At 58.5% G+C, this 57,671-nt stretch carries 44 protein-coding genes, 1 tRNA gene and 1 pseudogene (2 of these 46 only partly in view); 23 read left to right on the forward strand and 23 right to left on the reverse strand.

Going from position 1 to position 57,671, the window contains the following annotated elements; all coding sequences use genetic code 11:
* Positions 1–623, reverse strand: the 5' portion of a protein-coding gene (locus tag QOL84_RS14995; RefSeq protein WP_129389090.1) for an ATP-binding protein. The gene continues 640 nt to the left of window position 1, outside the view; 623 of the gene's 1,263 nt are visible here — the first part of the coding sequence; its start codon is at positions 621–623; its stop codon lies beyond the left edge, outside the window.
* A 410-nt stretch (positions 624–1,033) separates the two neighbouring features.
* Here QOL84_RS14995 and QOL84_RS15000 point away from each other — a divergent pair, with 410 nt between their 5' ends.
* Positions 1,034–1,750, forward strand: coding sequence for an SIMPL domain-containing protein (locus QOL84_RS15000; protein ID WP_283437696.1), 717 nt, complete (start codon positions 1,034–1,036; stop codon positions 1,748–1,750).
* A 198-nt stretch (positions 1,751–1,948) separates the two neighbouring features.
* On the opposite strand, the gene QOL84_RS15005 is transcribed toward QOL84_RS15000, so the two are convergent.
* A complete protein-coding gene (locus QOL84_RS15005; RefSeq protein WP_283437697.1) occupies positions 1,949–2,314 on the reverse strand; it encodes a DUF6124 family protein in 366 nt (121 codons plus the stop codon).
* A gap of 878 nt (positions 2,315–3,192) precedes the next feature.
* Between QOL84_RS15005 and QOL84_RS15010 the strand changes: the two genes are divergently transcribed.
* The 9 genes from QOL84_RS15010 to QOL84_RS15050 all read left to right on the forward strand — a co-directional run bounded on the left by QOL84_RS15010 (position 3,193) and on the right by QOL84_RS15050 (position 15,783).
* Positions 3,193–4,794 carry an ABC transporter substrate-binding protein gene (locus tag QOL84_RS15010; protein ID WP_283437698.1) on the forward strand — a complete coding sequence of 534 codons (1,602 nt, stop codon included), beginning with the start codon at positions 3,193–3,195 and terminating at the stop codon, positions 4,792–4,794.
* Between the two features lie 260 nt (positions 4,795–5,054).
* Positions 5,055–6,680 carry an ABC transporter substrate-binding protein gene (locus QOL84_RS15015; protein WP_077571094.1) on the forward strand — a complete coding sequence of 542 codons (1,626 nt, stop codon included), beginning with the start codon at positions 5,055–5,057 and terminating at the stop codon, positions 6,678–6,680.
* A gap of 301 nt (positions 6,681–6,981) precedes the next feature.
* Positions 6,982–8,577, forward strand: coding sequence for an ABC transporter substrate-binding protein (locus QOL84_RS15020; RefSeq protein ID WP_283437699.1), 1,596 nt, complete (start codon positions 6,982–6,984; stop codon positions 8,575–8,577).
* A gap of 175 nt (positions 8,578–8,752) precedes the next feature.
* Entirely contained in the window at positions 8,753–10,129 is a 1,377-nt protein-coding gene (locus QOL84_RS15025) for an OprD family porin (protein ID WP_283437700.1), read from the forward strand.
* A gap of 77 nt (positions 10,130–10,206) precedes the next feature.
* Positions 10,207–11,802, forward strand: coding sequence for an ABC transporter substrate-binding protein (locus QOL84_RS15030; RefSeq protein WP_129389071.1), 1,596 nt, complete (start codon positions 10,207–10,209; stop codon positions 11,800–11,802).
* Between the two features lie 73 nt (positions 11,803–11,875).
* On the forward strand, positions 11,876–12,886 hold the full coding sequence (locus tag QOL84_RS15035; RefSeq protein WP_075947650.1) for an ABC transporter permease subunit: 1,011 nt from the start codon (positions 11,876–11,878) through the stop codon (positions 12,884–12,886).
* Between the two features lie 11 nt (positions 12,887–12,897).
* On the forward strand, positions 12,898–13,824 hold the full coding sequence (locus QOL84_RS15040) for an ABC transporter permease subunit (protein ID WP_283437701.1): 927 nt from the start codon (positions 12,898–12,900) through the stop codon (positions 13,822–13,824).
* A 10-nt stretch (positions 13,825–13,834) separates the two neighbouring features.
* Entirely contained in the window at positions 13,835–14,803 is a 969-nt protein-coding gene (locus QOL84_RS15045; RefSeq protein WP_283437702.1) for an ABC transporter ATP-binding protein, read from the forward strand.
* Positions 14,803–15,783: a peptide ABC transporter ATP-binding protein gene (locus QOL84_RS15050; RefSeq protein WP_129389062.1), complete on the forward strand. Its 981-nt coding sequence runs from the start codon at positions 14,803–14,805 to the stop codon at positions 15,781–15,783. The genes QOL84_RS15045 and QOL84_RS15050 overlap by 1 nt, the downstream gene beginning before the upstream one ends.
* Before the next feature lie 254 nt (positions 15,784–16,037).
* Here the strand turns inward: QOL84_RS15050 and QOL84_RS15055 are convergent, their stop codons facing one another.
* From QOL84_RS15055 to QOL84_RS15070, 4 genes are all read right to left on the reverse strand, one after another.
* Complete coding sequence (locus tag QOL84_RS15055) at positions 16,038–16,442, reverse strand: hypothetical protein (protein ID WP_283437703.1); 405 nt, start codon at positions 16,440–16,442, stop codon at positions 16,038–16,040.
* 285 nt (positions 16,443–16,727) lie between these two features.
* Positions 16,728–16,982: a hypothetical protein gene (locus tag QOL84_RS15060; protein WP_283437704.1), complete on the reverse strand. Its 255-nt coding sequence runs from the start codon at positions 16,980–16,982 to the stop codon at positions 16,728–16,730.
* Positions 16,983–17,139: 157 nt separating this feature from the next.
* Positions 17,140–18,375, reverse strand: coding sequence for an MFS transporter (locus QOL84_RS15065; protein WP_283437705.1), 1,236 nt, complete (start codon positions 18,373–18,375; stop codon positions 17,140–17,142).
* 287 nt (positions 18,376–18,662) lie between these two features.
* Positions 18,663–20,246 (reverse strand): peptide chain release factor 3, encoded by a 1,584-nt coding sequence (locus tag QOL84_RS15070; protein ID WP_129389052.1) that lies wholly within the window; start codon positions 20,244–20,246, stop codon positions 18,663–18,665.
* A gap of 358 nt (positions 20,247–20,604) precedes the next feature.
* On the opposite strand from QOL84_RS15070, the gene QOL84_RS15075 reads away from it, so the two are divergent.
* From QOL84_RS15075 to QOL84_RS15095, 5 genes are all read left to right on the forward strand, one after another.
* Positions 20,605–21,294, forward strand: coding sequence for an ABC transporter permease (locus QOL84_RS15075; RefSeq protein ID WP_181429342.1), 690 nt, complete (start codon positions 20,605–20,607; stop codon positions 21,292–21,294).
* Positions 21,295–21,315: 21 nt separating this feature from the next.
* Complete coding sequence (locus QOL84_RS15080; RefSeq protein ID WP_283437706.1) at positions 21,316–22,209, forward strand: glycine betaine ABC transporter substrate-binding protein; 894 nt, start codon at positions 21,316–21,318, stop codon at positions 22,207–22,209.
* Between the two features lie 13 nt (positions 22,210–22,222).
* Complete coding sequence (locus QOL84_RS15085; RefSeq protein ID WP_007915307.1) at positions 22,223–22,876, forward strand: ABC transporter permease; 654 nt, start codon at positions 22,223–22,225, stop codon at positions 22,874–22,876.
* The gene (locus tag QOL84_RS15090) at positions 22,873–24,030 is read left to right on the forward strand and encodes an osmoprotectant ABC transporter ATP-binding protein OsmV (RefSeq protein WP_129389040.1); all 1,158 of its coding nucleotides are present in this window, start codon (positions 22,873–22,875) and stop codon (positions 24,028–24,030) included. The genes QOL84_RS15085 and QOL84_RS15090 overlap by 4 nt, the downstream gene beginning before the upstream one ends.
* Before the next feature lie 645 nt (positions 24,031–24,675).
* Positions 24,676–25,839: a type III PLP-dependent enzyme gene (locus tag QOL84_RS15095; protein ID WP_071485924.1), complete on the forward strand. Its 1,164-nt coding sequence runs from the start codon at positions 24,676–24,678 to the stop codon at positions 25,837–25,839.
* Positions 25,840–26,003: 164 nt separating this feature from the next.
* On the opposite strand, the gene QOL84_RS15100 is transcribed toward QOL84_RS15095, so the two are convergent.
* Together QOL84_RS15100 and QOL84_RS15105 are read right to left on the reverse strand one after the other, a co-directional pair.
* Complete coding sequence (locus tag QOL84_RS15100) at positions 26,004–26,747, reverse strand: hypothetical protein (protein WP_283437707.1); 744 nt, start codon at positions 26,745–26,747, stop codon at positions 26,004–26,006.
* A 58-nt stretch (positions 26,748–26,805) separates the two neighbouring features.
* A complete protein-coding gene (locus QOL84_RS15105; protein ID WP_283437708.1) occupies positions 26,806–29,022 on the reverse strand; it encodes an alpha-xenorhabdolysin family binary toxin subunit A in 2,217 nt (738 codons plus the stop codon).
* Positions 29,023–29,273: 251 nt separating this feature from the next.
* On the opposite strand from QOL84_RS15105, the gene QOL84_RS15110 reads away from it, so the two are divergent.
* Both QOL84_RS15110 and QOL84_RS15115 read left to right on the forward strand, forming a co-directional pair.
* Complete coding sequence (locus QOL84_RS15110) at positions 29,274–30,338, forward strand: alpha-xenorhabdolysin family binary toxin subunit A (RefSeq protein WP_283437709.1); 1,065 nt, start codon at positions 29,274–29,276, stop codon at positions 30,336–30,338.
* Positions 30,339–30,368: 30 nt separating this feature from the next.
* Positions 30,369–31,370, forward strand: coding sequence for an alpha-xenorhabdolysin family binary toxin subunit B (locus QOL84_RS15115; protein ID WP_283437710.1), 1,002 nt, complete (start codon positions 30,369–30,371; stop codon positions 31,368–31,370).
* Between the two features lie 16 nt (positions 31,371–31,386).
* On the opposite strand, the gene QOL84_RS15120 is transcribed toward QOL84_RS15115, so the two are convergent.
* Together QOL84_RS15120 and QOL84_RS15125 are read right to left on the reverse strand one after the other, a co-directional pair.
* Entirely contained in the window at positions 31,387–32,163 is a 777-nt protein-coding gene (locus tag QOL84_RS15120) for a tetratricopeptide repeat protein (protein WP_283437711.1), read from the reverse strand.
* A complete protein-coding gene (locus QOL84_RS15125; RefSeq protein ID WP_129389024.1) occupies positions 32,160–32,840 on the reverse strand; it encodes a Fe2+-dependent dioxygenase in 681 nt (226 codons plus the stop codon). Before QOL84_RS15125 ends, QOL84_RS15120 begins: the two co-directional genes overlap by 4 nt.
* A gap of 207 nt (positions 32,841–33,047) precedes the next feature.
* On the opposite strand from QOL84_RS15125, the gene QOL84_RS15130 reads away from it, so the two are divergent.
* Positions 33,048–35,363, forward strand: a complete 2,316-nt coding sequence (locus tag QOL84_RS15130; protein WP_283437712.1) for a TonB-dependent receptor — start codon at positions 33,048–33,050, stop codon at positions 35,361–35,363.
* A gap of 209 nt (positions 35,364–35,572) precedes the next feature.
* Positions 35,573–38,101: a PepSY domain-containing protein gene (locus QOL84_RS15135; RefSeq protein ID WP_283438659.1), complete on the forward strand. Its 2,529-nt coding sequence runs from the start codon at positions 35,573–35,575 to the stop codon at positions 38,099–38,101.
* Between the two features lie 98 nt (positions 38,102–38,199).
* Here QOL84_RS15135 and QOL84_RS15140 read toward each other — a convergent pair whose 3' ends face one another.
* The 4 genes from QOL84_RS15140 to ptsP all read right to left on the reverse strand — a co-directional run bounded on the left by QOL84_RS15140 (position 38,200) and on the right by ptsP (position 45,474).
* On the reverse strand, positions 38,200–39,741 hold the full coding sequence (locus tag QOL84_RS15140) for an alkaline phosphatase D family protein (RefSeq protein ID WP_283437713.1): 1,542 nt from the start codon (positions 39,739–39,741) through the stop codon (positions 38,200–38,202).
* A 185-nt stretch (positions 39,742–39,926) separates the two neighbouring features.
* Complete coding sequence (locus tag QOL84_RS15145) at positions 39,927–41,660, reverse strand: PTS fructose-like transporter subunit IIB (RefSeq protein WP_283437714.1); 1,734 nt, start codon at positions 41,658–41,660, stop codon at positions 39,927–39,929.
* A gap of 11 nt (positions 41,661–41,671) precedes the next feature.
* A complete protein-coding gene (gene pfkB / locus QOL84_RS15150; protein WP_283437715.1) occupies positions 41,672–42,613 on the reverse strand; it encodes a 1-phosphofructokinase in 942 nt (313 codons plus the stop codon).
* Positions 42,613–45,474, reverse strand: coding sequence for a phosphoenolpyruvate--protein phosphotransferase (ptsP, locus tag QOL84_RS15155; protein WP_283437716.1), 2,862 nt, complete (start codon positions 45,472–45,474; stop codon positions 42,613–42,615). The genes pfkB and ptsP overlap by 1 nt, the downstream gene beginning before the upstream one ends.
* 305 nt (positions 45,475–45,779) lie before the next feature.
* On the opposite strand from ptsP, the gene cra reads away from it, so the two are divergent.
* Positions 45,780–46,775, forward strand: a complete 996-nt coding sequence (gene cra / locus QOL84_RS15160; protein WP_283437717.1) for a catabolite repressor/activator — start codon at positions 45,780–45,782, stop codon at positions 46,773–46,775.
* 3 nt (positions 46,776–46,778) lie between these two features.
* Positions 46,779–47,555, forward strand: coding sequence for a TatD family hydrolase (locus tag QOL84_RS15165; RefSeq protein ID WP_283437718.1), 777 nt, complete (start codon positions 46,779–46,781; stop codon positions 47,553–47,555).
* Between the two features lie 127 nt (positions 47,556–47,682).
* Here QOL84_RS15165 and QOL84_RS15170 read toward each other — a convergent pair whose 3' ends face one another.
* From QOL84_RS15170 to QOL84_RS15190, 6 genes and pseudogenes are all read right to left on the reverse strand, one after another.
* Positions 47,683–48,072, reverse strand: a complete 390-nt coding sequence (locus tag QOL84_RS15170; protein WP_283437719.1) for a hypothetical protein — start codon at positions 48,070–48,072, stop codon at positions 47,683–47,685.
* 254 nt (positions 48,073–48,326) lie between these two features.
* Entirely contained in the window at positions 48,327–49,256 is a 930-nt protein-coding gene (locus tag QOL84_RS29510) for a methyl-accepting chemotaxis protein (protein ID WP_430458731.1), read from the reverse strand.
* A pseudogene (locus QOL84_RS29515) lies at positions 49,233–50,324 on the reverse strand (methyl-accepting chemotaxis protein); the annotation flags it as partial. The gene QOL84_RS29510 and the pseudogene QOL84_RS29515, both read right to left, overlap by 24 nt.
* A gap of 249 nt (positions 50,325–50,573) precedes the next feature.
* Positions 50,574–51,413, reverse strand: a complete 840-nt coding sequence (gene ampE, locus QOL84_RS15180) for a regulatory signaling modulator protein AmpE (RefSeq protein ID WP_283437721.1) — start codon at positions 51,411–51,413, stop codon at positions 50,574–50,576.
* Positions 51,410–51,970 (reverse strand): 1,6-anhydro-N-acetylmuramyl-L-alanine amidase AmpD, encoded by a 561-nt coding sequence (gene ampD / locus QOL84_RS15185; protein WP_283437722.1) that lies wholly within the window; start codon positions 51,968–51,970, stop codon positions 51,410–51,412. Before ampD ends, ampE begins: the two co-directional genes overlap by 4 nt.
* A 64-nt stretch (positions 51,971–52,034) precedes the next feature.
* Complete coding sequence (locus QOL84_RS15190; RefSeq protein ID WP_283437723.1) at positions 52,035–54,218, reverse strand: DUF1631 domain-containing protein; 2,184 nt, start codon at positions 54,216–54,218, stop codon at positions 52,035–52,037.
* Positions 54,219–54,637: 419 nt separating this feature from the next.
* On the opposite strand from QOL84_RS15190, the gene nadC reads away from it, so the two are divergent.
* On the forward strand, positions 54,638–55,486 hold the full coding sequence (gene nadC / locus QOL84_RS15195) for a carboxylating nicotinate-nucleotide diphosphorylase (protein ID WP_283437724.1): 849 nt from the start codon (positions 54,638–54,640) through the stop codon (positions 55,484–55,486).
* A gap of 88 nt (positions 55,487–55,574) precedes the next feature.
* On the opposite strand, the gene QOL84_RS15200 is transcribed toward nadC, so the two are convergent.
* Complete coding sequence (locus QOL84_RS15200; protein WP_129388984.1) at positions 55,575–55,874, reverse strand: DUF6388 family protein; 300 nt, start codon at positions 55,872–55,874, stop codon at positions 55,575–55,577.
* A 273-nt stretch (positions 55,875–56,147) separates the two neighbouring features.
* On the opposite strand from QOL84_RS15200, the gene QOL84_RS15205 reads away from it, so the two are divergent.
* Positions 56,148–56,642 (forward strand): hypothetical protein, encoded by a 495-nt coding sequence (locus QOL84_RS15205; RefSeq protein ID WP_283437725.1) that lies wholly within the window; start codon positions 56,148–56,150, stop codon positions 56,640–56,642.
* Between the two features lie 10 nt (positions 56,643–56,652).
* On the opposite strand, the gene QOL84_RS15210 is transcribed toward QOL84_RS15205, so the two are convergent.
* Positions 56,653–56,728, reverse strand: a tRNA-Thr gene (locus QOL84_RS15210).
* 158 nt (positions 56,729–56,886) lie between these two features.
* Positions 56,887–57,671, reverse strand: partial view of a polyribonucleotide nucleotidyltransferase gene (gene pnp, locus QOL84_RS15215; RefSeq protein WP_053117036.1) — the 3' end only. 1,321 nt of this gene lie beyond the right edge of the window; only the last 785 of its 2,106 coding nucleotides appear in the window; the start codon falls outside the window, past its right edge — the gene reads right to left on this strand; the stop codon is at positions 56,887–56,889.

The following is a 57,671-nucleotide window of genomic DNA, read 5'->3' on the forward strand; positions in this document are numbered from 1 at the left end:
GCCTGGGTGGCGACGGCGAGCAACTGCTGATCGCGCAGACCTTCTTCGCGGCGGATCGCGCGCAGCTCTTCCTGACGGCGCAGCTCTTCAGCCATGCGCGCGGCGAAGAACGTGATCACCGCAGCGGCGAGCGCAAAGCTCAGCCACATGCCGTAGATCTGCAGATTCTCGCGGGCGACTGGCAAGGTTTCCAGCGGATAGAAACGCGTCAGCATCACCGTGTACAGCGCCAGCGCGATGCCCGACAGGATCACCGAATAGCGCCACGGCAGCGTCACGGCGGCGATGGTCAGCGGCACCAGATAATAGGAAACGAACGGATTGGTCGAACCGCCAGAGAAATACAGCAGCGCACTGTGGATCACCAGGTCGCAGGCCAGTTGCAGCGCATATTCAAGCTCGGTCACCGGCCACGAAGTGCGCAGGCGCACGGCGGTGAACACACAGAGCAGAATCGAACAGCCGAGGGTCATCGCCAGTTGCACCCACGGCAACGGCAACAATTGCAGCCAGTAGGCCAGGCCCACGGAACCTGCCTGCGCGGCGAGCACCAGCGTGCGGATGAAAGTCAGCCGCCAGAGGTTCTGGCGAGTGGCGGAAGTCAGTTGTACGGGGGCGAGCATGAGCTCTCCTGATGAGCGCTCCAGGCGGATCGCACGGAGTATAACCAAGCCGCGCCCTTGAGAGGCGAAAGTGCGGCAAACGACCACATGGCACGGCTCTCAAACTTGCCTACCTCGCAAGCTGTCCGAGATCAATTGTGGCGAGGGGATTTATCCCCGCTGGGTGGCGTAGCCGCCCCAAATCATGCGACCTCATTTAACCAGACATACCGCATCAGCCGGATTTGCGACTGCTGCGCAGCCGAACGGGGATAAATCCCCTCGCCACAAAAGCTCATTCGACTCAGGTTCTGTGGGCCGGGGTATCTGTATAGAAGTTGTAACTGGGCGAACCGGATCATTAAAGCTAGAGTCTGATGGTTTCACGCAGGCCCCCGAACCATCACCTGCGCCCTCATCAAGGAGCTTTCATGCACACATTCCGCCGCAGCGCCGCCCTTCTCGCCCTGACAGTGGGCAGCGTCGCCAGCCTTCCGGCACTCGCCGCCGATGAGCTGCACTACAACCAGATTTCCCTGCGCGCCGAAGTCAGCACGGAAGTCGCCCGCGACCTGATGATCGTCACCCTCTACACCGAAGAACAAAACACCGACCCGGCCAAACTCGCCGCCGACGTCAGCACCACCATGAACAAGGCTTTGGCCCAGGCCAAGCAAGTCAAAGACATCACCCTGCGCCAGGGCAGCCGCAACAGCTACCCGATCTACGACACCAAAGGCCAGAAGATCACCGGCTGGCGTGAACGCGCCGAACTGCGCCTGGAAAGCTCCGACTTCGCCGCCCTGTCCAAACTCACCGGCGAACTGTTGGGTGACCTGAAAATGGGCGGCATGGACTTCGCCATCGCCGACCCGACCCGCAAAACCAGCGAAGACGCCCTGCTCAAAGAAGCCGTAACCGCGTTCAAGGCCCGCGCGCAACTGGCCACCGATGCACTGGGTGGCAAGGGCTACAAAATCGTCAACCTGAACCTCAACAGCAACGGTTACCCACAACCGTACCTGCGCGCACCGATGATGATGAAAGCGGCAGCGATGGACTCGGCACCAGTGACGCCGGACGTTGAAGCGGGCACCAGCCAGGTGAGCATGACGGCTGATGGCTCGATTGAAGTGCTGATGCAGTGATTTGAATTTTGGCTGAATGAAAAACCGGCGATCAGTGAATGATCGCCGGTTTTTTTGTGCCTGATTTTTGTGGTGAATGATCTGCCGCCATCGCTGGCAAGCCAGCTCCCACAGGTTCTGCAGTGGTTCTGAAAACTGCCTGTAACCCTGTGGGAGCGGGCTTGCCCGCGATGAACGATGACATGGTATCCCGACGAATCAGGTACGCGGATCAACCCGATCCAGCGCCCGATTCACCGCCAGCTCCGCCAGCATCACAATCTGCTGAATCGCCAACGCCGTACTGCGTTGCGGGCGACTGAGCTGATCAGCGAAATCGCCCGCCATGACATTGGCCGAGGCGAGTGATTCGCAGGCATGCGCGAGCAGACTTTCCGTGTCGATGTTCGGATGAACAAGGAACATCGTGCTGGGCAGACGCGGTTTGCAGGGATCGGGGCTGAGGTAGAAATCGAGGGCGCGTTTTATCGCTTCGCGGTTTTTGAATTGATCGTCGGCGCGGAGGGCGTCTTCGAGCGGGGTTGTGGATTCGAGGGGTGGATCGGGGACAATTTTATCTTTCATAAAAATCTGCTCGTCATTCGAGCCGCCCTCAGCCATTTCTCACGTGGCAAAGGGTGGCAGCTATGTGCGGAGTGAGAAACCGGTGAGCAGAAAACCGGCCAGACCGAAGTCTGCCCGCACACAGCCGCCATAAGGCATTGCGACAGCTAATAAGCCGGCCGCAATTATGGTCTTACTGGTGCTAGTTTCAAGCTCGGCGGGTTCTCACACCCGTCCGCTGATCATTCAGCGACACCCAGAGCCTAGAGCGCCCACGTCCGACGGACAACCTGAAAACCTTGTGGGAAGGTTCACCCATTTCGAAACACTTTTAAACACCCCCCTGAGCTGCCGAAGGCTGCGATCTTTTGACGTTGACCTTTCAAAACCAGAAGCAAGATCAAAAGATCGCAGCCTGCGGCAGCTCCTACATAAATCCCGCGGCGCAGCCGCACCACTCGCAGGATGAGCGCAAGCTCGGCTGCAGATCTTGATCTTGATCTGTAGGGCGACGTCGGAAGGCTGAGTGGAGGGATTGATCCGGGGGTGGGAGCGCAGCGACCGTTTGGCGCAGCCAAACACAGCGAGAGGAGGTGCAGCGCAGCAAACCGTAGGCGCTGCGCCCGGATCGATCCCGCAGCGAAGGAACCCCGAGCCCCAGCGAGCGGGCCGCACGTAGGAGCAAGCCTTTTTGGTTACTTTTGAGGCGTTTGTCAAAAGTGACCCGCCGTAAGGGCGGAACCCTAAGCCGCCATCACCGCAGCAACGGATATGCCCCCAACAAAAGCCCCCCCACATATACCGAGATAGACACTCCAACAGGAAAAACGATATTTCCGAACACCCCCAAATCCCCGCTACCCTCAACCAACAACCACCTCCAAATCCTCGGGGACTCCATGCCAAGATCCACCCTAAAACCGCTCTTGATCTCCCTCGCCCTAACAGCCATAGCCCCGCTGGCAAACGCCGCCACCACCCTGGTCTACTGCTCCGAAGCCAGCCCCGCCGGCTTCGACCCCAGCCAATACACCAGCGGCACCGACTTCGACGCCTCTGCCGAAACCGTCTTCAACCGCCTCACCCAATTCAAACGCGGCGGCACCGACATCGAACCCGGCCTGGCAACAAAATGGGACATCTCCCCGGATGGCCTGCAATACACCTTCCACCTGCGCCAAAACGTGAAATTCCACACCACCGAATACTTCACCCCGACCCGCGACTTCAACGCCGACGACGTCCTCTTCACCTTCCAGCGCCTGCTCGACCCGGACAACGCTTTTCGCAAGGCCTACCCCGCCGAATCCCCCTACTTCACCGACATGGGCCTGAACACCACGATCAAATCGGTAGAAAAACTCGACGAGCAAACCGTGCGCTTCAACCTCAACAACGTCGACGCCGCGTTCGTGCAAAACCTCGCCATGAGCTTCGCCTCGGTGCAATCGGCCGAATACGCAGCGCAACTGTTGAAGGAAGGCAAAGCCGCCGACCTCAACCAGAAACCCGTTGGCACCGGCCCGTTCGTGTTCAAGCGCTACCAGAAGGACTCGCAGATCCGCTACGCCGCCAACACGGCCTACTGGAAACCCGAAGACGTCAAAATCGATAACCTGATCTTCTCGATTACCCCGGACGCCGCCGTGCGTCTGCAAAAACTCAAGGCCGGCGAATGCCAGGTCAGCGGCTACCCGCGCCCCGCCGACATCGAAGTAATGGAAAAAGACCCGAATCTGCGCGTGCTCAAGCAAGCCGGTTTCAACCTTGGTTTCCTCGCCTACAACACCACCCACGCGCCACTCGATCAGCTCAAGGTACGCCAGGCGCTGGACATGGCCATCGACAAACCGGCAATCATCAAAGCCGTCTACCAAAGTGCCGGCCAACTGGCGCAGAACGCCCTGCCGCCGGCGCAATGGTCGTATGACCCGAATATCAAGGACGCCCCTTACGATCCGGTCAAAGCGCGGGTGCTACTTAAAGAAGCAGGGGTTGCACCGGGTACAACCATCAACCTCTGGGCGATGACAGTGCAGCGCGCTTCGAACCCGAATGCGCGGATGTCGGCGCAGATGATCCAGCAGGATTGGGAGAAAATCGGCATCAAGGCCAACATCGTCAGCTATGAATGGGGCGAGTACATCAAGCGCGCCAAAAATGGCGAACACGACGCCATGATCTATGGTTGGACAGGCGACAACGGCGACCCGGACAACTGGCTTGGCGTGCTCTACAGCTGCGCGGCGGTCAAAGGCAGCAACTACGCCAAGTGGTGCGACCCGGCGTACGACAAGCTGGTGCAACAGGCCAAGGTCTCCACCGACAAGACGCAGCGGGTGAAACTCTATCAACAGGCCCAGCTGATTCTTAAACAGCAAGTGCCGATCACCCCGATCGCCAACTCCACGGTGTTCCAGCCGCTGCGCAAGGAAGTCACTGACTTCCGGATCAGCCCGTTTGGTCTGACGCCCTTTTACGGCGTCGGTATAAATAAGTAACACCGAGCCCCAAGGCGGCGCGCACAACGTGACCAGCGCACCGTTTTGGGGCTTCGTTTGCACCGTAAAAATCACCCGCAAACGGTCAAATGCGTCAAAAGTTATACAGATGCGACATTAAGGTACGTACGTGCCACCGTTTAACGCTCGCTCACACTCTGGATCTTGCAATGGGTATGGCCCCTGCATAAGTATCCGCAGGCACGACTCACGAGGTCGTACCTCACAACTAAAAAATGACAACAAATCATGAGGCCAACATGCTTAAACACGCGGTCATTCCGTTTCTAGTCGGCGCAGGCTTGTTAGCCTCCGCACCTTTCGCATCCGCTGCGACTAACCTGGTGTTCTGCTCTGAAGGCAGCCCGGCCGGTTTCGACCCGGGCCAGTACACCACCGGAACCGACTTCGACGCCTCAGCTGAAACCATGTTCAACCGTCTGACCCAGTTCGAGCGCGGCGGCACCGCCGTGATTCCTGGTCTGGCGACCAAGTGGGACATTTCCGACGATGGCCTGACGTATACCTTCCATCTGCGCGAAGGCGTCAAGTTTCACACCACCCCGTATTTCAAGCCGACTCGTGAGTTCAACGCCGACGACGTACTGTTCACCTTCAATCGCATGATTAACAAGGATGACCCGTTCCGTAAGGCGTACCCGACCGAATTCCCGTACTTCACCGACATGGGGATGGACACCAACATCACCAAGATCGATAAAGTCGACGACCACACCGTCAAGTTCACCCTGAAAGAAGTCGACGCCGCGTTCATCCAGAACATGGCCATGAGCTTCGCCTCGGTGCAGTCCGCCGAGTACGCGGCCCAGCTGCTCAAGGAAGGCAAGGCTGCCGACATCAACCAGAAGCCGATCGGCACTGGTCCTTTCGTGTTCAAGAGCTACCAGAAAGACTCGAACATCCGTTACACCGGCAACAAGGACTACTGGAAGCCTGAAGACGTCAAGATCGACAACCTGATCTTCGCCATCACCACCGACCCGTCGGTACGTATTCAGAAGCTGAAAAAGAACGAGTGCCAGGTCACCCTGTTCCCGCGTCCGGCCGACCTGAAGGCGCTGAAAGAAGACAAGACCCTGAAGATGCCTGACCAGGCTGGCTTCAACCTCGGCTACATCGCCTACAACGTGATGGACAAGGTCAAGGGCAGCAACGAGGCCAACCCACTGGCTGACCTGCGCGTCCGCCAGGCGCTGGACATGGCGGTGAACAAGCCACAAATCATCGACTCGGTTTATCAGGGCGCAGGCCAGTTGGCCGTCAACGCCATGCCGCCGACGCAGTGGTCTTACGACACCACCATCAAAGACGCCAAGTACGATCCTGAGAAAGCCAAACAGCTGCTCAAGGAAGCCGGCGTCAAGGAAGGTACCGAGATCGTGCTGTGGGCGATGCCGGTTCAGCGTCCATACAACCCGAACGCCAAACTGATGGCCGAAATGCTCCAGTCCGACTGGGCCAAGATCGGCTTGAAAGTGAAGATCACCAGCTACGAGTGGGGCGAGTACATCAAACGCTCCAAAGGTGGCGAGAACCAGGCCATGATCATTGGCTGGAGCGGTGACAATGGTGATCCGGACAACTGGCTGAACGTGCTGTTCGGCTGCGACTCGCTCAGCGGCAACAACTTCTCCAAGTGGTGCGACAAGAAGTTCGACGGCCTCGTCAAGGAAGCCAAGCGCACAACCGACCAAGGTAAGCGCACCGAACTGTACAAAGAGGCACAACACGTCCTCAAAGATGCAGTCCCGATGACACCTATCGCTCACTCGACGGTGTATCAACCCATGCGCGCCAACGTGCAGGATTTCAAGATCAGCCCATTCGGCTTGAACTCCTTCTACGGCGTCAGCGTCAGCAAATAAGGCACGGCAACGGCGACGTTTTTGACGTCGCCGTTGCCTTACCTGCCGGGAAGTCAGGAAATTTCCTTCAGCCAATGCCATTGCAGGTAACTGCAGCGGTATAGGCGTGTCGACTTTTCCTACGCAGTTTCAGGCAATTACGCATTTACTGCCGGTCCCGCGGAACTTACCGTCGGGTTCTGACCAGTTTCTGCGTGGGCCACCGGTTTGCCGTACGTATTGGATTGAGCTCAATGCGACCACAACGTCCAGGGATGAGACGCGGCGCATTGCACAACACTAAAAAATAAGAGGGAGCGTCATGCGCCATACCTTGGTTTTTTCCGCATTGCTGGGCGCCGGCCTGTTGGCTTCGTCCGCCAGTTTCGCCGCCAGTAAAAGCCTGGTGTTCTGCTCCGAAGGCAGCCCGGCGGGTTTTGATACCGCGCAGTACACGACAGCGACCGATAACGACGCCGCCGAACCGATCTATAACCGTCTGGTCGAGTTCGAAAAAGGCGAAACCAATGTAGTACCGGGTCTGGCCACCAAGTGGGACATTTCCGAGGATGGTCTCAAGTACACCTTTCACCTGCGTGAAGGTGTGAAATTTCATACAACGCCGTACTTCAAGCCGAGCCGCGATTTCAACGCCGACGACGTGTTGTTCACGTTTAACCGCATGCTTGATGCACAGCAGCCATTCCGAAAGGCTTATCCCACCGAGTTCCCGTATTTCAACGGGATGAGCCTGAACAAGAACATCGCCAAGGTCGAAAAGACCGGGCCGCTGACCGTGGAGTTCACGCTCAACAGCGTCGACGCCGCGTTCATCCAGAACCTCGCCATGAGCTTCGCCGCCATCCTGTCCGCCGAATACGCCGACAAATTGCTGGCCGATGGCAAGCCGAGCGATATCAATCAGAAGCCGATCGGCACCGGGCCGTTCGTGTTCAAGAGCTATCAGAAAGACTCGAACATCCGCTTCACCGGTAACAAGCATTACTGGGATCCGAGCCGGGTCAAACTCGACAACCTGATCTTCGCGATCAACACCGATGCCTCGGTCCGCGTGCAGAAACTCAAGGCCAATGAGTGCCAGATCACGCTGCACCCGCGTCCGGCCGACGTTGAAGCGCTGAAAAGCGATCCGAAGCTGCAACTGATCTCCAAGCCGGGTTTCAACCTCGGTTACATCGCCTACAACGTGCGCCACAAACCTTTCGACCAGCTCGAAGTGCGTCAGGCGCTGGACATGGCGGTGAATAAACAAGGGATTCTCAACGCCGTTTACCAAGGCGCCGGGCAACTGGCCGTCAACGCCATGCCGCCGACCCAGTGGTCCTATGACGACAGCATCAAAGATGCTGCCTATAACCCGGAAAAAGCCAAAGAGCTGCTCAAGGCTGCGGGGGTCAAGGAAGGCACCGAAATCACTCTGTGGGCGATGCCGGTGCAGCGTCCGTACAACCCGAACGCCAAGCTGATGGCCGAAATGCTCCAGGCAGACTGGGCCAAGATCGGTCTGAAGGTGAAAATCGTCAGCTATGAATGGGGCGAGTACATCAAGCGCACCAAGAATGGCGAGCACGACATCAGCCTGATCGGCTGGACCGGTGACAACGGTGACCCGGACAACTGGCTCGGCACGCTGTACAGCTGCGACGCCATCGGCGGCAACAACTACTCCATGTGGTGCGATCCGGCTTACGACAAGCTGATCAAAGAGGCCAAGGTCGTCACCGACCGCGACCAGCGCACCGTGCTCTATAAACAGGCCCAGCAATTGCTTAAACAGCAAGTGCCGATCACGCCTGTCGCCCACTCGACCGTCAACCAGCCACTGAGCACCAGGATCGAAGGGTTCAAGGTCAGCCCGTTCGGTCGCAACGTGTTCTCGGGTGTCAGTATCGATTAACCCAACCGATTAGCCGCAACGCTGAGGGGCGCTGTCTAGCCCCTCACGCAAGCGCTTTGCCGAAATTCGCCAGTCCGGCCTTTAGCAAACGTTTGCGATGTGTGAATGAGTTCTAAACCAATAACCGGCATACCAAAAAAAGCCGGCATAAAAAGAAAGTAAAGGAGCTTCACCCATGAAACTGAGCAGCACCGCGATACTGGCCCTGGCCATCAGCAGCATCACCGCCGGAGCCCACGCTGAAAGCGTCAGCCAGGAATTCGTCCCGACTCAACTGGCCAGCACCAGCGCCCAGTCCGAAGCCAAAGGCTTCATCGACGGTCAAAGCCTGTCGGGTTCGACCCGTAACTGGTACGCCAACGAAGACAAACAGCGCGGCGGTACCTTCAAGTACGAGCGCCATGGCGAAACCCTGACCGGTTCGCGCCGGATCAACTGGGTTCAGGGCACCATCCTCAACTACACCTCGGGCTTCACCGAGGGCACCGTGGGGATCAGCACCGAAGTTGCGGCTTACAACGCCATCGCACTGGATCGCAGCCGCGAAGACATCAAGGGCGGTTCCAACCGTACCCTCGCCCACTCCAACGGTGACGCCGTCGACCAGTGGAGCAAACTCGGCCTGGCCAACGTCAAGGCACGTATCTCCAACACCACCCTGACCGCCGGCCGCATGAACTTCAGCAGCCCGATCGTCGACGTCATCGGCAACCGTCCGCTGCCTTCGAGCTTTGAAGGTGTGGCGATCCACAGTGAAGAATTCGACAACCTGTCGTTCGACCTCGCCACCTTCGACCGCGTGTCGCCACGTACCGAACAGAGCCTGTCGAAATTCCGCACCGAATACAGCAACACCGGTGTCGAAACCGATCACGTCAACACTGCCGGCGTGAACTATCAGCCGCTCAAGAGCCTGAAAACCAGCCTCTACGCGACCCAGGCTGAAGACTTCTGGAACCAGTACTACTTCGGCGCGACTCACGAACTGGGCGACAGCTCGGTGCTGAGCCTGACCACCGGCCTGAACTACTACAAGACCGTCGACGAAGGCAAAAAGTTGATGGGTAACATCGACAACGACACCTACTCGCTGTCGTTCGGTCTGACTCACCAGGCACACACCCTGACCTTCTCGTATCAGGAAGTGAACGGTAACGAGTACTTCGACTACCTGCACGAAACCAACGGCATCTACCTGGCCAACTCCCTGCTGTCCGACTTCAACGGACCGAACGAGAAATCCTTCCAGATCGCCTACGGCATCAACATGGCCGAATACGGTATCCCGGGCCTGAAGTTCAACGCCTACACCGCTCGCGGCTGGGGCATCGACGGTACTCACTACGTCGGCACCGCATACGACGTACGCAACATGGACGGCGAACATCACTACGAATACGGCATCGGTACTTCGTACGCCGTACAGAGCGGTCCACTCAAGGCCACCACTGTTCGCGCGACCTACACCACTCACCGTGCCAGCGAAAACCAGGCTGACGGCAGCATCAACGAGTTCCGTCTCGTGACCACGATTCCATTCAACATTCTGTAAAAACGCCAACCGTCGGCTGACTCATGAGGAGTCGGCCGTACGGTTTTTTGTCTTCAACCGATTGCAGAGGGTTATCGATGAAAATGCTTCCCCTACGTGCGGCCATCGCGGCTGCGTTGCTGAGTGTCGCTGTTGGCGTCTCGGCCAAACCCTTGGTGGTCTGCACCGAAGCCAGTCCGGAAGGCTTCGATATGGTCCAGTACACGACTGCAGTCACTGCCGATGCGGTGGCCGAAACCATCTTCAACCGCCTTGCGGACTTCAAGCCCGGTACTACTGAAGTGATCCCGGCACTCGCCGAGTCGTGGGACATCAGTGAAGACGGCCTGAACTACACGTTCCACCTGCGCAAAGGCGTCAAGTTTCACACCACCGAATATTTCAAGCCGACCCGCGACATGAACGCCGACGACGTGGTCTGGAGCTTCCAGCGTCAGCTGGACCCGAATCACCCGTGGCACAAACTGTCGAGCGTGGGCTTCCCGTACTTTGAAAGCATGGGCTTCAAGGAACTGCTCAAAAGCGTAGAAAAAGTCGACGACAACACGGTCAAGTTCACCCTGACCCGCCGCGAAGCGCCGTTCCTGGCCGACATCGCGATGGCGTTCTCCTCGATCTACCCGGCCGAATACGCCGACCAGTTGCTCAAGGCCAACAAGACCGGCGACCTCAACAACAAGCCTGTCGGCACCGGCCCGTTCATCTTCCAGCGTTATGCCAAAGACGCCCAGGTACGCTTCAAGGCCAACCCGGACTATTTCCGTGGCAAGCCGCCGGCTGACGCGTTGATCCTGGCCATCGCCACCGACAACAACGTGCGCCTGCAAAAGCTCAAGGCCAACGAGTGCCAGGTCGCGCTGTATCCGAAACCGGATGACATCCCGAGCATCAAGAAAGACAGCAACCTGAAAGTCGACGAACTGGACGCGATGACCGTGTCCTACATCGCCATGAACACCCAGCACAAATACATGAGTGACGTGCGCGTACGTAAGGCGATCGATATCGCCTTCGACAAGGAAGCCTACGTCAACGCCCTGTTCGGCAAAGGCAACGCTTCGGTCGCGGTCAACCCGTACCCGCCGACGCTGCTGGGCTACAACCACGACCTGAAGAACCCGCCACGTGACCTCGACAAGGCGCGCGCCCTGCTCAAGGAAGCCGGGGTTCCAGACGGCACCGTGTTTACCCTGTTCACCCGTAACGGCGGCGGTCCGACCAACCCGAACCCGATGCTCGGTGCGCAAATGATGCAGGCTGACCTGGCGAAAGTCGGGATCAAGATCGACATCCGCGTGATGGAATGGGGCGAGATGCTCAAACGCGCCAAGAACGGCGAGCACGACATGGTGTCTGCCGGATGGGCGGGCGACAACGGCGACCCGGATAACTTCCTGACGCCTATGCTCAGTTGTGAAGCGGCCAAGAACGGCGAAAACTACGCACGCTGGTGCAACGAGAAATTCCAGACGCTGCTGGATGAAGCACGGGCTAAAGTAGATCCGGCCGAACGCGCCGCGCTCTACGAACAGGCTCAGGTACTGTTTAATCAGGATCAGCCATGGATCAGCATGGCTCACACCAGGATGTTCACTGCAATGCGCAACAACGTAGAGGGCTATCACATCAGCCCTCTCACCACTAATAACTTCGCCACCACCCAGGTGAAGTAGATAAGAAACTCCCGGCGTCCCTGACTCCAGAGACGCCGGGCACGCCTAACCGGCTGATGAGGTACCACACAAGATGTTTAGTTTTATTGCCCGCCGACTGGGGTTGTTGATCCCCACGTTTTTCGGCATCACCTTGCTGACCTTCGCGTTGATTCGCATGATCCCTGGCGACCCCGTGGAAGTGATGATGGGCGAACGTCGGGTCGACCCCGAAATGCACGCTCAGGCAATGGAACGCCTAGGTCTGAACAAGCCGCTGTATGCCCAGTATCTGGACTACATCGGCAAACTGGCCCACGGCGATCTCGGCGAATCCCTGCGTACGCGTGAGAGCGTATGGACCGAGTTCACCTCCCTATTCCCGGCGACCCTGGAACTGTCCATGGCCGCCCTGCTGTTCGCCGGCATTCTCGGGCTTCTGGCCGGGGTGATTGCGGCACTCAAGCGAGGATCCCTGTTCGACCACGGGGTGATGGGCATCTCCCTCGCGGGGTATTCGATGCCGATCTTCTGGTGGGGCCTGATCCTGATCATGTTCTTCTCGGTGAGCCTGGGCTGGACCCCGGTTTCCGGACGGATCGACCTGCTCTACGACATTGAGCCGCGCACCGGTTTCATGTTGATCGATACGTTGCTGGCCGATGACGTCGGTGCGTTCTTCGACGCCCTGCATCACCTGATCCTGCCGGCCATCGTGCTCGGCACCATCCCGCTGGCGGTAATCGCGCGGATGACCCGATCGTCGATGCTCGAAGTATTGCGCGAAGACTACATCCGTACCGCCAGGGCCAAAGGCCTGTCGCCGTCGCGCGTGGTGTTCGTTCACGGTCTGCGTAACGCACTGATTCCGGTGCTCACCGTGGTCGGTCTGCAAGTCGGCACTTTGCTCGCCGGTGCGGTTCTGACCGAAACCATTTTCTCCTGGCCCGGCATCGGTAAATGGCTGATCGAAGCCATCGGCGCCCGGGACTATCCGGTTGTGCAAAACGGCATCCTGTTAATCGCCTGCCTGGTGATTCTGGTCAACTTCGTAGTGGACATCCTCTACGGCTTTGCCAACCCACGCATCCGTCATCAGCGCTGAGGTCCAATTCAATGAGCACTCCAACTTCCTCAGTAGCGACTTCCGCCTCCAACGCGGATCAAAGCCTGCTGTATCCGTCGCCGTACAAAGAGTTCTGGCAAGCCTTCTCGAAGAACAAGGGCGCGGTTGCCGGCCTGCTGTTCATGTTGCTGGTGATTTTCTGCGCGCTGTTCGCGCCATGGGTCGCCCCGCACAACCCGAGCGAGCAATACCGCGACTTCCTGCTGACGCCACCGGCGTGGCTTGAAGGCGGGCAGATGCAGTTCCTGCTCGGTACCGATGAATTGGGTCGTGACTTGCTGTCGCGCCTGATCCAGGGTTCGCGCCTGTCGCTGCTGATCGGCTTGTCGTCGGTAGTGATGTCGCTGATTCCGGGGATCCTTCTGGGTCTGTTCGCCGGCTTCTTCCCGAAGATGATCGGCCCGACCATCATGCGGCTGATGGACATCATGCTGGCCCTGCCGTCGCTGCTGCTGGCGGTGGCGATTGTCGCCATCCTCGGCCCTGGACTGATCAACACCGTGATCGCCATTGCCGTGGTGTCCTTGCCGTCCTACGTGCGTCTGACCCGTGCCGCCGTGATGGGGGAACTGAACCGCGACTACGTAACCGCCGCGCGCCTGGCCGGTGCCGGTCTGCCGCGCCTGATGTTCATCACCGTGCTGCCCAACTGCATGGCGCCGCTGATCGTGCAGGCAACCCTGAGTTTCTCCTCGGCGATTCTCGATGCTGCCGCACTGGGCTTCCTCGGCCTTGGCGTACAACCGCCAACCCCTGAGTGGGGCACCATGCTGGCCTCGGCCCGCGACTACATCGAACGTGCCTGGTGGGTAGTCAGTCTGCCTGGTTTGACCATTTTGCTCAGCGTGCTGGCAATCAACTTGATGGGCGACGGTCTGCGCGATGCGCTGGACCCGAAACTCAAGAACGCCGCCTGAGGAGATTCCCATGTCACTGCTAGAAATCAAGAATCTCAACGTTCGCTTCGGCGACAAGACCGCGACCCCGGTGGTCGACGGCCTCGATCTGAAAGTCGACAAAGGCGAAGTGCTGGCCATCGTTGGCGAATCGGGCTCGGGCAAATCCGTGACCATGATGGCCCTGATGGGCCTGATCGAGCATCCGGGCATCGTCACCGCCGACTCACTCAACTTTGACGGCAAAGACATGCTCAAGCTGAGCAACCGTCAGCGTCGGCAAATCGTCGGCAAAGATCTGTCGATGGTCTTCCAGGATCCGATGACCGCGCTGAACCCGAGCTACACCGTCGGTTTCCAGATCGAAGAAGTGCTGCGCCTGCACCTGAAAATGTCCGGCAAGCAAGCGCGCAAACGTGCGATCGAGCTGCTGGAAAAAGTCGAAATTCCCGGCGCCGCCAGCCGTATGGACGCCTACCCGCATCAACTCTCCGGCGGTATGAGCCAGCGCGTTGCGATCGCCATGGCGATTGCCGGCGAGCCGAAACTGCTGATCGCCGACGAACCGACCACGGCGCTCGACGTGACGATTCAGGCACAGATCATGGATCTGCTGCTGGCGTTGCAGAAAGAACAGAACATGGGCCTGGTGCTGATCACTCACGACCTCGCAGTCGTGGCGGAAACCGCCCAGCGCGTCTGCGTGATGTACGCGGGCCAGGCCGTTGAAGTCGGTCAGGTGCCGCAACTGTTCGACATCCCGGCGCATCCGTACAGCGAAGCGCTGCTCAAGGCGATTCCCGAGCACAGCCTCGGCGCCTCACGCCTGTCGACGTTGCCGGGCATCGTCCCGGGCCGTTACGACCGTCCGCAGGGTTGCCTGCTGTCGCCGCGCTGCCCGTACGTGCAGGACAGCTGCCGCGCCCAGCGTCCAGGCCTTGATCCGAAAGCCCACAGCCTCGCCCGCTGCTTCTACCCGATGAACCAGGAGGTGGCGTAATGGCCGTCGTACTTACCGCCCGCGACCTCACCCGTCACTACGAAGTCTCCCGTGGCCTGTTCAAGGGCCATGCGACCGTGCGCGCCCTCAACGGTGTGTCGTTCGAACTGGAAGCCGGCAAGACCCTCGCGGTTGTTGGCGAATCGGGTTGCGGCAAATCCACTCTGGCCCGTGCGTTGACGCTGATTGAAGAGCCTTCTTCCGGTTCGCTGAAAATCGCTGGCCAGGAAGTGACTGGCGCTGACAAGTCCCAGCGCAAGCAATTGCGCAAAGACGTGCAGATGGTTTTTCAAAGCCCGTACGCCTCATTGAACCCACGGCAGAAAGTCGGTGACCAGCTCGGCGAACCTTTGCTGATCAACACCAACCTTTCCGCTGCCGAACGTCGCGAGAAAGTCCAGGCGATGATGAAGCAGGTCGGCTTGCGCCCTGAACACTACCAGCGTTATCCGCACATGTTCTCCGGCGGTCAGCGCCAGCGTATCGCCCTGGCCCGGGCGATGATGTTGCAACCGAAGGTGCTGGTGGCGGACGAACCGACCTCGGCGCTCGACGTGTCGATTCAGGCGCAGGTGTTGAACCTGTTCATGGATCTGCAGCAGGAGTTCAACACCGCTTACGTGTTCATTTCGCACAACCTTGCGGTGGTGCAACACGTGGCCGATGACGTGATGGTGATGTACCTCGGTCGCCCGGTGGAAATGGGGCCGAAGAACGATATCTACGAGCGTCCGCTGCACCCGTACACCCAGGCGCTGTTGTCGGCGACCCCGACCATTCACCCGGACCCGAACAAGCCGAAAATCAAGATTGTCGGCGAACTGCCTAACCCGCTGAACCCGCCATCGGGCTGTGCTTTCCACAAGCGCTGCCCGTATGCGACCGAGCGTTGCAGCACGGAAGAGCCGGCCTTGCGCCTGCTTGACCGTCGCCAGGTGGCTTGCCACTACGCCGAGCAGTTCCTCGACGGCGCCGCGTAAGCTACAAAACCTGTAGCAGCTGTCGAGTAGCTATAAAACCTGTAGGAGCTGTCGAGTGCAACGAGGCTGCGATCTTTTGATTTTCAGAATCAAGAGCAAAAGATCGCAGCGTGCCACAGCTCCTACAGGGATCGTGTTTATCCGCAAATGACGTGTTAACCCAACCCCTTCCACTTCGATTGCGCATCAGTCGAGGCAGAAGGGGTTTTCTTTTGCCTGCAAATTACGAAACTGCTGCAGACCGCCGCGGTATTTCATGACAATTGGTTGATGCCTTGAAAAGCCCGGTCACCACTCAAAATCTTCAATACGTCGTTATTGTCTGAAGCTGTAAAATTGAAACTGAAAAGGATAGTTTTTTCTTTCAGGTCAAAAGTCGTGAGTTTGACGCTCCCACTCTTTACCTTAAATTGTCCGTGCTGGTTTTTGTAATAGGCGCTGTTTTGATTTGACCCATCAACTTTATAATCGACGCCCTGCTCAATTGCATGCTCCTCTGCGATATGTATTTTCAACTCCAGACCTTCATCCCCCCAACTTTGAAGAACAAGAGATCTCGGACTATGCATATCACAACGCACTATTTCAAAAACAAACCTTTTGTCCCCGCTCACTTCGACTTTGACCTTACCCGTCGTAACATTCTGTTGAGCAGTCATGGCTAGTTCCTCTCGGTTTAATTTAAAAGCCATAAAATTAAACCATCGCCAAGACGAGCCGGCCACTGTCACTTCTGACAGGTACCACCGATCAAATTGAACTGAATATATTAATTAGCCTTATAAAAAAGCATATGAACCAGAAACAAGCCTTACGATAAAATCAGCAGATATCAAGGTACCGGTAAAACCTGGCCTCTGCGTTTGATTCCACATCCACAAATAACAACCCCTTCCACTGTTAGTGAATCAATCGCAGCAGAAGGGGTTTCTTTTGCCTGCGATTTACGTCTGGCTATCGCCGTCGTCATCGTCAGTGTCCGGCTCGTCCGTGGTCGAATCATCATCGTCCTTGCTGCCGCCCTGAACCTGATCGCCCGGTTCGGACTCGGACTTGGCCAGCACGATCACGCCGCCGTGACCATGTGGCGCATTAAAACCCTGCGCTGGACCGGCAGTACTCGCCCAGGCTGCAGACGTACCGAGTGACAGCATCACCAAAACCTTCAGCAACAGCACAATGCGTTGAAAAATGTTCATAGCCATTTCCATCCTTTCGTGATTGAAGCCTGGAGTGCCGATCCGGCGCTGAATGAAATCTAGTTCCGATCAGCCGGGTTCACCAGATAGGACGCTAATGAGCGCGGGTAAATGCCCCGGTCTGGCAGATCACTTGTGAATAACCGCTATAACCGAATCAGCTAAGTGAAGGCCTTCCTTTGCGGGTATCGAGCGCCTTGGCTTGGATAGATGAACGGGTCGCCAGGTAGATCAGCGGCAACGTCATCAGCGCCAGCGTCGCACTGGCAAACCACACGCTGTGCCCGCCGAAGCGCCCATACAGCTGACCACTCAGCACCGGCGACAAGAGTGCGCTCGCGCTCCAGCTCATGAAGAACAGGCCAAAATATTGGCCGCTTTTACCGCCCTGCGCATGCTGCATGACCAGCACATTCATCGGCGGCATGAAAAAAGCTTCACCCAGTGTCCAGATCACCGTCGACAGACAGACGTAAAGCAAACCTGAGCCAAACGGCAGCATTGCCAAGCCGATCGCCAGCAGCACACAACCGGCCAGCAGTTGCCGCCGTGCGCCCCAACGCTCGCCCCAGTGCGTCAGTGGAATTTGCAGCGCCACCACCAGCATCGCATTGAGCCCGAACTGCCAACCGATGGCTTCGGTGCTCAGGTGATAGTAGTCGCGCAGGTAGTTGCCCAGCGTGCTGTAGACGGTGTCGAAAGCCATCCCGAGCAACACCGCCGCCGCCAGTAGCCAGAGAAACGCAGTGTCACGTAACGGCGCTCCAGTGCCAGTGCCCGCCTCGGCTACCTCGTCAGATTTCAGCACCGGCCGGCGCCAGGTGGTGCGCACAAACCAGAGCAACGCCAGCAGCGTCATCGCCGCACTGGCAAAAAACACCCAGCGAAAATCCGTCTGCGCCAACACCCCGCCGGCAATACCGGCGGCAGCCATGCCGAGGTTGCGCGCCACCCGGCTCAGAGCCTGGGCGCGGGGGCGCTGCGCAGGCTCGCAATACTCCATGATCAAGCGCTGGTGCAACGTACGAATCGCGCCATCGACGGTGCCGCTGAGCAACAGCAACCCGGCCAAGAGCGGCACCTGCGTCACCAGCCCGAGGAGGATCAGCACCCACATCGAAACGAAAAACAACGCCGCCGTCAGCCGCGCGGTGCGCACATGATCACTGAGCCAGCCACCGAGCATCGAGCCGATCAGCAAACCGCCGCCATACGTCGCCAGCAACCAGCCAACCGTCTCGATCGCCAGCCCCAGCTCCTGACGCAGATACAACGCCATGAACAGCTTGACCATGCTGCTCAGGCGATTGATGAACAGCAACGCGGCGAGCACCCAGGCCATCAGGCTGAAATAGCCGTCGAGACGTAGCAGGTGAATCAATCGACCCGTCATTCCGTTGACCTCTGAAAGCGGCTGGCGTGGAACCGGAACACTAACGGTCAACACTGCCGTTGTCGCGCATCAAAATGCCTGACACCAGAAAAACAGAGCCGCCCTACCCCCCCGTGTAGGAGCTCCCGCAGGCTGCGATCTGTTGATCTTGTTTTTAAAAACCAACGTCAAAAGATCGCAGCCTTCGGCAGCTCCTACAGGGAGTATTTTTGCAGCGGGTTATTGGCAGGCAATAAAAAACCCTCGAGGCTTTCGCTTCGAGGGTTTTGGGTACAGCGGTTCAGCGCTTAGTGATGCTCACGCGTCGCACGGAATTTCACGTCCGGCCAGCGCTCTTCCATCAACGCCAGATTGACCCGCGTCGGGGCGAGGTAGGTCAGGTGACCGCCGCCGTCGACCGCAAGGTTTTCTACTGCCTTGTTGGAGAATTCTTCGAGCTTCTTCTTGTCGCCGCATTCGATCCAGCGCGCGGAGTACACGGTGATCGGCTCGTAGGAGCACTCGACCTTGTATTCCTCTTTCAAACGGCTGGCGACCACGTCGAACTGCAGCACACCGACGGCGCCGAGGATGATGTCGTTGCTGCGCTCCGGGAAGAACACCTGCGTTGCGCCTTCTTCGGCCAGCTGTTGCAGGCCCTGACGCAGTTGCTTGGATTTCAGCGGGTCACGCAGGCGAACGCGGCGGAACAGTTCCGGGGCGAAGTGCGGAATACCGGTGAAACCGAGGGTTTCGCCTTCGCTGAAGGTGTCGCCGATCTGGATGGTGCCGTGGTTGTGCAGACCGATGATGTCGCCGGCAAAGGCTTCTTCCAGTTGCTCACGCTCGGAGGAGAAGAACGTCAGGGCGTCGCCGATGCGCACGTCCTTGCCGGTGCGCACGTGGCGCATCTTCATGCCTTTTTCGTACTTGCCGGAGCAAATGCGCATGAAGGCGATACGGTCGCGGTGCTTCGGGTCCATGTTCGCCTGAATCTTGAAGATGAAGCCGGAGAACTTCTCTTCGATCGGCTCAACGGTACGTTCGTTGGCCACACGGGCCAGCGGACGCGGCGCCCAATCAACGACGGCGTCGAGTACGTGGTCAACACCGAAGTTGCCCAGTGCGGTACCGAAGAACACCGGAGTCAGCTGACCGTCGAGGAATTCCTGCTGGTTGAATTCGTGGCAGGCGCCTTGAACCAGTTCCAGCTGCTCGATGAAACGCTCGTACTCGTCGCCCAGGTGCGCGCGGGCTTCGTCCGAATCGAGCTTCTCGATGATCTTGGTTTCGGTGCGTTCGTGACCGTGACCGGCGGTGTAGACAATGATGTAGTCGTCAGCCAGGTGGTACACGCCCTTGAAGTCGCGGTAGCAACCGATCGGCCAGGTGATCGGCGCAGCCTTGATCTTCAGGACCGCTTCGATTTCGTCGAGCAGTTCGATCGGGTCGCGGATGTCACGGTCGAGTTTGTTGATGAAACTGACAATCGGCGTGTCACGCAGACGGCAGACGTCCATCAGCGCAATGGTCCGTGGCTCGACACCTTTACCGCCGTCGAGAACCATCAATGCCGAGTCGACCGCCGTCAGGGTGCGGTAGGTATCTTCGGAGAAGTCTTCGTGGCCCGGGGTGTCGAGCAGGTTGATCATGTGTTCGCGATACGGGAACTGCATGACCGACGTGGTAATGGAAATACCCCGCTGCTTCTCCATCTCCATCCAGTCGGATGTCGCATGGCGATCAGATTTACGGGATTTCACCGTACCGGCCACTGCAATCGCCTTGCCCATCAACAGGAGCTTTTCGGTGATCGTGGTTTTACCGGCATCGGGGTGGGAAATAATGGCGAAAGTGCGGCGTTTCGCGACTTCGGCGGCCTGGTTGGTCATGGGAAATCGCCTGGCGGTGATTCAAAAAAGGGCCGCGATTATAGCCCAACTCGATGCAATAACCGAACCGTTGAGCACATTAAGGGTGGCCAAATGCTGCCGCAGATGGGAACCTTTTAAAGCACGGAGACGTCCATCCCCTGTTACGAATTTTCGTCAGGGGCTGAAAAATCAGCAAGTTAGCCTGACGAGGCTGCGCTCATGGCTCGCTTTCAGACCGCTTTGCCGGTCCTGAAAAACGGCTACTTTTCGCGAACGACGCTCCCGGCAGCCAAGGCTTGGCATGCCACACGGGACTGCGCTCGCCGACTACAAAAAAAGGAGTCCGCCTGTGGCTATCCGCTATGGCAAAGGGCTGATGGGAGGTGCGGTGGTGATCGCGCTCCTGGCCCTGCTGGTCCACTGGATCGGCATCAACACGATCGAACACTACCGCGACGATTTGTTGTTTTACCTGCAAGCTCATCTGATTCTCGTCCTCGCTTCAATGCTGGCCGCCCTTGTCGTGGGCATCCCCGCCGGCATCTTCCTCAGTCGCCCGACCATGGTCGGCCGCGCTGAACGCTTCATGCAGATCTTCAATATCGGTAACACCGTGCCTCCGCTGGCCGTGCTCGCGATTGCCCTGGGCGTCCTCGGCATCGGCAGTGGCCCGGCGATCTTCGCTTTGTTCCTCGCCTCCCTGTTGCCGATCGTGCGCAACACCTACGAAGGCCTGAAAAATGTCCAAGGCTCGCTGAAAGAAGCGGCCGTCGGCATCGGCATGACGCCGCGCCAAGTGCTGTGGAAAGTCGAATTGCCCAACGCCGTGCCGATCATTGTCGGTGGTGTGCGCGTGGCCTTGGCGATCAACGTCGGCACCGCGCCGCTGGCCTTCCTGATCGGTGCCAACAGCCTCGGCAGCCTGATCTTCCCTGGCATCGCCCTGAACAATCAGCCGCAACTGCTGCTCGGCGCCGCGTGCACCGCGCTGCTGGCCTTGCTGCTCGATGGCGTCGTCACCCTCGCCAGCCGACTCTGGCTGGAACGCGGTTTGCGCACGTCTTAAGGCTTTTGCGAAGGAATACCTATGAAACGATTTAGTTTGATTCTGGGCTGCATTCTGCTGTTCGCAGGCGTCGCCCAAGCCGCTGAAAAACCGGTTATCCGCCTCGGCGCCCGGGTGTTTACCGAGCAGACCCTGCTCGCCGAAATCACCGCACAGTACCTGCGCAGCAAAGGCTACGACGCGCAGATCACCGGTGGTCTGGGCAGCAACCTCGCCCGCAGCGCCCATGAAAGCGGGCAACTGGACATGCTTTGGGAATACACCGGCGTGTCGCTGGTGGCTTACAACCATGTCACCGAGAAACTCGACAGCGCCCAGTCCTACGCCCGAGTGAAAGAACTCGACGCGAAGAAAGGCCTGATCTGGCTGACACCGTCGAAATTCAGCAACACCTACGCCCTCGCGCTGCCAAAAAAGGTCGCCGAGGAATATCCGCAGATCAACAACATCAGCCAGTTGAACGAAGTGCTGCGCGCCGAGGCCAAGACCAATCATCTGGTGGCGCTGGACACCGAGTTCGCCAACCGCTCCGACGGCCTGATCGGCATGGTCGATCTCTACGGCATGAACCTGACCCGCAACAACATCCGCCAGATGGACGCGGGGCTGGTCTACACCGCGCTGCGTAACGGCCAGGTGTTTGCCGGTCTGGTCTACACCACCGACGGTCGCCTCAACGCCTTCGGCCTGAAGTTGCTGGAAGACGACAAGCATTACTTCCCCGACTACACAGCCGCCCCCGTGGTACGTCAGGCCTATCTCGACGCACACCCGCAACTGGCCGAACAACTCAAACCGCTGGCCGAACTGTTCGACGACGAAACCATGCGCCAGCTCAACGCGCGGGTCGATGTCGATCACGAAAGCCCATCGAAAGTTGCCGCCGATTTCCTGCGCCAACATCCGTTGAATTAAGAGAGGAGAAGTCATGGAATTCCTGAACGCCTTTTCCCATCTCGACTGGCAGCAGGTGATGCACCTGACCTGGCAGCACATCACCCTCGTCGGCATCGCCGTGACCCTGGCGATTGTCGTTGGCGTGCCGTTGGGCATTTTGATGACGCGGTTTCCGACCCTCGCCGGTCCCTTGCAAGCCAGCGCCACGGTGCTGCTGACCGTGCCGTCGATTGCCCTGTTCGGCCTGCTGCTGCCGTTCTACTCCAAGTTCGGCCAGGGCCTCGGCCCGATGCCGGCGATCACCGCCGTGTTCCTCTATTCGCTGCTGCCGATCATGCGCAACACCTACCTCGCCCTCACCGGCGTTGAACCGGGCATCCGTGAAGCCGCACGCGGCATCGGCATGACCTTCGGCCAACGCCTGCGCATGGTCGAGTTGCCGATTGCGGTGCCGGTGATCCTCGCTGGCGTGCGTACCGCCGTGGTGATGAACATCGGCGTGATGACCATCGCCGCAACCATCGGCGCCGGCGGCCTCGGTGTATTGATCCTCGCTTCCATCAGCCGCAGTGACATGTCGATGCTCATCGTCGGCGCGCTGCTGGTCAGTCTTCTGGCCATTTTCGCTGACCTGTTTCTCCAATGGCTGCAACGCTCGTTGACTCCAAAAGGACTGCTCAAATGATCGAACTTCAAAACCTCAGCAAAACTTTCCAAAGCAACGGCAAAGACGTCAAAGCCGTGGACTCGGTGAGCCTGACCGTCAATGAAGGCGAAATCTGTGTGTTCCTCGGGCCATCGGGCTGCGGCAAAAGCACCACGTTGAAAATGATCAACCGCCTGATCAAACCGACCTCGGGCAAGATCCTCATCAACGGCGAAGACACCACCGATCTCGACGAAGTGACCCTGCGTCGCAACATCGGTTACGTGATCCAGCAGATCGGTCTGTTCCCGAACATGACCATCGAAGAAAACATCGTTGTCGTGCCGAAACTGCTCGGCTGGGACAAACAGAAATGCCACGACCGCGCCCGCGAATTGATGAGCATGATCAAGCTTGAGCCCAAGCAGTATCTGCATCGTTATCCGCGCGAACTGTCCGGTGGCCAGCAACAGCGCATCGGCGTGATCCGTGCACTGGCGGCGGACGCGCCGCTGCTGTTGATGGACGAACCGTTCGGTGCGGTCGACCCGATCAACCGCGAGATGATCCAGAACGAATTCTTCGAGATGCAACGCGCGCTGAACAAGACCGTGATCATGGTCAGCCACGACATCGACGAAGCGATCAAACTCGGCGACAAGATCGCGATCTTCCGCGCCGGCAAACTGTTGCAGATCGATCACCCGGACACGTTGCTTGCGCACCCGGCCGACGACTTTGTCAGCAACTTCGTCGGTCAGGACAGCACGCTCAAGCGTCTGCTGTTGGTGAAGGCAGAAGATGCGGCGGACAACGCGCCATCGGTGAGCCCGGAAACGCCGGTGGCCGATGCGCTGGAATTGATGGATGAGCATGACCGTCGCTATGTCGTCGTCACCTGTGCCGATAACAAGGCGCTGGGGTATGTGCGTCGCCGTGATCTGCACCGTCAGACCGGCACTTGCGCGCAATTCCTGCGTGAGTTCAACGCCACGGCGGCATACGACGAGCATTTGCGCATCCTGCTGTCGCGGATGTACGAGTTCAATCGGTCGTGGTTGCCGGTGATGGATGCCGAACGGGTGTTCCTCGGTGAGGTGACGCAGGAGTCGATTGCGGCTTATCTGAGCTCGGGCCGTTCGCGCGGGATGAAGACCAGTATCGTTTCTCCGGCTGAAGCCGTAGTCGCCTGATTACCCGCTAAAAACACAAAACCCTGTAGGAGTGAGCCTGCTCGCGATAGCGCAATATCAGTCAATGAAGATGTCGGCTGAAAAAAAGTCATCGCGAGCAGGCTCACTCCTACAGGATCGAGGGCGATACCCAGTCATTCACAAGGCGGAAAAGAATCTCAACACCTGAGAACAGGAGAGCATGCCTTGGACGGCCGTCCAGACCATCAAAATCCCCCTCACACCCTCCCCTCGCCGCCAACGTCGCCGATGTTGCCGCCATCACACTTACCCACGACTTAGCCGACATAATCCGCGAACGTGCAGGTATTTTTAACACTGGAAAATTCTCGGGGAACATCTGCCCGTCATCTCGGTCGGCTACAAAGAGTGCTGAACGCGACGCACGTCAGAAGCGTGCAAAAACGCGACATTTTTAGTTGATCTCAGGCCCCTCACGCCCTAAAGTTCGCGCCGAACGTCCATGCTGGAAACGATCCATCCGGCTCAAGTACTGACGACGAGACAGCAAGGCCAAGGGCTACGCCCCATGGCCTTTTTGCTTTCGGCGACATGCCTTGGGAAGTAGGCGAACCAAAGTGGGGATACGGAGGGCGTTCATTTGCACCCATTGTTTTTACGAGTTTGCCCATAGGAGCTCCCAACATGTCGATCAATGTCGAAGACTATTTCGCGCGCGCCACTTTTGACAAAATGAAGGCGTTCGCCGACAAACAGGAAACCCCGTTCGTGGTGATTGACACCGCGATGATCAGCCAGGCTTACGATGACCTGCGCGCCGGTTTCGAATTCGCCAAGGTCTACTACGCGGTCAAGGCCAACCCGGCCGTCGAGATCATCGACCTGCTCAAAGACAAAGGCTCGAGCTTCGACATCGCCTCGATCTACGAGCTGGACAAGGTGATGGATCGCGGCGTTAGCGCCGACCGTATCAGCTACGGCAACACCATCAAGAAATCCAAGGACATCCGCTACTTCTATGAGAAGGGCGTGCGTCTGTTCTCCACCGACTCCGAAGCCGACCTGCGCAACATCGCCAAGGCTGCACCGGGTTCAAAAGTCTATGTGCGCATCCTCACCGAAGGCTCGACCACGGCTGACTGGCCACTGTCGCGCAAATTCGGCTGCCAGACCGACATGGCCATGGACTTGCTGATTCTTGCTCGCGACCTGGGCCTGGTGCCTTACGGCATCTCCTTCCACGTCGGTTCGCAACAGCGCGACATCAGCGTCTGGGACGCAGCGATCGCCAAGGTCAAAGTGATCTTCGAACGACTGAAAGAAGAAGACGGCATTCATCTGAAGCTGATCAACATGGGCGGTGGCTTCCCGGCCAACTACATCACCCGCACCAACAGCCTGGAAACCTACGCCGAAGAAATCATCCGTTTCCTCAAAGAAGACTTCGGTGATGACCTGCCGGAAATCATTCTCGAGCCGGGCCGTTCGTTGATCGCCAATGCCGGTATTCTGGTCAGCGAAGTGGTACTGGTTGCACGCAAGTCGCGCACTGCCGTCGAGCGCTGGGTTTATACCGATGTGGGCAAGTTCTCCGGCCTGATCGAAACCATGGACGAAGCGATCAAGTTTCCGATCTGGACGGAGAAGAAAGGCGAGATGGAAGAAGTGGTCATCGCCGGCCCTACCTGCGACAGCGCCGACATCATGTACGAAAACTACAAGTACGGTTTGCCGCTGAACCTGGCGATCGGTGATCGGTTGTACTGGTTGTCGACCGGGGCCTACACCACCAGTTACAGCGCGGTCGAGTTCAATGGCTTCCCTCCGCTGAAGTCGTATTACGTGTGATCGGTATCGCTTGAAAAAAAGGTCCATGATTGGGCCTTTTTTATTTTTTGAACCAGTTTTCGAAGTGATTCAACATCTGCAAAAGCTCTTGCGCACCTACCAGAGCTGATTCACTCTTGAAGTTCAGCATGCCCATGGTGGTCATATTTTCAGTTTGCGACAGTTCATTGCCCAAGCCTGTGGCGCAGGGTGATCTCCTTGACGAACACGCCCATTTGAGTATTCAACAATACAAAATCGTTGAACAGCCGCGCCACATCGGCTTGATACTCCCTCGCTCTGATTGAAGGGTCTGCAGAAGAGTAAGCAATGTCCCAGGCAGGTGTCGTGACAGTATTCCTGAACAACTCTTGTGCGACAGTCGGTTGCGAATGACACGCACACGACGGCGAATCCATGATTCGCACAAATGCCGCATTCAATCCGAATATGGCCTCACCCATCGTGTCGATCATGCCATGCGTCGGCGTTGTCTGTCCGGTCAGACTCCAGAAGCGGCTACCCAACTCTTGGACCAGAGATCTCACGCTGTTGGGTGGAGTTCCACCCCAGTTCGTGGAGCGATAGAGGCTGTAAATTCTGCAGTCGACTTGAGCGAGAGGCTCGCTTCTGGAGCTCCTCTGCGTAATTTCCAAAGACTCGCGTCGAAATGTCGTCAGATCATCGACGTAACGACTGACCAGAGTCCTTATATTTCCAACACGCTTCCAGTGCCCTTGCAGGGTTTCCTCATAAAAGTGCACGCGGTTCAGGCGCGTATCCCAAGACAAGGCACCTCGTTGGTGGCCGCTTTGCCTGCGTGCTTCAAATACCTGTGGGGTCTTGTCGAACGTCGCTACCAACATGCCGAGCCAGCGGCTATAGCGGTCGAACACGCGTCGTTGCTGCGCAGAAAACTCATAGCTCATTGAACCTATTCCCTATGCAGGAGGTGGAAGTCTGAACACCCACCTCCTCATCTCCTGGTTATTGAGAAATGGTCTTCAGAAAGGCAACGGCCTCGGCGATTTTTGCAATGGCCTTGTCCGCACGATCTTCCACCGGCAATGCAGTGTCCTGACTGAAATCGAGCGTGAGCAGTTCGAAGTCATCAACCAGATTGGCGAATTCAGAGGCGTACTTCGAACGCCCATCGTCGAGTTCGTCCAGTGTATTGACCAACTCAATGCGCCCGGCAATGCGGGCCATATCGTTGTCGTGTTTTTGCAATTGCGCGCGCAGTTCAAGTGCTCTTTCGTTGAGCCTGCGATAGGCGGCCAGCATGTTCAGAAAGGAGATGGCCTCCCCAATACCGGCAATCAACTTTTTCAAGGTATCGATAGCCAACAGGGCGATTTGGACCTGCGGCGGAGCCAGACCGAGCGCCTTGAGACTATCGAGCGACAATCGGGCTTCCGCACCGATTTTTTCGATGCCGGCTTTGGAGATCAGATCGATCGCTTCCGAGACAGACTTCATTTCGGTAGCGAGTTTTGCCAGTTTATCCTCGGAGACGCTCTGGAGTTCCTCAGTGTCCGCAAGTTCACTGGCCAGGGTAATCAGGTGTCCCGCCGTGGCGTTACGATCATAGGGTGCGCCAAAACTCTTGTGGATACTTTGGAAATCCTGAGTTTGCGTTTTGACTTTAGCGGAGAGGTTTTTTAGTTCCGCCTCCATATCTTCACGCACCTCCTCCGCATCTTCGGGGGAGCCAAGTTCCGCCTGATAGGATTTCAGTTTTCTTTCGGCGTTGACCATGTTGATACTGATTTTCTGAGCTTTGTCGCGCAACTCGAAAGTCGTCTTGCCCACTGCCAGCGCCACACCATTCATGGAGCCAACAATGCCCGGCATGTAATCGAATTGTTCGTAAAGCATCTGCACAGAAGTATTCAGTTGCTGCACCGAAGCATTGTTCCCGCGCAGCTTGCCCATATTGAACACTGGCTGAGCGGCGCTGACTGATAAACCATACATTGCTGTTCGACTCCGAATTCCAAGATTATTTTTTTCGTACTCCTTATCGGCCTCTGCAAACACCGCAAGCAACTGATCGGCACTGGATTTGATCTGCTCCCAAGGCGCGACGATATCGATGATCTGATTCTTGAATCGACGCAACGACGCGGCCTCGTCGATTTTTGCGACCTCAGCAATAGAGCCGCTTACATAATCACTGAGTGCATTCCAGACCAGCATGAGATTCTGGGTGGCCACTTCGGCTTCGATCGCGACATAACTCAGGTTTTGAAGATCGTCGCGGACCTTGTTTAAAGAGCTCAGCGTTTGATTCCTGCTGGCCATCTTCTGGTTATCTGCTTGCTGCAGCAGCTTCAACGCATTGCGTTCACGGCGTATCTGTTCTGCCTTGACGCCTTGATAGATGCCCATGACCAAGCCGGGAATGCTGAAGCTTGCCGCAGCCTTGATCGCTTCCTGAACAAGCTTTTCGTACTGCTTGTTCAACTCATCGATTCCAGCAGAACGCTGATCCATTTGCCCCTGCAGCGCTTTGATATCGGCCGCATAGGTGTTCCTCGAAACGAACTCCAGGCGCAGCTTGATTTCCGGCAGGACGGTTTCACGCATATCGATGCCGAAGCTGTCCAGCTCCCCGCGGACTTGTTGAGCTTTCTGGTGACAAAGCCGAATCTTGCTCAAAAGATCATTGAGATAACTGCGGATGTCGGTGACATCACCTGGTGCAAGTTCAAGATCAGGAAGTCCCGGGATCTGTCGTTGCAGTTTCAGATATTCTTCAGCGGAGGAAATATCATGCGCTTCAAGGTATTTCGAAACTTTCAACTCTTCATACACTTCTACAATGGCTGTACCGGTACGAATAATGCTGCCGGCAAATATCTTCAGATCGGTTCCCGTCAGCATGATTTTCTCGCGCAAGGGCGACCAGCGTCGCGCATGCTGATAAGTCATGCTGAAGGTGCGCAGAAAATCGCGGGCAGTACGCCCTGTGCCGCCGTCATCACCGGCGCCATAATTTAAGTAAGCAGCAACATCGTCGAGTTGAATCGGCAGGGACAAGCCCAGAGTTTCATATTTTCTGAGGCTGATGATTTGTTCTTTCGTCAGCTGTATGCCGGTTTCCCGGTTGTACTCCTCACCTTCACCCAAAGAGGCACTTACAAAAATCATCGGGGCTTTGGTGGCGGCTTCGATCACCTTGTTATTCATCTTGATGTCCATGGAGACTCCTTGTCTTCTTGGAAATTTAATATTGATTATTTACTCATGACGCTGAAGTTCTCATCACCTGAAAATCCTTAATCAGCGCCGCAAACAACCTAGTGGTAAAAAATCACCCAGCACAAGCACTAAAACATTAAAGAAAAATACAAGCCCCACATCAACAACAAGTCACACTCAATCATTTTACTCAAGAGCAAAACTACGAATAACCTGAGAACTCAAACAACACTTAAAAAAGGAATTATAAAGTGCAATCGAGTTCAACCCCGCTTATCACCAAAGACGACATTCGTAAAATAAAAAACTACGTCAGCGCCTCCAGAAACTTGCCTCGCACAGTCGAAGACGTAGCGATCCAGTTAAAAACAACGCACACCGGTATTGTCGGGCTTGAGCTGATTGACATCGTCACACTCAATCACACAATTATTAACAATGCCAATTCCTGGAACGATATCGAATATTCGATGAAGCAACTGGCCGGAAGCCTGGCAACATTTTCGGAAGACCTGGAAAGCTTCGGCCAGGATGTTATCGATGCGATCGTGACGATGCCTGGCTATATCAATTATCTCGGTACTATCGATACGCTGACAGAGGAAGAGATCAACAGCCTGCCGCCGCTGGAGATTGGCAGAGAAGAGAAAAACCGGTTCGGCTCGATCCAGGAGTTCCTCGGTTTCATTGCAATTTCAATTGACGATAAAAAACTCAGCAGTATGGAGGTCGCCGCTCGACTCAAGAATTTCAAGGCCGAGCTGAACGACAAGGTTGCACCGGGCATTGGTGAAAAACTGAAACTGGCTGGCGACGAGCAGATCAATCAACAGATCAGCGAATTGAATCGCGCCATTGATGAAGCGCAAAAACGTATTGAAGAAAAGACTCGGGAAACCGATCCTGGCTTCTTCGAAAATATTCTTGGCTTTATCGTCGGAATCAACGCGCCTCCGTCGATATATTACCGTCATCTTGAGATGCAACAGAAAACACACTTGAGACCGCTGATTGCCCAGCGCGAGCTACTGACCGAACAAGTCAAACAGAAAAACGTACTCGCCGGTACTCTGCTGGAGTTTCAGGCGGGACTGGACAGTATTTCGATCTACGTGGATGGCGCAATCCAGAGTACCTCGCAACTCGAGACCCTCTGGCTCTCCATCACCGATTACATCAAGGCTTCACAAAACAAAATAATCAGCATGCATGACTTCCTGACCCTAAGAAGCTTCGTCTCGAGTTTAAAAGTCGTACTAAAAAACTGGAAAACCGTCCAACTCAATGCCAACCAGCTAATCATTGCATTTGATTAACTTTATTTACCTGATCAAGAAAATACTTCCATGACTAATACTAACTACGTACTCCCTGACCTTGGCCGTGTTCGAGAAAGCCGTGAGGCTATTCGTTATCAGGCAATCACTGGCTCGGCCAACCTCTACATTAAAGCGTTGAGCGATGAACTGATCAGTCTGAACGCTGCGATCAACGATATGGACCAAACGGCTGCCAACAGCATCACTTCGGCAATAACTGCGCTCGACACAGATGACCTGGAGGATAACCTGCAGTCTCTGGCCAGCCTTCAGGGAAGTGAGTCGACTGCCAAAATTGAAAATGCCCGAAAGTTATACTCAGAAGCCGTCACGCAACTGATGAAGCTGAGTACCGATCAAATGATAAAACTGCACTCGACATTTAAAGACAGTGTGTTTGGTGTAGAAAGCGTCACCATCAGCAACAATCGCTTCAGGATCGACGAACTGGCCAGCGCGAAAATCGATCTTGATCGCGAGCACACAGCCGAACAAATCCCGCTGGCGGAATTGCAACAAGACGAAGCCGTCCTGAATGTGGCGATCACCGAATTTGAAAAGCTGAGCTTCATTGACCGGATCAAACCACTGCTCGAGCAGTTGCGCTCGATGATCGGCAACAAGCCCAAAACTCCTGAAGCTGCGGCACTGGAAGCCGGCCTGGCGGTTGCCAACAAGTTTCTCGACGAGGCTAACGAGCTGATCAAATACAAAGACTTGATCAGTGCCCGACAAATCATCCAGACACGCATTGTCCAACGTGAAGAACGCGTGATCTCACTGAAAAAGCAATTGCAGGAAAACGCCAACAAGACCCGACAGTTGCAGGACACGCAGAAAGTGTTGCCCCATCGGCAGATTTATCTCAGTGAAGTCAACAAACTGATTGAAGCGCTGTCGAGCTTTCTCACGGCCGTTAAGACTTCGAGCAAAGATGAACTGTTGATCCGCGGCGAACACCTGCTGAAACACAGCCAGGCGCTGCGCAATTACCTCAATCAGCTACAGGGACGCTGGCTGCGCGGCTGATCAGAGTGCATGCCCTTCATTGCTCTTGAAGGGCATCGCTGCTGGCCTCAAGCAGCAGCATCCGCCGGCGGTAGGCGTGTGCCATTTCACGCATTTGAGGATGCGCACAAGCCAGAAGCGAATCGCTGCCGACCCGCAAAAAGTTCAGGTTACCGCCCTCAAGTGCCTGGCGCAGCCAGTGCAGCGCCTCATCGATTCGGCCGTCGTCCGCCAACACTGCCGCATGACTGAACTGCCCGCGAAAGTCCCCACCTTCGGCAGAACGCCGATACCAGTCACGCGCGCAGACGGGATCTGCCGGGCACTCGCGCCCTTCCTCCAGATAACGCCCCAACAGATTCATCGACTTCGCATGCCCGCTTTCAGCGGCACGCTGATACAGCGCCAGCGCTTGAAGTTGATCCACCGCCACACCGCGACCGGTCGCCAGCAGATTCGCCAGGTTGTACATCGCCCAATCCAGCCCACCGTCTGCAGCTATTCGATAATGCGCTGCCGCAACCACAGCATCCGCCGCGCAACCCCAGCCATGTTCATGACAACGACCCAGCATGTTGCGCGCCATCAGATGGCCGCGCCCGGCCGCGATGCCAAACCAGCGCAGCGCCAGCGCCTGATCCTGCGCGATGCCTTGGCCATCCAGCAGAATCTGTCCGAGTAAAGCCTGCGCTTCGACAACGCCCTCACCCGCTGCGAGCAAAATCGCCTGTGCCGCGCGAGCCGGGCTTTCTTCGAGCATCGCGCTGAGTTGCGCGCCGTCGAGGACTTCCTCACGACGAATCTGAAAACTCATACCTCGACCCAGCGACGCAACAGATTGTGATAGGTGCCGGTGAGGCGAATCAGCGACGGATGATCGGGCAGGTCGTGCGTGAGTTGCTGGATCGCGCCGTCCATCTCGAACAGCAGCGCGCGCTGACTGTCTTCGCGCACCAGACTTTGTGTCCAGAAGAACGACGCATAGCGCGCGCCGCGAGTGACCGCGTTGACCTTGTGCAGGCTGGTGCCGGGGTACAAGACCATGTCGCCGGCGGGCAATTTCACTTGTTGGGTGCCGTAGGTGTCCTGGATTTCCAGCTCGCCGCCGTCGTAATCCTCAGGTTCGCTGAAGAACAGGGTGGCCGACAGATCGGTGCGCACGCGCTCGATGCTGCCCTTGGGCTGCCGCACGGCGTTGTCGATATGGAAGTCGAAGCTGCCGCCTGCCGTGTAACAGTTTACTAACGGCGGAAAGACTTTATGCGGCAATGCGGCGGACATGAACAATGGATTTTTCCATAGCCGCTCAAGCATCGCCGCACCGATTTCCTTGGCCAGCGGATGGCCTTCAGGCAATTGCAAATTGTGCTTGGCCTTGGCCGACTGAAAGCCAGCGGTGATCTTGCCATCGGCCCAATCCGCCTGCTCCAGTGCCTGGCGAATGCGCTGCACCTCGTCTTTCGCGAACAGTGCGGGGATGTGCAGCAGCATGGCGATGTCACCTGATGGCAAAGAGGCGGCAATGGTATTGATTCTTATTGGCCGTGTAAAACCCGAGAGACGAATGAACTGGCAAAAACCGTAAGGTTAAATTGTAAAGAATGTAAATTCAGTGCAGTTAGCAATATTTCGCAATTGATACAGATACCTGTTTAACCTATATTCCGCCGCCTCAAATCCTTGGGGAGGGGAATTACAATGGCACGTCAACAAGCACAATTACCGGTCAGTTCACCACGTTTGCTCGCCTCGGCTATTGGCGTAGCGATTACCGCCGGCTCCGCCGGGCACATGGTCTTCGCTGCCGAAAAAACCGACAGCAAAGCCTCCGGCAATGCCATCGCACTGGACGCCACCGCCATCAACGGCGAAGCGCAGGACCCAACGTCCTACCAGGTCGAGAAAGCCTCCTCGCCCAAGTACACCGCACCGCTGGTCGACACACCGCGTTCGGTGACGGTTATTCCGCAACAAGTCTTGAAAGACACTGGCGCCCTGAACATGCAGGACGCGCTGCGCACCGTACCGGGCATCACGTTCGGCGCCGGTGAAGGCGGCAACCCGCAGGGTGACCGTCCGTTCATTCGCGGTTTCGACGCGCAGGGCGACACCTACCTCGACGGCGTGCGCGACACCGGTTCGCAGAGCCGCGAGATCTTCGCCGTGGAAAACATCGAAGTCAGCAAAGGCCCGAACTCCGCCATCGGTGGGCGTGGCGCGGCAGGCGGCAGCATCAACCTGGTGAGCAAGAAAGCGCACCTGGGCAACTCGTTCGACGGCGGTTTCACTTGGGGTTCCGACCAGACCCAGCGCTACACCCTCGACGGCAACTACCAGTTCAGCGACACCGCTGCCGGCCGTCTGAACCTGATGAGCCACGAAAGCAACGTCGCCGGTCGTGACAGCGTCGACTACGACCGCTGGGGCATTGCACCATCGCTGGCGTTTGGCCTGGGCACCGACACCCGCGTCAACCTCGACTACTACCATCTCGAAAGCAACGACACCCCGGATTCGGGCATCCCTTACACCATCCCGACCGGCGGCTCTGCGGCACGTACCAAGTCCAATCCGGACAAGCCTTACGCCGGTGGCGACCACAGCAATTTCTACGGTCTGGATCGCGATTTCCGCAAGGGTCGTACCGACACCGCGACCTTCGCCATCGAGCATGACCTGAGCGACTCGCTGACGATCAAGAACACCCTGCGTCACGGCACCAGCATGCAGGATTACATCCTCACCCAGCCGGACGACAGCAAGGGCAACGTCAACAACGGCAGCGTCTGGCGTCGTGCCAACACTCGGGTGAGCAACACCGAGACCACCACCAACCAGACCGATCTGTTCGGCAATTTCTACGTGGCCGGCTTCAAGAACAGCTTCTCCACGGGCGTCGAGTACACCCGTGAGGAAAGCCAGAAGTCCTCGTACAACGTCAACACCGACACCACGCCGCGCACCAGCGCCGTGACCACCAACTGCAACCCGGGGCTGATTGGCGCAGCCAGTGGCTACAACTGCACCTCGCTGTCGAACCCGAACCCGAACGATCCGTGGAACGGCGCGATCTCGCGCAACTACGCCGGCACCGACACTCAGGCCGACACTTACGCGCTGTACGTGTTCGACACCTTGGAGTTGAACCAGCAATGGCTGCTGAACATGGGCCTGCGTTACGACCACTTCGACACCGACTACAAGAGCTACAACAACGCCGGCAACACCACCTCCAAAGGTGCTGACACCAGCGAGTTCGTCACCGGCCAGTTCGGCGTCGTCTACAAGCCTGCGGAAAACGGCAGCATCTACGCTTCCTACGCCACCTCGGCCACCCCGCCGGGCAGCACCTTGGGCGAAGGCATGGACGGCAACCCGTTGGGCGGCACTGCGGATCGCAACGGCAACCTGCTGAGCAGCGACATGGAGCCGGAAACCACCAAGAACTACGAGATCGGTACCAAGTGGGATCTGCTCAACGATCGCCTGTCGCTGACCGCTGACATCTTCCGCACCGAGAAAGAAAACGCTCGTGTGCAAGTCGATACGACTTCCTACGAAAACGCCGGCAAGACCCGCGTACAAGGCGTCGAACTGTCGGCCAGCGGCAAGATCACCGACAAGTGGCAAGTGTTCGCCGGTTACGCCTACATGGACAGCGAACAAGTCGACGGCGGTCCACTGGGCCGGGCCAACGATGGCAATGAACTGCCTAACACGCCGAAAAACAGCGCCAGCCTGTGGACCACTTACCAGGTCACGCCGAAGCTGACCATCGGCGGCGGTGCGTTCTACGTGGATGACGTATTCGGCAGCGTGGCCAATACCACCATGGTCGATTCGTATGTTCGTTACGACGCGATGGCCGCGTACAAGCTGACCAAGAACGTCGACCTGCAACTCAACGTGCAGAACCTGACCAACGAAACCTACTACGACAAAGCCTTCTCGACCCACTTCGCCAACCAGGCGGCGGGCCGTACGGCACTGTTGAGCACCAACTTCCACTTCTGATCCTGTAGGAGCTGCGGCACGCTGCGATCTGTTGATCTTGATCTTTAAAAGCAAAATCAAAAGATCGCAGCCTTCGGCAGCTCCTACAAAAACAGTCGGCCCCGTTCATTCAGTTGAACGGGGCTTTTCTGCGTAATAAAGAACGCTTCTCGATAACCCACGGCATAATGCGCGCCGTGAAGACTATTTTCGAACGGACGGCGAGTGACGTGTTGAAGAAAACCCTGTTCCAGTTGCACTGGTTTTTTGGCATCACCGCAGGGCTGGTGCTGGCCCTGATGGGCATCACCGGCGCGACCTATTCGTTTCAGGACGAGATCCTGCGGGCGCTGAACCCGTCCGTGTTGCAAGTGGAAAAACAGGTTGCCGGGGTACTGCCTCCGGTAGAGCTGGTGGAGCGCATTGAAGCCACCTCGGGCAAGACCGTGTCGATGCTCTGGGTCGAGACCGACAGCGGCAACGCCGCGCGCGTCTACTTCACGCCGCCCAAGGGTGAACGTCGCGGCGAGATGCGCTACTTCGATCCGTACACCGGCGAGTTCATGGGCGATGCCGTCGGCCAGGATTTCTTCGGCCTGATGCTGCAACTGCACCGCTTCCTCGCGATGGGCGATACCGGCCGCAACATCACCGGCGCCTGCACCTTGATCCTGCTGTTCTTCTGCCTCTCCGGCCTGTACCTGCGCTGGCCGCGTCAGTGGAACAGCTGGCGCGCGTGGCTGACGCTGGACTGGAAGAAAAACGGTCGTGCGTTCAATTGGGATCTGCACTCGGTGGCTGGCACCTGGTGCCTGCTGGTCTATCTGCTGCTGGCGTTGACCGGGTTGTCGTGGTCGTACGAGTGGTACAACAAGGGCCTGACCAAACTGCTTTCCGACGCACCGCAAAACGAACGTGTACGCGGCGGTCGCGGACCAGCGCCGGAAGGCCCGGCACCCACCGCCGATTACGCAGCGATGTGGAGCAGCATCTACAGCGCCGCCGGCCCGGGCCTGTCTGCCTACAACATCCGCATGCCGCCAGTCGCCGGCCAACCGGCGACGGTGTTCTACCTGCTCGACAGCTCGCCGCATGATCGCGCGTTGAACCAGATCACCCTCGACCCGGCCACCGGCATCGTCAAACGCGTCGACCGCTACGCCGACAAGAGCTTCAAGGCGCAACTGCTGACCAGTATTTATGCGCTGCACGTCGGCAGCTATTTCGGCCTCGTCGGACGGATCATCATCTCGATCGCGGCGGTGTGCATGCCGCTGTTTTTCATCACCGGATGGCTGCTGTATCTCGATCGCCGACGCAAGAAAAAGCAGATCAAGGATGCGCGCAAAGGTCTCGAACAACCGGCCGGTGATGCTTCAGCGTGGCTGATCGGTTTCGCCAGCCAAAGCGGTTTTGCCGAACAATTGGCGTGGCAGACTGCCGGGCAATTACAGGCCGCCGGGTTGCCGGTGAAAGTGCAGCCGCTGGCGAATGTCAGCGAGCAGGATCTGCGTGAATCGAACAACGCGCTGTTTGTGGTCAGCACCTTTGGCGACGGCGAAGCACCGGACAGCGCCCGTGGTTTCGAGCGCAAAGTGCTGGGCAAAGCCTCGACACTCGGCAGCTTGAACTACGCCGTACTCGGTCTCGGTGATCGTCAGTATCAGAACTTCTGCGGCTTCGCCAAACGCCTGCATCAATGGTTGAGCGAACACGGCGGCAAGACCTTGTTTGCCCCCGTAGAAGTCGACAGCGGCGATCCATACGCGCTGCGCCACTGGCAGACGCAACTCGGTCTGCTCACCGGACAAGCGCCGGTCGATACCTGGCAAGCGCCGAGCTACGACAACTGGACGCTGACCCGCCGCGAACTGATGAACCCGGACAGCAGCGGTGCACCGGTTTATCTATTGGCATTGAGCGCACCGAACACCAGCAGCTGGCTGGCCGGTGATCTGGTCGAAGTGCTGCCGCGCAACTGCCCGTGGGCCATTGAACATTTCCTCGACGGCCTCGGCATTCGTGGCGAGACCCCGGTGAAAATCAATGGCCTCGACGAGCCGCTGGAAGTCGCACTGGCTTCGCGTCAGTTACCGGAACATCGCGCACATCTGGTTGGTCTGCACGCGCAGGCGCTGGTCGATGCGATGGTGCCGCTGGCCATGCGCGAATACTCGATCGCCTCGATTGCCGCCGACGGTGTGCTGGAGTTGATCGTGCGTCAGGAACAACACGCCGATGGCACGCTTGGCATCGGTTCTGGCTGGTTGACCGAACACGCGCCAGTGGGCGGCAGTATCAGCCTGCGCGTGCGCCGCAACAGTGGATTCCACCTGCCAAACACGCCGGTGCCGATGATTCTGTTGGGCAACGGCACCGGTCTGGCCGGGCTGCGCAGTCTGCTCAAGGCGCGGATTGCCGATGGTCAGCAGCGTCAGTGGTTGCTGTTTGGCGAGCGTAATCGTGAGCACGATTTCCTTTGCCGTGCGGAGCTGGAAGAGTGGTTGGTCAATGGTGATCTGGCGCGACTGGATCTGGCGTTTTCGCGGGATCAGGCCGAGAAGATTTACGTGCAGGATCGCCTGCGTGAGTCGGCTGACGAGCTGAAGAAATGGCTGACGGAAGGTGCGGTGATTTATATCTGCGGCAGCCTGCAAGGCATGGCCTCAGGCGTGGACCAGGTACTCAACGACGTCCTCGGCAGCGCCGAAGTCGAACGCCTGATCGAACAGGGCCGCTACCGCCGCGACGTCTACTGAAAACACCCCTGTAGGAGCTGCCGCAGGCTGCGATCCTTTGATCTTGCCCTTAAAAAAAATCAAAAGATCGCAGCCTGCGGCAGCTCCTACAGGGGTGGTCATACCGGTTGTAGTTTTTGTTCGAAAACGGCTATGCCATTCAAATCGCGCAACACCACGCTCATCTCCCCGCTCTGCCCTTCGATATTCACCTCGCCAAAAAACTGGAAACCGGCAAACGGTGATGCGTTCTGCGTCGGCGGCGCCTTCTCGAAAACCACCTCCGGGCCGAAGGTTTTATCCAGCGGATTCGGTCCGAAACTGCCAGCGTTCAACGGCCCGGCGACAAACTCCCAGAACGGTTCGAAATCCTGAAACGCCGCACGGTCCGGGTGATAGTGATGCGCTGCGCAGTAATGCACGTCGGCCGTGAGGAAGACGAAATTGCGTACCTGCTGCGCGCGCAGGAATCCGAGCAACTCAGCGATTTCCAGTTCGCGCCCCTGCGCAGGTCCGGGGTCGCCGTTGGCCACCGCTTCCCAGCGCGCGACACCTGGGCTGACCTCGCCATCCGGAACGCCAAGGCCAATCGGCATGTCAGCGGCGATGACCTTCCACTGGGCTTTGGAATGCTTCAAGCCACGCTTGAGCCAGTCCAGTTGTTCACGCCCCAGGAACGGTTTCGCCGCGCCGAGGTTGTCGTCATTGGCGCCGCGATAACTGCGCATGTCGAGCACGAAGACATCGAGCATCGGCCCGTAACTCAGCTTGCGATAAATCCGTCCGCCACCGTCGGCGGCTTGCAGGCGCATCGGTGAATATTCCAGCCAGGCTTTTCGCGCGCGACCGACCAGGGTGTGGATATCTTTCTCCTGATAACGCTCGTCGAGCTGCTTGCCCGGCGACCAGTTGTTGACCACTTCATGGTCGTCCCACTGCCAGATCTGCGGCACTTCGGCGTTGAAGCGGCGGATGTTTTCGTCCATCAGGTTGTAGCGGTAGTTGCCGCGATAGTCGTCGAGGGTCTGCGCGACTTTGCTCTTGGCTTCGGTGGTGAGGTTGCGCCAGATGCGGCCGTTTTCGGCGGTGAGCTGATCGGGCACCGGGCCGTCGGCGTAGATGGTGTCGCCGCTGTGGATAAAGAAGTCCGGCAGACGCAGGCGCATGGCTTCGTAGATGCGCATGCCGCCGATGTCCGGGTTGATGCCGAAGCCCTGGCCGACGGTATCGCCGCTCCAGACGAAACGCAGATTGCGCCGTGCCGTCGGTGCGCTGCGCAGGTGGCCGAGCCATGGTTCGCTGGCGACACCGGTACGGGCGTCCTTGAAATACACGCGATAGAAAATCGCCTGATCGGCGGGCAGCCCGGTGAGCTCTACGCGGGCGGTGAAATCGCTGCGGGCATCGGCGAGCGCCGAGACCTGCCGGCGTGGATTGCGGAACTGGCTGCGGGTGTCCCACTCGACCACCATATGCGCCGGGCGATCGCTGCGACTCCAGATCATCGCGCGATCCCCTTGCAGGTCGCCGGACTGCACGCCATCGGTCAGTTGCGGCCGATCCTTGACCGAAGCAATCACCGCCGGCGCCAAGCCAGGCATCAGTAATCCGGCGCCGACAACCTGCATGACACGCCGGCGACCGGGGTTGAAATCGCTCATGCTGTTCTCCCTGAAAAAAGGAAAACTTAAGCACGCCATCATTACCCGCAAATGACACCTGCCACACCACAAATCCAATGTAGGAGTGAGCCTGCTCGCGATAGCAGTCTATCTGCCAATATTCATGTCACTGACAGACCGCTATCGCGAGCAGGCTCACTCCTACAAGGGATTTGTGGGGGCGGTCAGGCCTTGGTGGGTTCCAGGGCCAACTCGACGGCTTCGGGGCGTTTGACCGTCGCATAGACCACAGCGGTCAACAAACTCCCCGCGACAATCGCCAGCAGATACAGCAACGCGTGGTTGATCGCATTCGGAATCGCCAGCACAAACAAGCCACCATGCGGCGCCATCAGCTTGCAGCCGAAATACATCGACAATGCACCGGTCAATGCCCCGCCGGCGATGCTTGCCGGGATCACCCGCAACGGGTCTTTTGCGGCGAACGGAATCGCCCCTTCGGAGATAAAGCACAGCCCCAGCACCAGCGCCGCTTTACCGGCCTCGCGCTCAGTCTGGGCAAACTTGCGCCGGGCAATGAACGTGGCGATGCCCAGGCCAATCGGCGGCACCATGCCCGCCGCCATGGTCGCCGCCATCGGTGCATAACTCTGCGAGGCCAATAACCCCACCGAGAACGCATAGGCGGCTTTGTTGATCGGCCCGCCGAGGTCGACACACATCATGCCGCCGAGCAACACACCGAGCAGAATCGCGTTGGTGGTGCCCATGCTGTCGAGGAAATGCGTGAGCGCCGCGAGCATGCCCGCAACCGGTTTACCGACCACATAAATCATCACCAGCCCCGTGAACAGGCTGGCGAACAACGGGATGATCAGAATCGGTTTCAGCGCTTCAAGACTCTGCGGCAACGCGACATATCGGCTGATCGCCTTCGCCGCATAACCGGCGATAAAACCGGCGACGATGCCACCGATAAACCCGGCGCCCAGAGTGCTCGCCAGCAAACCACCGATCATCCCCGGCGCCAGGCCTGGGCGATCAGCAATCGAATAGGCGATGTAACCCGCCAGCAACGGCACCATCAGTTTGAACGCAGTCTCGCCGCCGATCTGCATCAGCGCAGCTGCCAGCGTGCCTTCTTCCTTGAACGCGGTGATGCCAAACACGAACGACAGCGCGATCATCAAACCGCCCGCCACGACCATCGGCAGCATGAACGACACACCGGTCAGCAGGTGTTTATAGACGCCGGTTTTCTCCTGCCTGGCCGGTGCCTTGCCGTCACTTGCCGCACTTTCCACAACAGCTTCAGCCAGGGCTTTTTTCAGCGTCGCTTCGGACTGCTTCAAGGCGATGCCGGTGCCACAACGATAGATTTTTTTGCCGGCGAAACGCTCGGTGGCGACTTCGATATCCGCCGCCAGCAACACCACGTCTGCCTCAGCAATCGCCGCTGCGCTCAACGGGGTTTTCGCGCCCACCGAGCCTTGGGTTTCGACCTGCAGTTCATAGCCCAGACGCTTGGCGGTTTGCTGCAAGGCTTCGGCGGCCATGAAGGTGTGGGCGACACCGGTCGGGCACGCGGTGATGGCGACGATGCGTGGCGCACGCGGCGCATCAGCAAGCGGTTTAGCTTCGCTGGCAACGTAAACTTCAGCCTCTTCAGCACCACGACGCAGCACTGCTTCAACATCCTGCAACGCCTGCGCCGGGGCAATCTGGAAAACCCGTTTGCCGACAAAGCGCGTCATGTCGACCGCACCTGTGGCGACCAACAAAACCCACTCCGCCGCCGCAATCGTCGCCGCCGACAATTCGCGCTCAGGGTGCGCTGCATCGACCACTTCAACGCTGGTGCTCCAGCCCTGACGCTGCGCCGCCGCATCGAGCAAACGCGCGCACAGCACACTGGTGACCATGCCGTTCGGGCAAGCCGTAACAATGGCTAACTTCATGACAAACCCTCTTATTGTTCTGTCAGGGGGCGCACGCGCACGCCCTGTTCGAGCTGCGCCAGTTGCGCGCGGTCGTTGATGCCGAAACCGATCTGGGTCACCGCCATCGCGGCAATCGCGGTGGCGGTGCGCAGGGTTTGTTCAGGCGTGTCGGCGCTGAGCAAACCGTGGAGCATGCCGGCCAGCAACGAATCGCCGGCACCGACCGTGCTGGCGACGCTGACCTTGGGTGGCGTGGCGTGCAGGGCCGAACCGACGCTGAACCAATTCACACCGTCGGCACCGTGGGAGATCACCACGTGTTCGATGCCTTGCGCATGCAAACGCGCCGCTGCCTGCGCTTCGGCGGCGTGAGAAACCACCTCGCAACCGAGCGCGTCAGCGAGTTCTTCAGTATTGGGTTTGATCAGCCATGGACTGGCTTTCAACGCTTCGCGCAATGCTTCACCGCTGGAATCGAGGGCGACTTTCAAGCCGAGCTGATTGAGCCGTTCGATCAACTCACGCAACCACTGCGCCGTCACGCCACGCGGCAAACTGCCAGCGACTACCACCGCGTCATGCCCCGGCGCAACCTGCACCAGACGATCGAGCAACGCCTGCTGTGCAGCCGCATCGACCACCGGCCCCGGGCCGTTGATATCGGTGATGCGTCCGCTCTGCTCTGCCACTTTGATGTTGCTGCGCGTCTCGCCCGGCACGCGGATAAACGCGTCGACAAAACCGCGCTTGGCGAACAGGGTTTCGAACGCTTGCAGGTTGTCCTCGCCGAGAAAGCCGCTGACCGTTACTTGATGGCCGAGGTCGGCAAGTACCTGCGCGACGTTCACGCCTTTGCCGGCGGCGTGGGTGTGCATCTCGTCGCTGCGATTGACCTGACCGGCGTCCAGACGCGGCAACTCAACGGTGAGGTCGAGCGCCGGGTTGAGGGTCAGGGTAAGAATCTTGGCCATTACAGGGCCTCCACTAATGCGCGCACTTCGTTGGCGCTGCCCACGGCCAGGGCCTGTTGAGCAAGGGTTTGCGCCTGCGTCAGGCTGAGTTCACGGATGCGCGCCTTCACTTCAGCAATGCTGCGCCCGGACACGCTGAGTTCATCGACACCGAGGCCGACCAACACCGGCACCGCCAGCGGATCCGCCGCCAGTTCGCCGCAGACGCCGACCCATTTGCCGTGGGCATGGGCGGCGCGCACGGTGATATCGATCAGTTGCAGTACGGCCGGGTGCAAGCCGTCGGCCTGCGCCGACAAGGTCGGGTGACCACGGTCGATGGCCAGGGTGTATTGCGTGAGGTCGTTGGTGCCGACGCTGAAGAAGTCGACCTCCTTGGCCAATACCGGCGCGAGCAACGCGGCGGACGGCACTTCGATCATGATCCCCAGTTGAAGATCGGCGACCGGAATTTCCAGACGCAAACGCTCGGTCATGTCGCGAGCCTGGCGCCATTCTTCGACGCTGCCAACCATCGGAAACATGATCCGCAGCGGACGGTTGTCCGCCGAACACAGCAACGCGCGCAGTTGCGCTTCCATGATCTGCGGACGCTGCAAGGTCAGGCGAATGCCGCGCACGCCGAGGAACGGGTTTTCTTCCTTGGCGATCGGCCAATACGGCAGCGGTTTGTCGCCGCCGACATCCAGCGTGCGCACCACCAGCGGACGACCGCCGAGGCCATCGAGCACGCGACGATATTCTGCTTCTTGCGTAGCCTCATCCGGCGCCTGCGGGTGGGCCATGAAAATCAGTTCGGTACGCAGCAGACCGATGCCTTCGGCGCCCTGCTCCACCGCGCTGATCACCCCGGCGCTTTCGCCGATATTGGCGAACACTTCGACCGCGTGACCGTCGGTGGTGTGTGCCGGTTGGTGGCGTTGTTCGGCGGCAATCTTCAAGCGTTGTTCGCGAGTGTCGCGTTCTTCGGTGGCGCGTTGCAGAGTCGCGGCATCAGCGTCGACATGCAGGCGACCGCGTTGACCGTCAAGCAGCAACGGCGTGCCCGGCGCCAGCAACAACACCGCTGCGCCAGCACCGACCAGCGCCGGAATGCCAAGGGCTCGCGCAACGATTGCACTGTGCGCGGTGGCGCCGCCGCGTGCGGTGAGAATCCCCGCGACGCGCGCCGGGTCCAGCCGCGCGACGTCGGACGGGCCGACCTCGTCCATCACCAGAATGTACGGTTGCTCAGGTTCGCTCGGCGTCTGCACGCCACGCAGTTGCGCGAGCACACGGCGGCCGACGTCCCGCAGGTCCGCCGCACGCTCGGCGAGCAAGGCATCCTGCAGCGCTTCCTGTTGTTTCGCCGCGGCTTCGATCACCGCCATCCACGCTGCTTCGGCGCTTTCGCCTTGCTTGAGGCGGGTGTCGACTTCGTCGGTGAGTTCCGGGTCGTCGAGCATTTCCTGGTGGGTGATGAAAATCTCGCGGATGGCTTTGGCTTTGCTGCGTTCGATCAAGCCCTGGATGTCGCTGCGAACATCGCTGAGCGCTTGCTTGAGACGTTCGCGCTCAATGGCAGCGGACTCGCCCCGCATTGGGTAATCGATGGTCTGTTGCACTTGAATATGCGCCGGGCCGATGGCGATTCCGGGCGCTGCCGGGATCGCCTGCAACTGAGCGCCGGACGCCGGAGCGATCAGCACTTCGGCGATGTCGGCGAGCACTTCGCGTTGCTGGCTGACGGCGGGCAGCGGCTCGACTTCTTCGCCAAGACCTTCTTCGATAGCAGCGAGCAAGGCCGGCAAGGCGTCGGCAGCGATGCTCGGCTCGGCGATCAACTCCAGCACCTGACCGCGACGGGCGCCGAGGCTGAGCAGTTTGCTCAGGCTTTTCACCGACACGGCGCTGTCCTGACCGTCGACGATGCGCACGCGAATCTCGCCGTCAAAACTCTTCGCCAGTTGCGCGAGGATCTTCGCCGGGCGCGCGTGCAAGCCGTGGGCGTTGGCCAGCGCAATGCGTGCGCTCGGCCAGTCGGCGGGCAATTCACCACCGAGCACTTCGAGGACTTTGCGGCTGCTGGTAGCGCGGCCCAGTTCATGGCCGCGACCTTCGATGAGCAACGCACACAGGCGCTCAAGCAACGCTTGATGCGCTTCGCCAAGGCTGGCCAGACAGAACAGACCGCTGAGCGGCTGGCCGAGGTAACGCATCGGTTTGTCCGGCGTGACGAATGCCAAGCCCGGGCGTTTCACGGTTTGCTCGCTGTGCAACCACCACAAACCATCGCCCAGCGGCAGCGCTTCGACCTGTTGCAGCACCGCCGAGAAACCGTTGCTCACACAATCGGCCTGGCGCAGCAGACGTGCACCACGCCAGACCAGTTCTTCGAAATCATCGGCAGAGACGCCGAGGCCGATCATCTGCGCATCCAGCGCCAGCTCTTGCGGCGCGCCTTGCAGCAGTTTCAACAGCGCTTCGGGGGAACTGGCGCGACGCAGGGCCTGGCCCAGGTCGGTTTCGCCGAGGGCGCGGGTCAGCAGTTGCAGCAGGCGCAAGTGTTCATCGGATTTGGCGGCGATACCAATCGCCAGATAAACGATCTGGCCATCGCCCCAATCCACGCCCTCGGGGAACTGCATCAGGCGCACGCCAGTGGCGAACACCTGATCGCGGGTTTCCGGGGTTCCGTGGGGAATGGCAATACCTTGACCGAGAAAGGTCGAGCCCTGGGCTTCCCGGGCCTGCAAGCCGGCGAGGTAACCGTCGGCAACCAGACCATCGGCCACCAGATGACTGGCTAGCAATTGCAGGGCGGTGGGTTTATCCACGGCCGATTGGCCCATGGATATCTGCTCTATAGTGAGCTCGAGCATGCAATCTCCTTTTTGGCATCGGTGACGCCAGGTATTGTTTTGAATGGTTGCAGCTTAGGCGCTTGTCAGCTTTGCTTTTCAGCAGCAATTTTGGCGGTTTCACGGCAGAACCGGCCAAAGGCGCCTAAAACGTAGAAAATACGCCTGCTGAAACGTTTAATCTAGATTGATCGGCACGTTACTCGATAATGTCCCATCCTTGAAGTCCAACTTGTCGGATGCGTTGCGACAATAGTCGCCTGCCCTAATCGGGTAGGATTGGCGAAAATGTTGCGGCAAGCTCGCAAAAACAAGGAAATCCCGGGTTGAAACTCAGTGATATCGCGCGGTTGGCCGGCGTGTCCGTGACCACCGCCAGCTACGTCATCAACGGCAAGGCCGAACAGCAACGCATCAGTACCGCGACCGTCGAACGCGTGCGCGCCGTGGTCGATCTGCACGGCTTCACGCCCAATCCGCAAGCCGCCGGGCTGCGCAGCCGGCACACGCGTACGTTGGGTTTTATCCTGCCGGATCTGGAAAACCCCAGCTATGCGCGGATCGCCAAATTGCTGGAGCAAGGTGCGCGGGCACGCGGCTATCAGTTGTTGATCGCCAGTTCCGACGATGCGCCAGACAGCGAGCGGCAATTGCTGCAACTGTTCCGCGCGCGCCGTTGCGATGCGCTGATCGTTGCCAGTTGCCTGCCTGCCGGTGATGACAGTTATCGGCAGTTGCAGGCCAAGGGGATGCCGATCATCGCCATCGACCGGGTCATGGAGCCGGAGTATTTCTGCTCGGTGATCAGCGACGACCGCGAGGCCAGTCAGCACCTGACGCAAAGCCTGCTCGATCCGCAACCCAAACAAATCGTACTGCTCGGCGCACGCCCGGAACTGAGCATCAGCCAGGAACGTGCCGCCGGTTTCAAACAGGCGCTGGTCGACTTCAAAGGTGAAGTGCTGGTCGAGCACGCTGAATCCTTCAGCCGTGAGTGCGGCAAGCAGTTGATGGAAGAACTCCTGCAACGCCTGGGGCATTTGCCGGACGCGTTGGTCACCACTTCCTACGTGCTGCTGCAGGGCGTTTTCGATGCACTGCATGACTTCCCGCTGAAATCACGGCCGCTGCGCCTCGGCACCTTCGGCGATACGCAGTTGCTGGATTTCCTGCCGCTGCCGGTCAACGCCATGGCTCAGCAGCACCAGTTGATCGCCGACAAGGCGCTGGAACTGGCGCTGGCGGCGGTCGAGCAGTCGGAGTACAAGCCTGGCGTGCAGGCCATTGCGCGAACCTTCAAGCAGCGTATTCACCGGGACTGAGCCGTGGAGCTGATCGACAGTCACACCCACCTCGACTTCCCCGACTTCGACGTCGATCGCTCGGCGCTGCTTGCCGAAAGCCGTGCCCTCGGGGTGCGGCGGATGGTGGTGTTGGGGGTGTACGAGGGTAACTGGCAACGGGTATGGGATCTGGTGCGCAGCGATGCCGATTTGTACGCGGCGTTTGGCTTGCATCCGGTGTATCTCGATCAGCATCGTCCGGAAGATTTGACGGCACTCGGTGATTGGCTGACCCGGCTGCGCGGACATCGGCAGTTGTGTGCGGTGGGCGAGATCGGTCTGGATTACTTCGTCGAAACGCTGGATCGCGAGCAGCAACAGGCGTTGTTCGAGGCGCAACTGCAACTGGCGGCGGACTTTGCATTGCCGGCGCTGATTCATGTGCGCCGCAGCCACGCCGCAGTGATTGCCACCCTCAAGCGCTTCAAGCTCAAACGCGCCGGGATCATTCACGCCTTTGCCGGCAGCCGTGAAGAAGCGCGCGAATACATCAAGCTCGGTTTCAAACTCGGACTGGGCGGCGCCCCGACCTGGCCGCAGGCGTTGCGCATGCATCGGGTTCTCACGGAGTTGCCGCTGGAATCGATCGTGCTGGAAACCGATTCACCGGACATGGCGCCGGCGATGTTTCCCGGTCAGCGCAACAGCCCGGCGCATTTGCCGGCGATCTGCGCAGCCTTGGCCGAGCTGATGAAAACCACCCCGCAACAACTCGCCGCCGCCAGCACCGCCAACAGCTGCGAAGTCTTCGGCTGGTAACCCGATGCATCCTCCTGTAGGAGCTGCGGCACGCTGCGATCTTTTGATCTGTTTTTACAAGCAACATCAAACGATCGCAGCTTGCCGCAGCACCTACAGACAGTCGTCAGTGAGCAGTGGTCAGCAATCAGTCGGCGTGGGCCTTGGCGGCGTCGAGAACCAGCGTCAGATGCTGACGATGGCGCGCGTAACGCACGACAACGAAGTACGCGAAAATTGTAATCAACGATGCGTTGAGTTGTTCGGTGACGCTGAGCAACCCCACCCACTCCATCACCAATGCCACCAGCAATGCGGTGCAGACCGTCACCGACGCGCTGAAGCGCAACAGCGCCAGTGAATCGAGGGACTTGAAGCGTTTGATCTGTTTTGGGCAGCGCAATTCCAGGGTTTTCTGGCAATGCTCGCAGGTGAACGGTTCATTGATCGAGATGGCATTCAGTTGCCAGGGTTTCAGCAGCAGGGTGGTCTGACAATGAGCACAACGGCCCTGGACTCCCAGGGTTGCGACGGACATGAGCAGTCTCCTCCAAAACGGTCTGACAGGGATTCTGGTTGATTGAAGGCGAAAATCCAGCGGGCGGAGGAAAACAGGAATTCGCCTACAGAGGCCAGCCTAAAAAGACTACAAACTATTCAGACAAAACCGGAACCGTGCTCCAGCAAACTGGCAATTGGTAACTGTAGGAGCTGCGGCACGCTGCGATCTTTTGATCTTTAAAAACCAGATCAAAAGATCGCAGCGTGCCGCAGCTCCTACAAGGGGGTAGGTTAGACGCGGAAGGCGCTGATCAATTGTTTGAGTTCGACGACCTGGGCGGACAGCGCACGGCTGGCACCTTCGGTCTGGTGCGCGCCGTGGGCCGTGCGCTCGCCGGCGCGGTTGATCTCGACGATGTTTTGGTCGATGTCGTGGGCGACCGCCGTTTGCTGTTCCACCGCAGCGGCAATCTGCTGGTTCTGATCGACGATCATGCCGACCGCGCCGAGGATGTTTTCCAGCGCCTGCTGGACCTTCTCCGACTGCCCGACCGTGCCGTTGGCCATCTGATGGCTGACGCCCATGGCTTTCACCGCAGCGCCGACGCCGCCGTGCAGCTTGGCGATCATCTGCTCGATTTCTTCGGTGGATTGCTGGGTGCGCTTGGCCAGCGTGCGCACTTCGTCCGCGACCACGGCAAAACCACGGCCCTGCTCGCCGGCGCGGGCTGCTTCGATCGCGGCGTTGAGCGCTAGCAGGTTGGTCTGTTCGGCGATGCTCTTGATCACTTCCAGTACGCGGCTGATCGACTGGCTGTCACTCGCCAACTGATTGATCACCAGCACCGACTGATCGATCTCGCTGGCCAGCGCGGCAATGCTGCCCTGCTGCGACTCGACCAGGCTACGGCCGCTGACGGTTTCATCATTGACGCTGTGGGCGCTGCTCACGGCGGCGGCGGCACTGCGCGCGACTTCCTGTGAGGTCGCCGACATCTGGTTCATCGCCGTGGCCACTTGTTCGATCTGCGTGCGCTGCCCGGCGACGGCCTGATTGCTTTGCGCCGAGACGTTTTCAACTTGTCCGGCCTGACGCTCGACTTCGCCAACGGTCTGGCCGACGCGCTCGATCAGGTCGTGGATTTTCTTCACGGTGCCGTTGAACACTTCGCCCAACTCACCGAGTTCGTCGCGGCTGTGGGCGACGAAGTTGACGGTCATGTCACCCGCCGCGACCTTATCCATCATCGCGCCCAGGCGTTTGAGGGTGGTGCGGGTCGAGGCGTAGAAACCGCCATAGAGATAGAAAATCAGCACGAACACCACCGACAGCGCCACCGCCTGCAAGGTCATGTGGGTGCGGTTTTGCGTCAGACGCTGTTGCAGTTGCGTGTCGAGGAATTTCAGGCTGGCTTCGTTGAGCTGGTAGGTCTTGTCGAGCAACCCGGTGACCTGATCGTAAAACGCCTGCCACGGTGCATCGAGGGTATCGGCCATCACCACGTGTTCTTCGAACAGCTCAGTCGCCTGCTTCAACGACGCCTTGCTGCTGTCGGCCTGAACGCTGAGGGTTTCACGCGCCGCCTTGCTGGAGCCGAGAGCGTCCTGCAACTTCAAGGCGTATTCCGCCTGGAGTTTTTCGATCTGCACCAGCAGTTCATCGAAACGCGTGCTCGAGGCACTGTTGAGAAAGCCCTGCCCCAACGAATACGAGCCCATGGCCCGGCCTTCGCCGAGGGTTTGCGTCACCGTCGGGGTGATCAGCGTCACCAGTTCGCTGAGCTGGCGAATATCGCTCTGGTTGTCACGGCTGAGGCCAGCCTGGCTGGTGATGATCTGGCTGAAAATCTGCGCGCTGGTGAGCAACTTACCGATCAGCGCGCTTTTGCTTTGCAGCGAGTTTTCCGCCTGCTGGGCCTTGAACGCGGCAATCATTTCATCACGCTTGCCGTCGAAAACCTTGATCTGTTCGGGGTCGTCGGTCATCGCCGTCAGCCCTTGCAGACGCGTCAGCACGGCTTGTTCGAGACTGGTGATGTTCGCCTCGACATTGCCGGCCTTGCCGGACTGGCCGAGGATGACGTTGATCTGTACCAGATTGTTCAGGGTTTCCAGATCCCGGCGCAGGGTCAGGCTGCTCCCCAGCAGATCAAGGCTTTGCAGCTCGACCCGGGTGCCCTGAAATTCACGATAGGAATCGCGTACCAGATAAAAATTGGTCACCAGCATCGGTACCAGGAATAGCACGCTGATCAGGCTGAACTTCATGCCGAAGCTCAGACGGTTCATCAGCGAGACGGCGGGATAGAGCAAGCTCTTCACTGGAAGTCTCCCTTGGTTTTTCTTGTTTTTATTGGCAGGCGCGAGGCGACAGCAGATAGCCACTATCGAGCGCCATCACTGTATAGCTCAAATCGACGGGAGGTTTTGTAACTTAAGGTTAACGAAAAAAAGAACGCAGCCTGCGGCAGCTCCTACAGAAAAACCAATCCCTGTAGGAGCTGCCGCAGGCTGCGATCTTTTGATCTTTGTTTGAAATCAGTGAACCAGAACCGTCCACAAGGCAAACCCGGCATACCACAGCACCGCCGCGCGCAGCAGCAGTTCCCACAGGCAATCAAGCGTATTGATGCCCTCAGGACCGACCACAGGAGGCGGGATCTCCCCCGCCACCAGGCCAACCTTGTTGATCAGTTGCGCAGCGCTGATGTTCCAGTTCAGCAGCTCATGCAGCATCACCCGGCTGACCGCGACAAAGTTGCCGACCAGCGCCAGGCTCGCCGCCAGCAATCGCACCGGCACCCAATCAAAGGCATGGCGCATTTGCGCCGCACGTTCGACCAATGCCGGATTCTTGCCGTGTTCCTCGGCCAGCGCCAGCAAGCGATAGGCCAGTGCCGCCACCGGGCCGAGCAGGAAATACCAGAAAATCACCGCGAAGAAGCTTTGATAAGCCTCCCACAACAGGTGCCCCTGCACGCGGTCAAGCAGTTGCTCGCCACTGTCGGCGCAAATATCCAGATCGCGCTTGGCGACATGCGCCGCCGCCTGCAGATCTTCACGGCGCCAGGCATCGCGGAACGGCCCGAGACCGCCGAGCAAATCGCCGCGCCCCAGACTGTAAATCACCACCAGCAAATGCACCGGCAAGGCCAACAAGCCGTAAGCCACTGGCTGCAGCACCAGCAGCAACAGGCCGAGCAGCGCCACCGGCAGCAACACCATGATCGTCAGCACCAACCATGGCTGATCGGCCAATCGCGAGCTGCTTTCAAGTTTGTGCAGTTCGCGGATCCATCCGCCATCGCGTTGAACCCGATGGCGCAAGGCCGAGAACTTCTCGATCCAGACCGCCAGCAGTAACACCAGAAAACTCATTGTCCTTCCTCTTGTGCCAGGGCTGCGCGGTAACGCGCCCAGTCGAATGCCGGGCCAGGATCGGTCTTACGCCCGGGTGCTATGTCGCTGTGCCCGCAAATGCGGGCGCCGGTGATGGCCGGAAATGCTGTTTGCAACTGACGGGTCAACACCGTCAAGGCCTGATACTGCGCATCGGTAAATGGCAGATCATCGGTGCCTTCGAGCTCAATACCCACGGAAAAATCGTTACAGGTTTCGCGCCCTTCGAACAGCGACACGCCAGCATGCCACGCCCGCTCGAGACAGGAGACAAACTGGGTGACCTTGCCGTCACGTTCAATCAAAAAGTGCGCCGAGACGCGCAAATCGGCAATCCCTGCAAAGTAGGGATGTTCGGTGACATCCAGACGATTCTGGAAAAATTCCTGCACCTTGCCGGTGGCGAACTGCCCCGGCGGCAGGCTGATGTTGTGGATAACCAACAGGGAAATTTCGCCCGCAGGGCGTTCATTGAAGTTGGGCGATGGGCAGACCTGCACCCCGTGACACCACCCGCTAGCGGGATCCAACTGCATAACGATTCCTTCAACGCCGACTGTGTTGACGCCCAGTATGCCGTGATCGGCCCCCAGCGCGCGATCACTTGCCGCGATTGAGTCGTCGCAGATTGCCGAGCACCGACTCCAGCGCTCGATCGAACAGCAAGGTGTCGTCCAGCCTGCGCACGACCCCGCGGCGAATTTCATGGGCCAGACTGACGCGGCTGCGTTCCAGCACTTTCATCCCGGTGCGGTCGACAAACACGTACTTGCCCGTGGCTTCGATGATGGCCGCGAGCTTGCAGCGCAGCGTGTGTTCGTCGTCTTCCTGAAACGCCACCCAACTGCCCAGGCGCAGTTGTTCAACCTGACGCAGGCCGGCATCGTCGTCGGGCAGATTCACTGCAGCCAGCGCCAACGGGTTATCGCCCGCCGGCAACACGATCTGCTGCGAAACCTCAACCATGACAGGACTGGCCGCCTGATCCGTTTCACCCGAGCGCTCCAGCACACACACGTGCAGTGCTTCCAGTTCACTGAAGAATTCGCTGGTGGCAAACGGATCGAACGCCGAACTGCTCAAGCCGTCACGCAGCGACTTGAGCAATCCCGGCACCAGCGCCAGCAAGCGCAGACTGGATTCGGCGTCGTCATGGCGCTGCACGCTCCAGATCAATTGCTCCATGGTCTGCACGTCGGCTTGCCATTCGGCGGATTGGTCGCCGTGCTTGAGGCGGGTCAGCAACAGCACTTTGCTCCAGGCATCCTGCACGAAAGTCACCACCGAGGGTGGCAGGACTTTGCCCAGCAGCGCCTGATTCAACGCTTGCTCGACCCGACGCCGGGCCAGTTCGGTTTTTGCCCGGCCCTCTTCGGCATCACGCAAACGCTGCTCAAGCAATTCGCTGCGCCGACGTTCATCGCTGGTAAAGGCAAGAAAGTCAGCCAACAGTTCGGAGAAAATCGCCGGATCGTCGACGAAATCGCTGAGCAAGCGCTGCACCACTTGTTCGATGCGCAGATACAGACTGTCACGCGCCTCGCCATCGCAATCGCCCCAGCCCATGGCGGCGTCCGCGATTTCGTTGAGCAGGCGCCGCGCCGGATGGCTGCTGCGGCTGAAGAAGCTCTTGTCGAGCACCGCGACCTTGAGCATGGGGATCTGCAAGCGGGCGATCAGAGCCTTGAGCGAGTCCGGCACGTTGCGGTCTTCGAGAATGCAGTCAAAGACCATGGCGATCAGATTGATCACGTCCTCGTCGGCGCCACCGACGATCCGCGACTTGCCACTTTTGACGCTGACCCGCGTCAGCAATTGTTCGAGTTGATTGCGCAAATCGAAGTCATCCTGCGCCGCCAGCGCCGGCACATATTGCTGCAAATGCGAGAGCAGGCGCAGCAGGTCGCGGGTGGTGATCGGCTGGGCCGTGGCACTCGGTTCCAGCGTCGGGGCAACGCTGCCGCGCACGTGCAACAGCAGTTCCTGCAACGCGACGAAAACTTCCTGCACGCCTTCGTCTGCAGGTGACGGGTCCTCGCTTTCTTCGCTGTAGACGCTGGCCACCGCACGATCCAGCGCTCGTCGCGCCGGTGCCGGCTTCAAGTCGGGCAGCACACCCGTTGCGAGCAGCAGTTGATTGGCTTCGGCATAGAGTTGTTCGGTATCGGCAAGCACATAGCGCTCGAACAATTTGAGCAGGATCAGCTTGACCTTGATCTCCACCCCCAGATTACGACCGGCCTGCAGGAAGTACTCACAGAGCATCGCCGGGCCGAGCGGGTTGTGCTGCTCGTCGAGGGGATTGCCGAGCAAGGCATTGAGCCGCGCGGTCAGTTGATCCAGCGCGAAGCCATCACGCTTGAGGACGCGACCGACCATGGTTTCGATGGCGACGCTGCGCTCCATGTCATCGGTGCGCGGCGCCGAGTCCTCAAACATCAGCGTGCGAGGCAGCGTGCTGTGCGTGGGGTCGTATTGGGTGAGGCCGACGAAGGCTTCGAAGAATTGTTCGAGAAAGCCGCGCTCGATGTTTTTGCGCTTGAGGCGCAGGTCGCGCATGGCTTCGAAAAAAATGTTCTGTTCGACGTCGTTGCGCGCCCGATCGGCCATTTCAAACAACGTGTCATCGGCGTTATCGAACAGCTCCTGCAAACCATGGCGCAGCTGTTGCGCAGCCTTGTCGCGAACCTGAAGGAGAATCACAGGCAGGCGGGCGAGCGGCGAATGATTCGCCTGATCGGTAGCGGCCTTGTGCAAAGGCACTACTTTCCCGTCGTTGTGCATCCAAGCCTCCTGGAACGGTGATTGTTCTTGGCAGAAACATCGAGTGTGCTGGCGGCAATGCAGGCCATCACACGAATCCCTGTAGAAGTGAGCCTGCTCGCGATGGCGTCCTGTCAGTCAGCGCAGTGGCGATTGAGTGAATGCTTTCGCGAGCAGGCTCGCTCCTACAGGGTAATTCAGCAGGCACAGACCCACGTCAAAGCTATGACGTCAAATGCAAGGCGGATTATCTTGCAAAACTTGTCGCCAGCGCTATAGCCGTCAGGGTTTCCCCTATGCCGCCGCCCTTCCAATGACCACGGTACAACGCTGTTTACTCAAAGAAATTCGACCGGATGCAGGCAAGCGCGCGCGTTCCCGCCTTGGGTTGGCTTGTGCCATGCCCCTATAATCGAACCACTTTGTTTGTGGAGCCCGTTATGCCGAATCTACGTCTCGCCGATTTGACCGCCGAAATCGAAGCCAACGTGCGCCGTGCGTTGCTCGAAGACATCGGCAGCGGCGACATCACCGCGCAACTGATCCCGGCCGAACGTTTGGCCAAAGCCACCATCATTACTCGCGACGAGGCCGTCGTTTGCGGCACCGCGTGGGTCGATGCGGTGTTCCGTCAGCTCGATCCGCGTGTGGCGGTGCACTGGCAAGTGATGGATGGCGAACGGGTCAAACCCAATCAGCCGCTGTTTCATCTGGAGGGCCCGGCCCGTTCACTGCTGACCGGCGAACGCAGTGCGCTGAACTTCCTGCAGTTGTTGTCCGGTGTGGCCACGCGCGCGCAGTATCTGGCGGACTTTGTCGGGGCCACTGACGTCAAGTTGCTGGACACCCGCAAGACCCTGCCAGGCCTGCGTCTGGCGCAGAAGTACGCAGTGACCTGCGGTGGCTGCCACAACCACCGCATCGGTCTGTACGACGCATTCCTGATCAAGGAAAACCACATCGCGGCCAGCGGTGGCATCCCGCAGGCCATTGCCGCCGCGCACAAGATTGCCCCGGGCAAACCGGTGGAAATCGAAGTGGAAAGCCTGGAAGAACTGAAGGAAGCGCTGGCGGCCGGCGCCGACATCATCATGCTCGACGAACTGAGCCTGGACGACATGCGCGAAGCCGTGCGCCTGAACGGCGGCAGGGCGAAACTGGAAGCGAGCGGCGGCATCAACGAAAGCACACTGCTGCCGATCGCTGAAACCGGGGTGGACTACATCTCGATCGGCGCGATGACCAAGGATGTCAAAGCGGTCGACCTGTCGATGCGTCTCAGCCTTTAAACAGCAGCGACAGATGCGAGCTACAAGCTACAAGCCAAAACGCTTTTGCTTTGACTTGTAGCTTGAAACTTGTAGCTCCTAGCTGCTCTTAGACGACAAGATTATTCATCTCGCAGTAATCGTCCCACTCGACACCCAATACTTCGGCCGCTTCCTTGTGCAGCACAAGGCGCTGCGCCTCGAACTCCTCCGGCGTGCTCGTGTACTTGAGCGTCAGCTCCCACGGCTGCAAGCCCTGAGCCTCGGCTTCGTCTTCGAACGCCCACTGAATCTGATCTTTCTGATCATCGGGGCCGAGATCCTTGATCTCTTCCAACAGCTGCGGCGCGTCGAGTTTGTACTTTTCCAGCGCTTGTTCGTGACGTTGCTCTTGAGTTAATTCGGTCATGGCGTTCTCGTTGATCGTAAGAATGGAGGATGGATCTGGATCATCAAGGATCTCTCTGACGCGGATTTGTCCGGCCTTCGGAACCATTCGGGATCATCTGAAAACTGCTAAGCGATGCTCATGCAGGCACCGAATATAGGATGTTTGCATGACGAATTACACGGCTCTTTACATCTCTCGCACAAAAAGTTGACCTGCGGAACATAAATGCGCTTTTCGAGTCATAGCGATGTGCCAGTTCGGCACTCATGCTGTTCACAAGGAAAACCAGTGATGCGCAGCTTTTCGAAGATTTCCGCTTTTGTTTCCACCACCACTCTGATCGCCACCCTGGCACTGCCGGCCAGCGCAATGGCCGTCGAGTTGAGCACCAGCAGCCCATCTTACGGCGACAAAGTTGCGTTGGTTCATAACGACTACGGCAAAGAAGTGGTCGTCAGAGGCGATATCAGCATTGATGAGTTGAAGAAAATGCGCGACACCATCAGTGAGCAATCGCGTCAGATCGAGGAGCTCAAACGCAGCAGCGGTTCGAGTTCAAGCTCCAGCGGCAAGGAAATCGATGAGCTGAAGAACAAGGTCAAGGAACAGGACCGCGAACTGGATACCCTCGGTCGTCAGGTTGAAGAGCTCAAGCGCAACAGTGGCTCCAGCTCCAACTCGAACAGCAGCGAGATTTCGAACCTGAAGCAGAAGGTCAATGACCAGGATCGGGCGATGGACCAGCTCAAACGTACTGTCGAGGATCTGAGCCGCAAGGTGAAATAAGCGGGGATGGTGGTGCCCGAGACAGGAATCGAACCTGCGACCTTCGCGTTACGAGTGCGCTGCTCTACCGGCTGAGCTACACGGGCGGTGGGCTAAACCTAGCACCGGTTTTCACAAAAGCAAAGATCGCAGCCTGTGTAGGAGCTGCCGCAGGCTGCGATCTCTTGATCTTTACGCCAGACAAAAAAAATGCCCCGCCGTTTTCACGGCGGGGCATTTTTATTGCGCTAACGCTTTGGGGTGATTAAACGCCCGAAGCCTTGGCCGCTGCCACGTCTTTGATGGACAGCTTGATACGGCCGCGGTTGTCCACGTCCAGTACCAGCACTTCCACTTCCTGGCCTTCTTTCAGGATGTCGGTCACTTTCTCTACGCGAGCGTCGCTCAGCATCGAGATGTGTACCAGACCGTCCTTGCCCGGCAGGATGTTGACGAATGCGCCGAAGTCGACGATGCGCTCAACCTTGCCGACGTAGATCTTGCCGATCTCGGCTTCAGCGGTGATGCCCAGAACGCGCTGACGTGCAGCTTCAGCAGCTTCCTTGGTTTCGCCGAAGATCTTGATCGAACCGTCGTCTTCGATGTCGATCGAAGCCTTGGTTTCTTCGCAGATCGCACGGATGGTCGCGCCACCTTTACCGATAACGTCACGGATTTTGTCGGTGTCGATTTTCATCGCGATCATGGTCGGAGCGTTGGCCGACAGTTCGGTACGCGACTGGCCGATGATCTGGTTCATCTGACCGAGGATGTTCAGGCGCGCTTCCAGGGCTTGGCCCAGAGCGATCTCCATGATTTCTTCGGTGATGCCTTTGATCTTGATGTCCATCTGCAGCGCAGTAACGCCTTTGGCGGTACCGGCTACTTTGAAGTCCATGTCGCCCAGGTGGTCTTCGTCACCGAGGATGTCGGTCAGGACGGCGAATTTCTCGCCTTCCTTAACCAGACCCATGGCGATACCGGCAACCGGCGCCTTCATCGGCACACCAGCGTCCATCAGGGCCAGGGAAGCACCGCAAACGGAAGCCA

The organism is Pseudomonas helmanticensis, from assembly GCF_900182985.1.
Classification (GTDB): Bacteria; Pseudomonadota; Gammaproteobacteria; order Pseudomonadales; family Pseudomonadaceae; genus Aquipseudomonas; species Aquipseudomonas helmanticensis.

What these genes read in the sequence shown, in the direction of transcription:
- QOL84_RS15000 (WP_283437696.1), top strand. Translation starts at nt 1,034, where the DNA reads ATGCACACATTCCGCCGCAGCGCCGCCCTTCTCGCCCTGACAGTGGGC.
- QOL84_RS15005 (WP_283437697.1), bottom strand. Translation starts at nt 2,314, where the DNA reads ATGAAAGATAAAATTGTCCCCGATCCACCCCTCGAATCCACAACCCCG.
- QOL84_RS15010 (WP_283437698.1), top strand. Translation starts at nt 3,193, where the DNA reads ATGCCAAGATCCACCCTAAAACCGCTCTTGATCTCCCTCGCCCTAACA.
- QOL84_RS15015 (WP_077571094.1), top strand. Translation starts at nt 5,055, where the DNA reads ATGCTTAAACACGCGGTCATTCCGTTTCTAGTCGGCGCAGGCTTGTTA.
- QOL84_RS15020 (WP_283437699.1), top strand. Translation starts at nt 6,982, where the DNA reads ATGCGCCATACCTTGGTTTTTTCCGCATTGCTGGGCGCCGGCCTGTTG.
- QOL84_RS15025 (WP_283437700.1), top strand. Translation starts at nt 8,753, where the DNA reads ATGAAACTGAGCAGCACCGCGATACTGGCCCTGGCCATCAGCAGCATC.
- QOL84_RS15030 (WP_129389071.1), top strand. Translation starts at nt 10,207, where the DNA reads ATGAAAATGCTTCCCCTACGTGCGGCCATCGCGGCTGCGTTGCTGAGT.
- QOL84_RS15035 (WP_075947650.1), top strand. Translation starts at nt 11,876, where the DNA reads ATGTTTAGTTTTATTGCCCGCCGACTGGGGTTGTTGATCCCCACGTTT.
- QOL84_RS15040 (WP_283437701.1), top strand. Translation starts at nt 12,898, where the DNA reads ATGAGCACTCCAACTTCCTCAGTAGCGACTTCCGCCTCCAACGCGGAT.
- QOL84_RS15045 (WP_283437702.1), top strand. Translation starts at nt 13,835, where the DNA reads ATGTCACTGCTAGAAATCAAGAATCTCAACGTTCGCTTCGGCGACAAG.
- QOL84_RS15050 (WP_129389062.1), top strand. Translation starts at nt 14,803, where the DNA reads ATGGCCGTCGTACTTACCGCCCGCGACCTCACCCGTCACTACGAAGTC.
- QOL84_RS15055 (WP_283437703.1), bottom strand. Translation starts at nt 16,442, where the DNA reads ATGACTGCTCAACAGAATGTTACGACGGGTAAGGTCAAAGTCGAAGTG.
- QOL84_RS15060 (WP_283437704.1), bottom strand. Translation starts at nt 16,982, where the DNA reads ATGAACATTTTTCAACGCATTGTGCTGTTGCTGAAGGTTTTGGTGATG.
- QOL84_RS15065 (WP_283437705.1), bottom strand. Translation starts at nt 18,375, where the DNA reads ATGACGGGTCGATTGATTCACCTGCTACGTCTCGACGGCTATTTCAGC.
- QOL84_RS15070 (WP_129389052.1), bottom strand. Translation starts at nt 20,246, where the DNA reads ATGACCAACCAGGCCGCCGAAGTCGCGAAACGCCGCACTTTCGCCATT.
- QOL84_RS15075 (WP_181429342.1), top strand. Translation starts at nt 20,605, where the DNA reads ATGGGAGGTGCGGTGGTGATCGCGCTCCTGGCCCTGCTGGTCCACTGG.
- QOL84_RS15080 (WP_283437706.1), top strand. Translation starts at nt 21,316, where the DNA reads ATGAAACGATTTAGTTTGATTCTGGGCTGCATTCTGCTGTTCGCAGGC.
- QOL84_RS15085 (WP_007915307.1), top strand. Translation starts at nt 22,223, where the DNA reads ATGGAATTCCTGAACGCCTTTTCCCATCTCGACTGGCAGCAGGTGATG.
- QOL84_RS15090 (WP_129389040.1), top strand. Translation starts at nt 22,873, where the DNA reads ATGATCGAACTTCAAAACCTCAGCAAAACTTTCCAAAGCAACGGCAAA.
- QOL84_RS15095 (WP_071485924.1), top strand. Translation starts at nt 24,676, where the DNA reads ATGTCGATCAATGTCGAAGACTATTTCGCGCGCGCCACTTTTGACAAA.
- QOL84_RS15100 (WP_283437707.1), bottom strand. Translation starts at nt 26,747, where the DNA reads ATGAGCTATGAGTTTTCTGCGCAGCAACGACGCGTGTTCGACCGCTAT.
- QOL84_RS15105 (WP_283437708.1), bottom strand. Translation starts at nt 29,022, where the DNA reads ATGGACATCAAGATGAATAACAAGGTGATCGAAGCCGCCACCAAAGCC.
- QOL84_RS15115 (WP_283437710.1), top strand. Translation starts at nt 30,369, where the DNA reads ATGACTAATACTAACTACGTACTCCCTGACCTTGGCCGTGTTCGAGAA.
- QOL84_RS15120 (WP_283437711.1), bottom strand. Translation starts at nt 32,163, where the DNA reads ATGAGTTTTCAGATTCGTCGTGAGGAAGTCCTCGACGGCGCGCAACTC.
- QOL84_RS15125 (WP_129389024.1), bottom strand. Translation starts at nt 32,840, where the DNA reads ATGCTGCTGCACATCCCCGCACTGTTCGCGAAAGACGAGGTGCAGCGC.
- QOL84_RS15130 (WP_283437712.1), top strand. Translation starts at nt 33,048, where the DNA reads ATGGCACGTCAACAAGCACAATTACCGGTCAGTTCACCACGTTTGCTC.
- QOL84_RS15140 (WP_283437713.1), bottom strand. Translation starts at nt 39,741, where the DNA reads ATGAGCGATTTCAACCCCGGTCGCCGGCGTGTCATGCAGGTTGTCGGC.
- QOL84_RS15145 (WP_283437714.1), bottom strand. Translation starts at nt 41,660, where the DNA reads ATGAAGTTAGCCATTGTTACGGCTTGCCCGAACGGCATGGTCACCAGT.
- pfkB (WP_283437715.1), bottom strand. Translation starts at nt 42,613, where the DNA reads ATGGCCAAGATTCTTACCCTGACCCTCAACCCGGCGCTCGACCTCACC.
- ptsP (WP_283437716.1), bottom strand. Translation starts at nt 45,474, where the DNA reads ATGCTCGAGCTCACTATAGAGCAGATATCCATGGGCCAATCGGCCGTG.
- QOL84_RS15170 (WP_283437719.1), bottom strand. Translation starts at nt 48,072, where the DNA reads ATGTCCGTCGCAACCCTGGGAGTCCAGGGCCGTTGTGCTCATTGTCAG.
- QOL84_RS29510 (WP_430458731.1), bottom strand. Translation starts at nt 49,256, where the DNA reads ATGACCGTCAACTTCGTCGCCCACAGCCGCGACGAACTCGGTGAGTTG.
- ampE (WP_283437721.1), bottom strand. Translation starts at nt 51,413, where the DNA reads ATGAGTTTTCTGGTGTTACTGCTGGCGGTCTGGATCGAGAAGTTCTCG.
- ampD (WP_283437722.1), bottom strand. Translation starts at nt 51,970, where the DNA reads ATGCAGTTGGATCCCGCTAGCGGGTGGTGTCACGGGGTGCAGGTCTGC.
- QOL84_RS15190 (WP_283437723.1), bottom strand. Translation starts at nt 54,218, where the DNA reads ATGCACAACGACGGGAAAGTAGTGCCTTTGCACAAGGCCGCTACCGAT.
- nadC (WP_283437724.1), top strand. Translation starts at nt 54,638, where the DNA reads ATGCCGAATCTACGTCTCGCCGATTTGACCGCCGAAATCGAAGCCAAC.
- QOL84_RS15200 (WP_129388984.1), bottom strand. Translation starts at nt 55,874, where the DNA reads ATGACCGAATTAACTCAAGAGCAACGTCACGAACAAGCGCTGGAAAAG.
- QOL84_RS15205 (WP_283437725.1), top strand. Translation starts at nt 56,148, where the DNA reads ATGCGCAGCTTTTCGAAGATTTCCGCTTTTGTTTCCACCACCACTCTG.